The following is a 55,609-nucleotide window of genomic DNA, read 5'->3' as shown; positions in this document are numbered from 1 at the left end:
CCTGTTGTTCAACAGCGCTGGGCTGGGCCAGCAGGCGCAAGGCCTGGTCGCTGTGCACGGCCAGCACCACGGCGTCGAAATGCTCGGTGCCGGCGCTGGTCTGGATGAGCACGCCGGCGGCGTTGCGCTGGATGCGTTCTACTGGCGTTGCCAGCCGCGCGTCCAGCCCTTGCACGATGGCATGGACGTACTGGCGCGCGCCGCCCGCCACCGTGTACCACTGGGGCCGGTTCTGCACCTGGATCAGGCCATGGTTGTGGCAAAAGCGCACCATGGTGGCCACGGGAAAGCGCAGCATCTGGTCCGTCGGGCAGCTCCAAATGCAGCCCAGCATGGGCAAAAAGTACCAATCACGAAACGCAGCGCCAAAGCCGTGCTGGTCAAGAAACTCGCCCAAAGGCTGGGCCAGCGCCCGGTCTTCACCGCGCTCGGCCAGGGCGGTGCACAGGCGGTTAAAGCGCAGCAGCTCGGCCAACATGGCCAGAAAGCGCGGTCGCAGCAGGTTGCGCCGCTGGGCAAATACCGTCGCCAAGCTGGAGCCGCTCCACTCCAGCGCCCCTGCCCCCAGCGCGCCAGCACCCGGCACCTGTACCGAGAACGACATGTCCGACGCCGCCGTGGGTACGCCCAGTTCTTCCAGCAAGCCAATCAAACCGGGATAGGTGCGCTCGTTGAGCACCAGAAAACCCGTGTCCACGCCGTGCGTGACGCGCTGGCCCTGGGCATCGGGCAGCGTGACATCCACCGTGTGGGTGTGGCCGCCAAAATAGCTGCCCGCCTCGAACAGCACCACCTGCGCGTGCCGCCGCAGGCGGTGCGCGGCCGCCAAACCCGAGATGCCTGATCCGATGACTGCGACTTTCATGGGCCTGATTCCAATCTGCGGTACTGTGGAGTGCAGCCTTGGCTGCTGCACATAATGCGTATTGTACTAGACAAAATTATTTTTGTCTTAGACAATTAACGCAACCCATCCTCCTTTGTCCATGAGCACCCCAACTCCCGCACCGTCTTTTACTGCACCCCCCACCGGCGATGCAGGCCTGCCGATTGCCGCCGTGGAGCGCGAAACAGGCCTGGGCAAAGACACCTTACGCGTGTGGGAAAAGCGCTATGGATTCCCTGCGCCCACGCGGGATTCGGCGGGTGACAGGCTGTACAGCGCAGCCCAGGTGCAGCGGCTCAAGCAAATCCGCCGGCTGCTCGATGGCGGCCTGCGGCCAGGCAAGGTGGTGGGCCTGGATGACGCCCAGTTGGGGCAATTGCTGGAAAGCCAGGAACCGGCCACCACAGCCTTTTTGTCCAAGACACACAAACAAGACTCTCTCCACTCGCACCTGCTGGAGGAACTGCTCCACGCCATCGGCACGCACGATCCGCGCGCGCTGCGGCACGGCCTGAGCCACGCCCAGCTGCGCATGGGCCTGGGGGCTTTTGTCACCGATCTGGTCGCGCCTTTGACGACTGCGGTGGGCGACGCCTGGGCGCAGGGCCGCTTCGAGATTTACGAGGAGCACCTGTACACCGAGGTCATCACCGGCGTGCTGCGCCATGCCATTTCCACGCTGGCGCCGCAGCCCGTGCCGCTGGGCCCCAAGGTGCTGCTGACCACGCTGCCGCAAGAGCAGCACAGCCTGGGCCTGCTGATGGTGGAAGCCCTGTTGGCGCTGGAGGGCTGCACCTGCGTGTCGCTGGGCACGCAAACGCCGCTGACCGACATTGCGCAGGCCGCGCGGGCCCACCGCGCCGACGTGGTGGCCCTGAGCTTCAGCAACGTGCACAAACCCGCCCTGGTGCAGGCCAGCCTGCGCGAGCTGCGCGCGCAACTGCCCCCCGCCACCGCGCTGTGGGTGGGTGGCGCCTGCACCGCGCTGTACCAGCGGCCGCTGGCAGGCGTTAGCGCCGTGGCGCAGCTGCCTGCCCTGCAACCGCTGGTGGCGCAGTGGCGCCGCGGCCCATGAACCCCTGGAGGACTTTGTATGCACACCGCCGCCCGCACCCTGCGTAGCGCCCGCCCATCGCGCCAGCATCGCCATCGCCTGGCACTGCTGGCCCTGCTGCTGGCCGGCACTGTCCTGCTGCTGGCGGGCTGCGCCAGCACCCGCCCGCCGCAGGGCGTGACCGCCGTGACGCCGTTTGACATGCAGCGCTACCAGGGCCGCTGGTATGAGCTGGCGCGCCTGGATCACGCCTTTGAGCGCGGCATGACCGATGTGTCCGCCACCTATACCGCGCAGGCCGACGGCAGCGTGCGCGTGGTCAACCGCGGCTATGCCCCGGCCAGCGGCCAGTGGCGCGAAGCCGTGGGCAAAGCCCTGTTCACCGGCGCGCCCACCACGGCGTCGCTCAAGGTGTCGTTCTTCGGGCCGTTCTACGGCGGCTACCACGTCGCCGCGCTGGACCCGGACTACCGCTGGGCCCTGGTCGTGGGGCCTGATACGGGTTACGCCTGGATTCTGGCGCGCGACAAGCACATCGCCCCGGCACAGCAAAACGCCATCGTCGCCCAGGCGCGCGCGCTGGGGGTCGATACCGCCGCGCTCATCTGGGTCACGCACGAGCGCCAGGACCCGGCGCACTGACCGCCCCACGCATCGGCCCCCACCCCAGGCAAGCGCACCATGGCCTACACCGTCGTCTGGTTCAAACGCGACCTGCGCGTGCATGACCACGCGCCGCTGATCCACGCCGCGCGCCAGGGCCCGGTGCTGTGCCTGTACGTGCTGGAGCCCAGCCTGTGGGCGCAGCCCGACTGCGCGCTGCAGCACTACGGTTTTCTGCGCGAAAGCCTGCGCGACCTGGCCCTGCAATTGCGCACCTGTGGCGCCACGCTGCAGCTGGCCGTGGGCGAGGTGCCCGAGGTGCTGGCGCACCTGCATGCGCTGCAGCCCTTTGCGCGCCTGGCCTCGCACGAAGAAACCGGCAACGCCCACACCTACGCCCGCGACCTGGCCGTGGCGCGCTGGTGCCGCCAGCACTGCGTGGGCTGGCAAGTGAAGATGCTGCACCCGCTGGAGGTGCTGCAGCGCGCCGAGGGTGCGTGGCGCAGCGGCCAGGCCCCGCTGGCCGCGGTGGAGGGGTTCGTGCGCCAGATTCTGGGCTGGCGCGAATACGTGCGCGGCATCTACTGGGCGCACATGCCGGGTTACGACGCGCACAACGCGCTGGGCCACCACCAGCCGCTGCCGCACTGGTTCTGGAGCGGCGACACACGCATGCGCTGCCTGCACCTGGCCATCACCCAGTCGCTGCAGACAGCGCACGCGCACCATATCCAGCGGCTGATGGTGATTGGCAATTTCGCGCTGCTCGCCGGGCTGGAGCCGCAGGCGCTGCACCGCTGGTACCTGGGCATTTACATCGACGCCTTTGAGTGGGTGGAACTGCCCAACACCCTGGGCATGAGCCAGCGCGCCGATGGCGGCGTGATCGCCACCAAGCCCTACGTGAGCAGCGCCGCCTACCTGCAGCGCATGGGCGACTATTGCCGGGGCTGCGCCTACGACCCCAAGCAAAAGACCGGCGCGCGCGCCTGCCCCTTCAACGCCCTATACTGGGACTTTTTTGCGCGCCACGCCCCGGCGCTGCAAGGCAACCCGCGCCTGGCCCTGGTGTACCGCCAGTGGCAGAAGATGGACGAGCCCCAGCAAACCGCCCTGCGCGCGCAGGCCACGCAGCTGCGCCAGCGGCTGGAAACCCTTTGACGAAAGGCCCTACCGCCATGCAATCCCTGCCCGACGGTTACCGCGCCCTGGTGCTGGGCGCCACCGGCGCCATTGGCGGCGCAATGGCCGCGCAATTGCGCACCGACCCGCGCTGCGCCGCGGTGCGCACGCTGGCGCGCGGCAGCACACCTGCGCTGGACTTTGGTGCGCCCGGCAGCATCGCTGCCGCAGCCCAGGCCCTGCACGCCGAAGGGCCCTGGCATCTGGTGCTGGTGGCCACCGGCATGCTGCAGGGCCCCACCGGCAACCCTGAGAAACGACTTGCCGAACTCCAGGCCGACCACATGGCCGCCAGCTTCGCCATCAACACCATCGGCCCGGCGCTAGCGCTGGCGCACTTCGCCCCGCAACTGGCGCGCGACGAGCGCAGCCTTTTCGCCGTGCTATCGGCCAAGGTGGGCAGCATTGGCGACAACCGCCTGGGCGGCTGGGTCAGCTACCGCGCGTCCAAGTCCGCGCTGAACATGGTGGTGAAGACCGCCGCCATCGAGTTGGCCCGCACCCACCCGCAGTGCGTGCTGGCGGCGCTGCACCCAGGCACGGTGGATTCGGCCCTGTCGGCCCCGTTTCGCGGCGCGCAGATCGGGCGGCCCGCGCAGGATGCGGCGTGCGACTTACTGGCGGTGCTCGACCACCTGACCCCAGAGGACAGCGGCGGCTTCTGGGCCTACGACGGCCAGCGCCTGCCTTGGTGACGGGGCCATCAACACATTGACGAAAGGAGATGCCACCATGCGCATCCTACTTACCGGCGGCACGGGCCTGATTGGCCGCGCGCTGTGCCAGCACTGGAGCCGGCAGGGGCACGCCCTCTGCGTCTGGAGCCGCAGCCCCCAGCAGGTGCGCGCGCTGTGCAGCGGCGCGCGCGGCATTGCGCAGTTGCAAGAACTGGACGCCGGCCCACCAATGGACGCTGTGGTCAACCTGGCCGGCGCCCCCATAGCCGATCGCCCCTGGACCCAGGCGCGCCAGGCCCTGCTGTGGCGCAGCCGCGTGGACTTGACGCGCAGCCTGGTGGACTGGATAGGCCGGCAGCCCGTGCCGCCGCGCGTGCTGCTTTCGGGCTCGGCCGTGGGCTGGTATGGCGACGGCGGCGAGCAATGGCTGTCCGAAGACAGCGCCCCCGGCAACACCGACTTTGGCAGCCGTCTGTGCGTGGCCTGGGAACAAGAGGCCGAGCGGGCGCGCCAATGGGGTGTGCGCGTCGCGCTGCTGCGCACCGCGCCGGTGCTGGCCGCGCAGGGCGGCATGCTGGCGCGGTTGCTGCCACCGTTTCGCCTGGGCCTGGGCGGCCGGCTGGGCAGCGGCCAGCAATGGATGCCCTGGATTCACCTGGACGACCAGGTGGCGCTGATCGACTACCTGCTGCAGCACCAGGACGCCAGCGGCCCCTTCAACGCCTGCGCACCCGAAGCGGTGCGCAATGCCGACTTCACCCGCACCCTGGCGCGCACCCTGCATCGCCCCGCGCTGCTGCCCGCGCCCGCCTGGGCGCTGCGCCTGGCGCTGGGCGAGATGTCGGTGCTGCTGCTGGGCGGCCAGCGCCTGGTGCCACAGCGCGCCCAGGCAGCGGGCTTTGTCTGGCGCTACCCCGAGCTATCGGGGGCGCTGGCGCAGCTGCTGCAAAAAAAATAGCGAAAGAACGTCACACTTCAAGCGGCACCGCACGCCCAGCGCCGCAGCTTGCCCTTCGTCAGGGCGTGGCAAGCAGCTTTTCCAGCTGCTCCACAAATGCCTTGTTGTCAGGCTCGACCGTGCTGGCGTAGTGGGTCACCGAACGCCCAGAGCGGTCAATCAGGTATTTGTTGAAGTTCCAGGACGGAACCTTGCCCGTCATTTGCGCCAGTTGCTTGTAGAACGGGTTGGCATCCGAGCCACGCACGGCAGAGCGCGCAAACATCGGAAAGATCACGCCATAGGTGTTGTAGCAAAACTCGGCAATCTCTTTGTTGTCGCTTTTTTCCTGCAAAAAGTCGTTGGACGGAAAGCCCAGCACCACCAGGCCGCGGCGGTTCACGTGCCACAGCGGCCACCTGCGCAGGCGCAGGGGTGGGGGATGCGGCCAACACCATTGGTGGCACCAGAGCCAGTAAGAGAGCCAATGCACGAGCAGACATATGCAGTACCCATGGGAACTATGACCGCTTCATTGTCATGCAAACGCGCTTGCCTCGTTGGGACATGCGGGCGACCCGGGCGTTCAGGCTGCGCGCATCGCTTGGATGGCCGGCGATACATTGGTGTGGGCATAAAAAACGAACGACGCGACCGCAGTGCACCCCACCTGAGCAACTGACGTTGAATGTGTTGACGATCTTCCATATGAAGCGGGAAATGCTTTGACAGCGTTGGTTGTGGGCGGTGCTTGCGCCGACATTCCCCTGACGGCGCGGCCTGCTGCTGCGCCAGCACCCGCAACGCGATGCCAAGGCAGTGCCGGAGCTGGGTGGCGCAGGCCCTGGCGGCTTTGTGTTGATCCGCCCTTTTTCATTGAGGAGCCATCCATGAATGCAATGATGTCTGCCGATCTGCCGGTCAAGCTGGCGCACGCTCCAGCCGCCGCGCAGGGCTTCGGCTTCGTAGAACCGGCGGGCATGGTCGTCCTTGACCGACAGCAGTCGCACGTAGGCCGACCACGGCAGCGTGAACACCTGCGCCAGTTCGACGAGGCTCAAATTCCCAGACACCGTCTGGGAATTCTCTGAGGCCGGGCCGCCGCCCAATTTCCCAGACAATGTCTGGGAAATCTCGGAGCGGGGATACGCGAGGAAGAACCGCCGCATGTTCTCCAGGTTGTTGAAGCCGAACCCGCGCCCGAACTGCACGGTCAGATCAGCGGACAGCCGCTCGATCAACTGCTCGCCGTAGCCCGCGCGCCGCTTGCCCTGCTGCTCGGCCTCCACAATGCGGCGGCCAACCTCCCAATAGCTGGCCGTCATCAGCGCATTGACGCTGCGCGCCGCCGCCTGGCGAGCGGCATCGAGCAGTTCCACGATGCCGCCGTGGATGCCGGCGTAGCCGGCAGGCATGGCGATAGCTTTGGGTGTCCGGGTGCTCATGCCGTCGCCTCCTGCGGCTGTTACTGCCGCGCCCCGGTGATGATCTTGCGCCGGTTCGCCACCAGCTCGGCCGCCTTGCGCACCGGGTCATCCTCGGTGTGGACGTAGCGCATGAACATCGCCACGGTCTTGTGCGCCGTCAACGCCATGCCGACCTTGACCGGGATGCCCGAGTTGGCAATGTCCGTGGCCGAGCGGTGGCGGATGCCGTGCGTGCCGACGTGGGCCGCGCCGGCAGCCTTGAGAGCCCGGCACCAGCCGCCGTAATACTCGCCCGTGGTCAGGTGCTGGCCCGCATGGCTTGGGGACGGCAGCACACGGGGAATTCCGTCCTGCCTCGGCGCGGTCGAAAGCAGTCGGTAGGCTTCCTCACTCATGGGCTTGGACATGCCGCCTGTCTTGCTGTCGGGCCAGACCACGCGCCGGTTCTCGAAGTCCACCCAATCCCATTGAAGCGTGACGATTTCGCCACGGCGGGCGGCGAACTCGAATTGCAAGCGGATCGCCAGGGGAATGACGTAAGGCTCCAGCCCTTCGTCCTCCAGCTTGCCCAGATGGCGGAAGATTCGCGCCATGTCCTCATCGCTGATGAGGTGCGTGGCCTTCCCATTCGGGTACATCGGAACGTGGCGGCACGGGTTGGTGCCGTCCGTCCGGTAGCCCCACACCTCGGCCAGGTTGAACATCCTGCGCATCACGCTGAAGGCGTTGTTGGCCTCGGCTGGCTTGTGGGCCATCTTCTTCATCACCGTGGCCACATCGGGCCGCTTCACGTCCTGCACCTTCATCCGGCCCAGCATCGGAACGATGCAGCGGTCGATGACGGCCTGATAGCCGCGTTGGGTGCTGGGCTTGTTGCGCAGCTTGGAGTAGTCCTCCATGAACTTGCCGCACAGTTCCGCGACCGTGGGCGCGGCACGGGCGGCGGCCTTGGCCGCGCCAGGATCACCGCCCTTGCGCACCTCGGCCAGCCACTCCTGGGCCAAGGCGCGGGCCTGCTCGACGGTCAGTTCCCCATACAGGCCCAAGGCAGGCTTGCGCCGCTCTCCGGCGTTCGTGCGGTACTGAAGCATGAACACCTTGCGGCCCGCCGGGGTGATCTTGCAGAGGAAGCCGGGCACCATAGTGTCCCGGAGTTCGACGGCCTGCGCCTGGGGTTGCGCCGCATCGACTGCCGACTTGGTGAGCTTGAGTTTTGCCATGATGACTCCTCGGAACGACCCGGTTTCCAAGAGCCACATGGGAGCCATGCGAGCACAAGCCGGGTCAGGTTTCAGAAAGCACCGGCATATGTTGAACTCGCCTAAGTCATTGATAAACCTGCTGTATCTTGCTTGGGCGTAGTCCGTCGTAATGTCGGGCTGGAGTCATCGTGAAATAAAAAAAGCCACGGCAATGTCGTGGCTCCTGCATCCAGCCCTGCGGCACGGGGGCCGCAGGCCTCGTGCTTACATGCGTTCGAAGATGGCAGCGATACCCTGGCCACCGCCGATGCACATGGTGACCAGCGCGTAGCGGCCGCCAGTGCGGTGCAGCTCGTGGATGGCCTTGACGGTGATGACCGCACCGGTGGCACCGATGGGGTGACCCAGCGAGATGCCGGAACCGTTCGGGTTGACCTTGGCCGGATCGGCGTTCAGGCCGCGCGTGACGGCACAGGCCTGGGCGGCGAAGGCTTCGTTGGCCTCGATCACGTCCATGTCGTTGATGGTCAGGCCGGCCTTCTTCAGCACCATGTTGGATGCCGGCACCGGGCCGATGCCCATGATGCGCGGCTCGACACCGGCGTGGGCATAGGCCACCAGGCGTGCCAGCGGCTTGGCGCCACGGGCCTTGGCAGCTTCGCCGTCCATCAGCACCACGGCAGCAGCCGCGTCGTTGATGCCGGAAGCGTTGGCAGCCGTCACGGTGCCGTTTTCCTTGACGAAGACGGGCTTCATCTTCTGGAAGTCCTCGATCTTGGCGCCAGGACGGAAGTGCTCGTCCTTCTCGAACACCACATCGCCCTTGCGGCCCTTGATGGTGACCGGCACGATCTGGTCCTTGAACCGCTCCTCGGCCCAGGCCTTTTCGGCGCGCTGGTGGCTTTCGAGGGCCAGCGCATCCTGGTCTTCGCGCGTGATGTTGAAATCCTTGGCCACGTTCTCGGCCGTAACGCCCATGTGGATGGTCTGGAACGGGTCGTTCAGGGCACCGACCATCATGTCGACCATCTTGGTGTCACCCATGCGGGCACCCCAGCGGGTGTTGAGGCTGGCGTAGGGCGCGCGGCTCATGTTCTCGGCACCGCCGCCGATGGCCACGTCGCAGTCGCCCAGCAGGATGGACTGGCTGGCGGAGACGATGGCCTGCAGGCCGGAGCCGCAGAGGCGGTTGACGTTGAAGGCCGGGGTTTCGATCGGGCAGCCGCCGTTGACGGTGGCCACGCGGGACAGGTACATGTCCTTGGGCTCGGTGTTGACGACGTGGCCGAACACCACATGGCCGACATCCTTGCCTTCGACGGAGCCGCGGGCCAGCGATTCGCGCACGACCAGGGCGGCGAGTTCGGTGGGGGGCACATCCTTGAGGCTGCCGCCATAGGTACCGATGGCGGTACGGACAGCGCTGACGACTACGACTTCACGCGACATGGTTCTCTCCTAACACTCAGGTGGTTTTAGCTAACGGGAATGGGAATTGGCGCACAACTTCCTGATACCGGACTGACACGCAGCCAAACGTATCAACCGGTGACACGCTGATACATGATAGCGCAGCAACGGCCTCGCTCCGGGTTGGCGCATTCACCTACCCCGGCCACTTTTTTCAGTAGCGCTCGGGCACGTACATGGCCTCGGGAATCGGATGACGCACGTAATCGGGGTGGCGGGTGCGCTCGGGCAGGATCACTTCGGGGCGATCCACCTCGGTATAGGGCAGGCTCTCGAGGATATGGCTGATGCAGTTGAGGCGGGCACGCTTCTTGTCCACCGCCTGCACCACCCACCAGGGGGCTTCCTCGATATGGGTGCGCTCCAGCATCACCTCCTTGGCCTTGGTGTAGGCCTCCCAGCGCACGCGGCTCTGCAGGTCCATGGGGCTGAACTTCCACTGCTTGAGCGGATCGTGGATGCGGCTCAGGAAGCGGCTGTGCTGCTCCTCGTCGCTGATGGAGAACCAGTACTTGAGCAGGCGGATGCCCGAACGCACCAGCATGCGCTCGAATTCGGGCGCGCTGCGGAAGAACTCCTCGTATTCGTCATCGGTACAGAAACCCATCACGTGCTCGACGCCGGCACGGTTGTACCAGCTGCGGTCGAACAGCACGATTTCGCCGCCCGCGGGCAGGTGCGAGACGTAGCGCTGGAAATACCACTGCGTGCGTTCGCGGTCGTTGGGTGCGGGCAGCGCGGCCACGCGCACCACGCGCGGGTTCAGGCGCTGGGTGATGCGCTTGATGACGCCGCCCTTGCCGGCCGAATCACGCCCCTCGAACACGATCACCACCTTTTCCTTGGTGAACTGCACCCAGTCCTGCAGCTTGACCAGTTCGGCCTGCAGGCGCAGCAGTTCACGGAAATACAGGCGGCGGTCCAGTGTGCTGTGGTGGCCCTCGCCGGCCTCGTGGCCGATCAGGCTGTCGGCATCTTCCAGCTCGAGTTCCAGGAATTCGTCATAGCTGTCCATGACCTCCTGGCTCATGCGCTGATACAGGCTGGCCGGATCGCCGGAATGGTTGTCACCCCCGAACATAAGTCTTCCCTTTCTTTTCCAGTGTCGTGGGTCGCCCCATCTTTACATCGCCGTGATGATGGCAAAGCCATATGACGAAAATATGACAGATGGATGGCAACCCGCGTATCACGCCCTCCAGGGTGTGGCCGGCAGGCCGTGCCAGCGCGTGCCGGCCGGAATCGCTTCGCCCTTCATCACCAGCGTCAACGGCCCGAGCTGCGCGCCATCCGCCACCTGGGCTCCGTACAGCACGGTGCAGCGCGCGCCCAGCGTCACGCGGCTGCCGATGCGCACATGGTCCACCTTCATCACGCGGTCCTCGAACAGGTGCGTCTGCGGGCAGCACAGGGCGTTGAGTTCGCTGTGGTCGCCGATGTGCACGCAATCGAATTCGGTGATGTCGGTGGTGTCCATGTAGACGCCACGGCCGATACGCGCTCCCAGCAGGTTGAAGGCATCGGACAGCCACGGCGTGCCGCGCAGGTAGCGCAGGAACCAGGGCACGGTAATGCCCTCGTAGAGGTTGGTCGCTGCCTCGGACAGCCAGACGAACGGCGTCCACATCGGCACCGAGCGCTGTTTGTAGCGGCCCAGCAGCAGCCACTTGAACAGGGCCACGAAGACGAAGGTGGCCAGCCCGAACAGCACGCCGCCCACCGCCAGATCCAGCGCGACTTCATCCCAGCGGCCACGGGCCGCCAGCGGCATGGCATCGAGCACCAGGGCATAGCCCACGGCGATGACCAGCGCATGGGGCGCTGCAATACGGAACGCCTCGACGCTGCCGCGCCCCAGCTTGCGCAGGCGCGAGGGGGCAAATGTAAGGTGTTCGGGGAAACCGCTCACCACTTCGCGCGCCGGCAGGTGCATGGGCGGCGAACCAACCCAGGTGTCGCCGTCCTGCATCGAGGCGTTGCGCGGCACGGCGCTCATCACGCCAATCAGCACGTTTTCGGGAATGGTGGTGCCATCCGGCACGTAGGCACCGTTGCCGACAAAGCTGCGGCGCGACACCACGGTCGGCCTGACCGTCATCCAGCCACCGTCGATGTGCTCGTCTCCCAGCATCACCGCATCGGCGATGAAGCATTCGTCGCCCAGCGTGAGCATGTCGGGCACCACGCCGAGCGCGGTGGACAGCTCGGTTTCCTTGCCGACCCTGGCGCCCAGCAGCCGGTACCAGGTGGCGGAATACACCGTGGCGTACACCCCGTGCAGCACCGCCAGACTGGATTCCTGAATCTGGTTGACAAGCCACTTGGCCAGATAGCGCTTGCTGTGCAGGGGCCAGGAGCCGGCGCGCATCTTCGGCAGGAAGGCCCAGCGGATCAGGGCCGCTATCAACGCCGTGGCCAGGATGAACACCAGGCTGGCCGGCAGCGCCAGGATGAAGAACTTGACGAGGCGCAGCCCGAACGCTTCCCAGTCGCTGATCGAGCCCGAATCCAGCAGCGGGCGCACCGCGATGGCATCCACGTCCATCAGGTCGATCAGCATGAAGGTCGGGAATACCGGCATGAAGAACAGGACCGCGACGGCCAGGGCCCCCACGATGAAGAAGGCGCTTTCGAACCACAGCCGTGCGGTACTGACCGGCGGACGTGCCGGCAGGCTGGCGGGGTCGAAATCCCCCCGTTCGCGCGCGGGTGAGCCATGCCAGACCTTGCGTGCCGGCACGCGCTGGCCGCTGCCCAGCGCCGACTGCCCTTCCAGATGGCCGTATTCGCCAATGGCCGTGTCGCCCTCCAGCACGACGTAGGAGCCGATACAGGCTTCCCGGCCAATGTCGATGCGGCCCAGATGCAGCATGCCGCCTTCGACGCGGGCGTTTTCCAGGTTGACCGCGTTGCCGATGGCGGCACCGTCGCCGATGGAGATGAGCTCGGGCACACGCAAGGTCACCGAACCCAGGTTGACTTCGGCCCCCACCTTCGCACCCAGCGCGCGCAGCCACCAGGAATAGAGCGGCGAGCCGTTGATCATGTAGGTGGGAACGGCTTCGGTCAGCCGGTCAACCAGCCACCAGCGGAAATAGGTCCAGCCCCAGAGCGGATAGCTGCCTGGCTTCAGCCGGCCGGCAATCAGCCATTTGCCGGCCCAGGCAACGACAAATTCGGCCAGCGTGGTGACAAGGAAGGCCACGATCGACATGGCAACGGCATACACGAGCGAGTCGTCCGGATCGCCGGTATAGAAATGGTAGGTAAAGAACGGCGCCAGCCATTGCGCCATCTTGAGCAGCACCAGGAACGGCGTGACCAGGCCTTGCGCCAGCCCGCAGCGCCAACGGCGCCAGGCGCTGTGCAGCACAAAGGGGCGCTCGGCCGCGGGGGCGCTGCCGGATTCGTCCATGCGCTGCTGCAGCGCCTCGGCGATCAGGCCGATGCGGCGGTGCTGGTAGATGTCGCCGACCGTGGTCTGGGCAAAGCGGGCGTCCTGCCGCAGCAGCGACACCAGGCGCGCGGCGAACAGTGAATGGCCACCCAGGTCATTGAAGAAGTCCAGTTCGCGCCGCACCGGCTGGCCGGGGAACAGTTTTTCCAGTTCGCCGAACAGCGCCTCCTCGGCGGGAGTTTCGGGCCGGTCGCTGCCTTCTGCAGCCGCTGCAGCCGCCAGCGGCTGTGCCTTGAGCACCTTGCGGTCGATCTTGCCGCTGGACAGGCGCGGCATGGCCGGCAACGGCTCGAAGCGCGCGGGCACCATGTAGGGCGGCAGCACCCCGGCCAAACCGTTGCGCAATGCACTCGTGGCCGGCGTGTCGCTGCGGGAGGGGACATAGAATGCGACCAGCTGCTCGATGCCATCGTCATTGCGCAGCACCACGGCGGTAGTCCCCACGCCCGGCTGGCGTGCCAGCACGGCTTCGATTTCGCCGAGTTCGACGCGGAAGCCGCGAATCTTCACCTGGTCATCGGCACGACCCAGGCACTGCATCTGCTGCACGCCACCGGTCTGCGTTTCGACGCGGGCCAGGTCGCCCGTGCGGTACAGGCGCGCTTCCTGTTCGTTGCGGGCCCAGGGATTGGGCAGGAATTTCTCGGCCGTCAGGTCGGGGCGGCCCAGGAAGCCGGCGGCCACGCCGGGGCCGGTGATGCACAGCTCGCCGGTTTCGCCAAACGGCAGGATCTTGAGCGGGGGCACCTTGCCATCCACGATGCTGTCGGGATCGATCACCTCGATCACCAGCAGGCCGTAGTTGGGCAACGCCTCGCCGATGGTGACCGGCTGGCCCGGCTTGAGCTCGGCCAGCGAGGCTGAAACCGTCGCTTCCGTCGGGCCATAGGTGTTGAACATCTGCCGGCCATGCGCCCAGCGCTCGACCAGCGTCTGCGGACACATCTCGCCACCCAGGTTGATGATGCGCAGATTGGGCACATCCTGGGCGAACAGCGCCAGCAGCGTGGGCACGGCGTGCAGCACGGTGATGTCGTTCTCGATCAGGGCGCGCGGCAGGGCTTCGGGATCGCCGGCGATTTCCTTGGGGGCGATCCAGAGCGTGGCGCCGACCAGGTAGCTGATCCAGATCTCCTCGAAGGACATGTCGAAGGCGACCGAGAAGCCCTGGTAGACACGATCGTCCTCGCGCACACCCAGGCGGGCGTTCTCGCTGCGCAGGAAATGGCAGATGCTGCGCTGCGTGATGGCAATGCCCTTGGGCTTGCCGGTGGAGCCGCTGGTGTAGATGACGTAAGCCGTGTAATCCGGCGAGGCATTCTGGCGGCGCTGCAGCACGATGCCCTCGGGCAGCGGCTGCAGCAGTTCCTGCGCCGTGAGAATGCGCGCCTGGATGTCGGGCTGCTGCAGCACCGGCTGGCCATGGTGCGCGTCGATCAGCAAGGCACGCGCCTGCGCATCTTCCAGGCAGATGGCAATGCGCTCGACCGGCACCTCGGCGTCGAAGGGCAGCCAGGCGGCACCGGTCTTGGCAATGGCAAGCTGCAACACGAGCAGTTCGATGCCGCGCGGCAGCCACAGGCCGACCATGTCGCCCGCCCGGATGCCGGCCTCGATCAGCCGGTGCATCACCGCATCGGCCGAGGCATCCAGCTCGGCATAGCTGAGCTGGCGCTCTCCGTGCGTCAGCGCGGTTTTGTGGGGAATGCGATGTGCCGTGGCCTCGAACAGGTCTGCCAGGATGTCCTCGCCCAGCAAGTCGGGCAAGTCGGGGCCGCGCAAGACATAGTCGCTTTCTGAGTCTGCCATGGGATACTTCCTGCGTGCCGGATTCCGAAATCACCCGTACGCGAAAAACCGGGCAACAGACGCCTGCGACCGGAAGGCCGCCGTCGTCCGCATGCCCGGCAGTGTTGTGCGAGAGGAGCGCTTATTTGGTGGAGCAGGCAACGCCACGGTCGGCGCGATTGCCAGCGCCGCGGGCAGCCGCCTCGCTCATGTACTGGCCCTTCCTGGTCTTGCCGTAGTATTTGGTGCCGGGGCAGTGATAAACCCTGGAATCAGCGTTGACCCACACCTGAGTGCTGCCCAGACCACTGCCGGATGCTGCCTTTACCGGGACGCTGGTCTTGGCGGCGGGAGTGGCAGGAACGGCAGGGGTAGCCGGCTTGGCAGGAGTTGCCGCGACAGCTGGAGTTGCCGGCTTAGCAGGCGTGGCTGCTACAGCGGGTCTGGCGGGAGCGGCCGGAACTGCCGGCTTGGCGACAGAAGTCATGGGCTTGGAAGCCGGCTTGGTGGCCACAGCCGCAGAAGCAGGCTTGGCAGCAGGCAATAGCTTGCCGAAGAAGGAAGTCGACTTGATCGCACCAGACGCTGTTTTCACAGGAGCACTGGCCGTAGCGGCGGGAGTGGCAGGGGCTGCCATGGCGGCACCACCGGCCAGCAGGCAGGCAGCGAACAGCGCGGAAAAGGAAGACTGGCGCAAGGTCATCATGAATCTCCTGGAAAACGGGCTGGAAAAAACTTGCTGATCCCGATCATCACTGCCCTGATGACAGGGCGCGTGACAAAACCCGCCTCCCCCTGTTGCAACTGCAATCGATGCGACTGCAGGCCGCCCTCACGGCGCTGGGGTGCCATGCAGCATGGCCTCGAGCGCCTGCAGCAGTTCCTGCCGGTCCAGCGGCTTGCGCAGGATGGAGCCGATGCCCAGCTCCTGTGCGCGCGCGGCCAGCATGGGGCCGCCCTGCCCGGTGACCAGAAGCACCGGCAACTGAGCCAAAGCTCCTCCAGCCGTGCGCAAGGCACGGACGAGTTCGGTGCCGGAGAGGTCCGGCATGCGTTCGTCCGTGAGCAGGGCCGCAAAACGCGCCGGCTGCTCCTGCAGCAGAGCCAGGGCCCGGGAGGACTGCGTCTCCACCGTTGCCTCATACCCCAGCAGTTCCAGCGTGCTGGCAACCAGCTCTGCCAGCTCCGGCTCGTCATCCACCACCAGGATGCGCGGGATCGTCCCGCCCGCTCTGGCTTCTGCAGGAACTGACAGCGGCTCCAGCGCGGGACTACCCACCGGAAACCACAGCGTGAAGCACGCCCCCTCTCCAGGCCGGCTTTGAACATCGATGGCTCCGTGCAGTTCGACCATGGCGCCATGCACCACAGACAGGCCCAGACCCGTGCCGCCCTCGCCGCCCCGCGTCGTGTAGAAGGGCTCGAGCAGATGCTCCATCGAGACCGGATCGATGCCCCGCCCCTGATCCGCCACCGACAGCCTGAGCCAGTCTCCGGCGCCGAGCTGGCTGTGGGAAAGCACCTGCTCCTGCGCCACGCGCTCCTCGCCCAGCGCCACGCGCAGCACACCGCCCTGCGGCATCGCCTGCACGGCATTGACGCAAAGGTTCAGCACCGCCTGATAGGCCTGCAGCGGATCCCCCTTGACCGTTGCCTGCGGCGCCTGCAGTTGCACATCCAGCACAATGCCCGGCTGCTGCAGGCTGCGCACATGCTCCAGCACCTCCTCGATCACCGGCTGCAGCCGGAACACCACCGAGCGCCGGGCGCCACCGCGGCTGAAAGCCAGGATGCGCTCCGTCAGCGCCCTGCCCCGTTCCGTTGCCCCCATCAGGCGACCCAGTTGCCGTGCCTGGGCGCTGCCGGGTTCGGCCTTGTCCAGCGCCATCTCTCCATAGCCGGCAATCGCGCCGAGCACGTTGTTGAAATCATGCGCCACCTCGCCTGCCATGCGCCCCAGCACCTCCAGTCGCTCGCCCCGGGCCTGCTGCCGGCGCAGCGCCTCCTGCGCCTGCACATGACGCCGCTGGGCGCGCTGCAGAATCCACAGGGCCACCGCCATCACCACCGCCAACAACGCAAGCAGCGCACCGGCGATCTGCGCAGAATTGGTCCAGTCATGCAGCACCACATCGCGGCTGCGCAGCAGTTCCACCTTCAGGCCGTAGGGTTCGATGGGAATCTGCTCCACCAGCCGGGACTGTCGGCTCACGGGATGCGAAGCGCCCGGCGTGGAGGCCAGCAGTGTGCCGTCACGCCGGTACACCAGCATTTGCGCCTCGTCCTCGGGCAAGGCCGCCTGAAATGCCCCCAGCAGGGCATCGGCCGGCACCCCGGCAACCACCCAGCCGAACCGCGCCGTGTCCACGGAACTGGCGATGGCCACCAGCGGGTGGGCGGCATGGGAATCCTGGAACGGCGGGCTGAAGGCCAGCCCGTCGATGCCGGCAGGCTTGAGGGCCGGCCTGAAGCTCTCCGCTTCCGGAAAGCCGATAGAATCGGAACCCGCCACGCCAGCCCCATGCCGGTCGAGCAGCCAGAGGGTCTGCGCCATGGGCATCAACTCCACCCGGCGGCGCAGCCTTGCAGACACCTCTTCCTCGCTGCCGGGCATGCCATCTTCCTCGATGGCATTGCCGATGGCCGTCAGGCCTTCATTCACCCCGTCCAGGCCACGCTCCAGCTCGTCGGAAGCCACCACGGCCAGCGTATGCAGGGCCCGCTGCTGCTCGCTCAGGGTGGAGCTGCGCATGACCCACAGGGCAGCCGCCGTCAGGAGCACCAGCAGCAGCCAGGCCAGCAGCAGAGCCATCCAGGGCATACGGCCGCTGGAGAGGAAACGCGACAGCGAGTGTCTGCGTGCGGGGCCCCGATTCTCCGTTACCATCCTGACCATGTCCTTCCTGAACCAGCCCCATGTATTGGTCGTCGACGACGATCCCGATGTGCGTGACATGGTCTGCGACTACCTGCAGGAGCATGAATTGCGCGCCACGCCCTGCAGTTCCGGTCGGGAAATGATAGCCTGCTTCGACAGTCAGGCGATCGACCTGGTGTTGCTGGACCTGCGCCTGCCGGGCGAGGACGGGCTGGATCTGGCGCGCCAGTTGCGTGCGCGCGCCACCGTGCCCATCATTCTGCTAACCGGTCGCACCGAAGAGGCCGACCGTGTGATGGGGCTGGAACTGGGTGCCGACGATTACGTGACCAAGCCTTTCAGCCCGCGCGAGCTGCTGGCGCGCGTGCGCGCAGTGCTGCGGCGCTATCAGGTGCAGGCCACGCTGCCGCAGCGCGACAGCGCGCGCCGCGCCTTCCGCTTTGCCGGCTGGGAACTGAACCTGCGCACGCGGCGTCTCAAGTCGCCCGATGGTTCGTATGTGGAGCTGTCCAATGGCGAGATCAGCCTGCTCAGCGCCCTGTGCCAAGCGCCGCGGCGCGTGATGTCGCGCGACCAGCTGCTGTCCATGTCGCGCCTGCACGAGGCCGAGGTGTATGACCGCACCATCGACGTGCAGATCCGGCGGCTGCGGCTCAAGCTCGAGGCCGACCCGGCGCAGCCTCGGTTGATTCTGACTGAGCGCGGTGCCGGCTATCTGCTCGCGTGCGATGTCGAGACGCTGTATTGACATGAAACCCAGCTAGGCTGGCGCTGCAAGCCTGGCCGGGACAGATCCTTACACATTGCGCATTGAATCGCCCGCAATCAGCGGCAGATAGGGTTTGCCATGACTCACGGAGGACCCCATGGAACACAGCGAACTCGAGAAGGAACTGCAAGCCCTGCGCAACAAGGTGCGCGATCTGGAAGCCCAGCTGGCCAGTGCCGATTCTGCGGCGGACGAGCCGGCAAGCTCTGCATCGATGCAGCGTGACCAGCGCGCCGTGGTGCAGCAACTGGTCGACGGCCTGTCGGCGGTGGAAAAGGAAGCTCTGCATGACTGGGCCACGCGCATGGTCGACCTGCGCCATTCCCGTGTGCCGGCGTGGACCAGGGCCAGCCAGGCAGTGTCCGTCACCCTCTCCAGCCGGGCCGCCCTGCCCACCCTGAAGGTGCTGGCAGCCGAGGCCAAGGACCGCGCTTGGGACAAGCAGGGAACCGGCGGCCGTGCCGTGCTGATTACCGTGCTGGCTGCCGCCCTGCTGACCGGCCCTGGCGCCATCGCCTTTACGGCGGCAGGCATGACGGTCGGTTTTCCGCTATGGATTGCATTTGGCAGCGGCGTCGAACTAGCAACCACGATCCGCGATGCCTGCGCGCCTGCAGCTCCGCAAGAAGCGAGCGAGCCACCGGCTGCGCCTGCCTCGCAAGCGATGGCGGTGTCGGAAGAAGCTCCTGCTGACAAGGACGAACCCACGATCATCATCCCGCCGGCGCCCTGAGGCCCAGCCAAGAAAAAAGCACCTGCAGCGCATGCTGTAGGTGCTTGATTTCGTGGACCATCTGGCGGAGAGAGAGGCATCCAAATCATTAGCATTCATGCGGGTTACAGGCTAATCGTTGCTTTTATCCCACCAATTTTCCTACATTCAAGTTTCACCAGCAATTGCAGGATCACCCGTATTTCGCGGCTCACTTTTCAGCCGCCAAACTCTGCTCATCAGCAGACATTGCAGGGGGTCGCAGTTTGGGTACCCCCCATGCCGGGGGCACCTCGCGGGCGCGTGCGTGACGGCTCACGACATGGGTGGGACAAGTTGTCCCACCCATCTCCTCGCAGGCGCGTGCGTGACGGCTCACAGATTTGTACTGTGCTGCTCCGGTGCTTGTACCCTCGCAGGCGCGTGCGTGACGGCTCACTCAGGAATAGTGGAAACACTCTTTCCACTATTCCCTCGCAGGCGCGTGCGTGACGGCTCACATAAAGTGGGAAAACTTTTCCCACTTTCCACCCCTCGCAGGCGCGTGCGTGACGGCTCACCCCACCCGCTTGCACAGCAATTCCAGCACCCGCCTCTGACTGGCTCGCTCGATCACCGCCTTGATTTCCAGAGCCTTGCCGCGATGCGTCAGCCGATCAGCAGCAGTAATCCCAGGCTGATAACGCAGGATCACACGAACGTCAGTGATAGCGGCCACAGCGTCACCGGCAATGATTTCCTTGCCACTCAAAGGCAATACAGCGGCCCAGAACGTGCCCACCGTCACCCATTCGGAGACAGTAGCGCCATAGGCATCTTCGGTTTCCGTGAATCGCTCCAGCGTCACGCGTTGATCCAGCTTTCCGGCCTCCATGTCACACCCCCATCAGACGATAGGGAGACAGCAGGCGCTCAAACGTCTTGTTCTGGATCAGCGGGCGTTCTGCCTGTTCTTCCCGATGCTCGTACAGATCGCCCACGCGCAGCAGGATTGCGGCCTCTACAGGCGCAGGAATGGGATCAGGCAGGGGTTGTCCCAGATAGTCGGCTACAGACGCTGTGGCGGCGTCCAGATAGCTTTGCAGCAGCGTATCCTCATCACTGGATTCGATGCGCAGATGGTCTTTCACGGCAAATAGATCGGGCATGGCAGGCTTTCATGGTTGATTGCTGGCTGAATAGGTGCCGGTCGCGCATGTGAAGGGCATGCCACCGGCAGACGGGGTTTTGCTTCGCGCACGGCACTCACCGTCTAATCCGTGTCCGGGACAGGCTATACAGCCACCCCCCGGAAGGGGATCAGTGTCTGGAGACACCGAATCAAACATAGAAAACCTCACAGGTAGCCATCTCGGCCACTTCAGCGCGTGCGGCAAGTCCCATCGCCATTGCCAAGGCTTGCATGCCGTCAATGCGTCCGGTCGCTCGGGCCTTGTCCAGCTTGCGAGAACCTGCCGGGTCTTTCGTCACCACGGCATTGGCCGCGCACATCGTCAGCACCGGATGCCCACCATGCGCCACGCGGCCATTCAGCAGCTCGGCTTCCAGCGCATCCAGCGCCGGGGCCATGTCCTTGAACCCCTGCCCCCACTCGATCAGCGGCAAGTCCAGGCCGATGGCGTCCAGCTCGCGTTGCAGAACGTCCATGCGCCAGCGGTCGAAGGCAATCCCCTGCACGTCCAGGTCAGCGAGTAGCTCGGCCATGTCAGCGGCCACAAACGAATAGTCAACAGATGCTCCCGGAGTCGTGTGCAGGAAACCTTGCCGCTCCCACACGTCATAGGGCACACGATCACGCTTTGCACGATCCTGCAGACCCTGCTCCGGTGTCCAGAAGTGCGGCTGTACCTGCCAGGTGTTGCCATCGCGCCAGATCAGCACCAGCGCAGTCAGGTCAGTGCGTGCAGACAAGTCCAGGCCAGCGAACACCGGGCCTTCAGGCGTGCCTACAGGCCCACCACAGGACTTCCACACGCCAGGCGAAACGAACGGGGATTCGGTCGATACACGCTGGTTCAGCAGCAGGTTGCGGGCCGTGTTTTCCATGGACGGCATACGCTGTGCCTGCTTCATTTGCTCGGCCAGATCCTTTTCACTGCGGAACAGGCCCAGCGCCGGGTTAGCTGCTTTCCATGCCGATTCATCCAGCAGCTCGCAGCCTTCAGGGGCCGCGTAGACGTGACTGACGATGTGGGGATCCTTGCTGCTTGCAGCATCGTCCAGCCACACGGAAAACAGATCAGCGTCGCTTGCCGCTTGCGTCGATATGGCAATCAGTAGTGGAGCCTGATGTGCCCCTTGACTGGTGCCGATGGCGTCAATGAAGTCCGACTGCGGGCCACGTACCTGCCCCACTTCGTCCAGGATGGCGAGTACCGGGGACAGGCCGTGTGCCGTCTTGCCGTCAGCAGCCAGGGCGCGAAACTCCACGTTCAGCGGCAGGCCGATCAGGCGTTTGCCACTCGGGACAATGCGCACCAGATCGGAGAGCGTCGGGGAGAGTTGCACCATCTTGCTGGCAAGGCTGAACACCAGGGCAGCTTGATCCCGGCTCATGGCACCGGACACAATCTGACTGTTCTGCACCGCTTCCGGGCCTACCAGATGCGCCAGCAGAAGGCCAGCAATCAAGCCACTCTTGCCGTTCTTGCGGGCGATGCTCAAATAGGCGCGGCGGGTTCCGTGCGGGTTGTCGTACAGCTCCCGGATGAACACCTTCTGAAAGTCGGCCAGCTTGAGCGGTTCGCCCACGTGCGCCCCTTCAGGCGTCACGCAGAACCGTTCAATAAACCGGATGACTTTCTCAGATCGCGTCATCACACCACCTTCAGGCGCGGAATCAGATCATCGTCGGGCTGTTGTCGGGCTTCGCGCTCGAGAATGGCCGCGTTGATTTGATCCTCTGCCCTTCCAGTCGCACCCGGATGCACGAAGCACGCCCTTGCAAGCGCCATGGACAGCCGAGTCAGCTTTGCATGTTCGTCGCCACCCACATCAGCCGATTGCAGCGCATATTGCGTGCGGGCAAGGTTTGCAGCGTTGATCAGGTCGTTCGGCGTCCAGGAATCACGCGGGCGACTGGTGATAATCGCCGCCCAGAAGGGTTCGCAATGCTCGGGAAGGGTGACATACCCGGGCGGCTCCAGCGTCGCACAGGCGGCGTTCTGGTGCGCTTGCAGGGCAGCTTTAGCACTATCGGAGCGTGGGCGGCGGGATTTCATGGGTTTAAACTTCGGTTTGCATTAAAACAAGGGAATCCACTCGGTACATGGGACTCAGTTGCTGGCGATTTTTCATGCTTTCGTTCTACTAGCTGGCTCACCATCTGCGCCCACGGATGGCGCGGGTCTAGCGGCATCCCATCAGCATCACAGCCCCAATTGACACGCTTGCCCATGTCACCGGCAGTCTTGCGGGAATGGCACTCATGACACAGCCCTTGCAGGTTGTCGCGCTCGTTGTTGTTCCCGTCGTTGTCGATGTGGTCAACGTCAGTAGCAGGCACCCCACACATGCGGCACAGCGGTTCCTCCGACAGCACCCGCTCACGCAGCAGGCGCCACGCCTTCCTGTTCAGCGGCAGTAGGCGTGGCTTCTTCACGGCTTCACCCCAGGCGGCGGGCTAGATGGCTTGAACTTGCTTGATACCTTGATGGCAGGCAGGTTCTCCAGCTTGCGGGCTTCGTCAATCGTCAGCCATCCCGATGCAATGCCCTTGTCATAGAAGTCTGCCCGGTTGACTGCATCACCACGCAGCAGTCCTTCCACCGAATGTTCTGCAAAGTAGATGCGTCTGCCTGCATCCGTCAGCAGCTTGTGACTGATGGCCTGCTCCCACATCAACAAATGACGCCGCAATGTCAGCGTGACGAACTGGCGGGCCATCTCCACGCTGTTGGAATAGTTGCCATGACGCAGATCACCGATCACTGTCGGCGGCACCCGGAACAGGCGGGACACTTCCTCCACGCTGAACTGACGGCTTGCCAGCCATTGGCTATCCTCATTGCTCATGCTGATGGCCGAGAACGTCATGCCGTTTTCCAGCACCGGGGTTTTACCGGCATTGGACACGCCACTGTACTGACTGGCCCAGCTCGTTTTCAGGGCTTCGCGCTGCTCGGGCTTCAGCACGCCGGGAGCCGTCAGCACACCAGACAGGCGGGCAGCATTGCTGAAACTCGCGTTACCGTGATCGCGCTCGGCCATCGCCAGTTGCACCACTTCACGGGCGGCAGTAATCGGACTGACACCCATCACACCATCGTCACCAGCTCGATGACGCAGGTGCAGGACTTCACCGGCCAGCAGGCGGGTTACCTGGCCGTCCTTCGTCGTGTAGTCATAGGCCAGCTTCCCGGCCACGTCCAGGACTTGCACACGGTCGGGAGACAGCGGAATGAGTTGCCTTACTTGCCCATCCCATCCCGTCACGATCCGGGCATAGGCGTTGCCGCGCAGCAGGACACACGCCTGCATCCACTCCCGAAACTCGAGAGCGGTTTGCTGCTCGTTGGCCTGCTCGTGCAGGACACGGTACAGCGGATGGTCGGATGCCCGTTCACGGTCGTCACCATTGCGGCGGTACAGGATCAGCGGCAAGGATGCCACTGTCTCGGAGATAGCCTGCACGCAGGCATAGACAGCCGAGATGCTTTGTGCTGTTGCAGGGTTCACCGGGCCAGAGCGCAGAGCGGCAAAGTCCGGCCAATACGAATCACCGCCCACTGCCTGATTGGTGGAACGGCGCTCGAACAGTTTGGGTAGCCATTTCATCAGCAGGTTCCTAGCCAGTTGCGGGCGTTCATGTTGAAGATCATCACTTGCGGTTCACGATGGCGAAGATTGACGCTCGTGCCGGAGTAGGCCGGATGCGCCTGCACCACGCTGATTTCGTGCAGCTCCACGTCGATCAGCTCGCGGGTATTGCCGCGCCATTCCTCAGTGCGCGACTCAAATGCAAAGCTCATCCCACCCAGATCACCACGCGCAGCCAGGGCAGCCAGATCGCGGCCTGTGGTCGTGTCGGGCAGCGTCAGGGTGAAGGCCAGCCCGTGCGAGTCCTCATGCAGCGCCAGCGTGCCGCTACTGGTGCGGCCCAGCACGCGGGATGCGTCATGATCGGCCAGCGCCAGAACATCAGCGCCGGACTCGAGACTACGGGTAAAGGCACCTGCTCGGATCACCTCCACGAAGTCGGTAATCTTCGCGGGCGTGCCGAACGTGGCGACATACCCGGTCAGCGTGCGGCCTGTGGCCTGAAGGCCGGTAGCCGTGCGGCGTTCGATGTTCTCGGCGCTCATGGCTTACCCCTTAAAGGCCCAGGTCGTCAGCCACGACAAACGCCTTGGGGTTACGGACCACAGCGTCCATCGTGTGAAGGATGCGCAGTTGAACGTCGCCCTTCTCGTAGTAGCCGGCGGCGTAGGGGTTCGCCAGAATCTCGGTCGCGCCCCATTCACCGATCACCAGTTGCGAGAAGTCGCCAGCAATCACGCGGCCCGTGTTGGGGGTGCCGGTCTTGGCGTCCAGTTGGTTGGTGACGTAGGCGGGCAGGTCGCCCACGCGGCCACCTTGCAGCAGGTACGCAGCACCGGCCACAGCATCCTTGAGGGTGGTTTGCAGCTTGGTCGCGGCCGTGGCATGGGTCAGGATGGCGCTGGGGGTGACGTTCTCCAGGCCCAGCTTTTCCAACATGGCGACGATGGCGGCCCAGCTCAGGGTTGCCAGTGATGCGGTCTGGATGCCGGTCACGTTCAGGATGCCGACTGGTTGCTTGGCGGCGGCGGTGCCGTGCAACAGGGCTTTGTCCACGGCCAAGCCCACCACGGTGGCGATGTCGTCCCGCAGTAGCTGTTCAATGCTCGGGTTTGACTGCAACGCCAGTTGTCGGCTGAAGGCAGTCAACGCGCCGACGTGCTTCGGTTCCAGCTTGATGGAGCTGTACGTGGTGTTGCTCTCGACCAATGCGTCGCCCTCGCTGAGCCAATAGGCGGTCGCTGCGCCCGTGGCCTTGGGCAGGACGGTGTCACCGCGCAGGCCGGTCAGCACGCGGGCACCCAGGGACTTGACGATCACCGAGTTGCGCAGCAGGCCGATGAATTGATCGGCGCGGTAGTCGTCGGGCACTACGGCAGAAGCGCCGGTCGTGGTCATCGTGGCGCGCTTCTCGAAAATGGATGTGGGCACGAGGATGCCGCCGCTACGGGCTTCGATGCCCTGGCGCTTGGCTTCGGCTTGGAACTCAGCCAGAGCACCCGTGGCGGCGCGGTTCTCGATCTGGCAGCGGATGGCGTCCAGCACGTTGACCTGGCCTTCCATGTCCTGGCGCGGCTTGTCCACCGGCGCACCGATGGCGCGGCGCTCGGCTTCAGCCAGGAATGCGGCGCGGGCTTCGTCCTGCTCGATACGCTGGATTTCAGCCTTCAGGCCGTCAAATTTGGCTTGCTCGTCAGCAGTCATTTGACGTTTTGCCGAGTCGGCAGCGTCAACGATGGCGCGGGCTTCGGCAAGTTTCAGAGCGCGTTGCTCTTTCAGATCGTTCAGTTTCATACAAGGTCTTTCTTTGCAAAGAAGTTATTACGCTTGCATTTTATATCACTATCCGTTATATGCAACAGAGTTGCGATAACGCATCAGGCGAAGAAAAGCCCGCACGGGGCGGGCTACGGCATCACTTCGGGTATTGCTGCACGAAGTAGTCAATCCAGTCCTGCCGCTTGTCGGGCGGGATGGCGTGGCAGTCGTCGATCATTTGCTGTCGGGCGGCGTAGTCATCGCCCCAGTAGTCGCAGGCGCGGAGCGCGGCTGTCAGCAGCTCGTCCAGCACCGGGAACGGCTCGTTAGCCGGTTGCTGGCTAATGGCTAATTTGGCTATTCCGGCTAATTTGGCTAATTCGTCGGAGTTCTGTTTAGCCACATTAGCCGCTTTAGCCGCTTTAGCCGCGTAGCCAGCATTAGCCAGCACGCTATCAATGTTCAGTCGGAACATGGCCGAACCTCCCATGCAGTACCAGACTTGCGGATGTAGCCACGCTCGGCAAGCTCGTCCAGCAGCGGCATAAGCTGGTCTTTCTTGCGATGGCCGATGCTGCGCGGCGACTTCTGCAAGATCGTCGCCTGTTGCACCAGGCTGCCTTGTTCCTGCATCCACTCCAGCAGCGCACGCAGTTGCCCGTGCTGTTTGTCGGCCTGACTGGATCGTGTCAGGCGTACATGCTCGGTCAGGTAGTAGTTGGCAACCCTGATGCCGCCATCCATTGCAGTCGCGTCAATGCGGCCAGCTTCGGCACTGTCATACATCGCCAGCACACCGGCAATGCGCAGTGCATGTTCTGCCGTCTTGCTGGCGAAGGCTCGCGCTCCCTCCAGTTCCCTGCCGGGCGCCTGCTCCACTTCTACGGCGTTGTAGAAAGCCGTCCAGGCTCGCATTGCGTCATCGGTCAGATGCAAGTCGCGCGGCTTCAGGGCAAACCCATCGCCATCCGGCCAGCAGTCTGGCGTGATTCGCAGCAGATCGGTAATCCGGGCGTTGAAGGCCACCACAGCGGGATCGTTGTAGGCGTTGACGTTCTTGAACATCCGGGTACCGGCCAGCGTAGTAGGTTGCGCAATCAGGCACCGGGCCAGCATGCCTTGCCCACTGGCCAGCGGATCGCTCAATAGCTGTCGCAGCAAGATAGGCTGCACCAGCAGGTGCATACTCATGCGGCGGTTCAGCAGCACGATATTGCCGAAGCCACTGCGCAGCGCGTCGATGGTCGCACCGTCCCATGCCTTCAGGTAGAAGGCCAGTCCAGCGGCTTTTCGCTCATCGCGCATGGAGTGCCCTCCGAGAGCTTCGCCACCTTCAGAGCTGAATACCCCGATGTGGGACTGGCACATGAGTTGCTTTGTCAGCCCCTCCACAGTGGCATTGCTCGTTGTCAGGCAGGGCATGATCGGGCGCGGCGGGGTTTTGCCTTTCTCCCTGCTCGCCTCCTCCCATGCCTTCAGTTCCTCCTGAAACTTGCGGGCCTGCTCTTTGCGCAGCTCATCCACGGCGCTACAGGCAATGGCATCTACTGCGCTCTTGCGGTCGCCAGAGCTGGCAGAAGTCAAAATAAACAGGCTCAGGGGAACACGGGCACCGTAGGGCGCTACCACATTGGCATGCGGTTGCACGGCCAGGGCGGCGGCGGCGAGTACGCTGCCAGCGGCGATTGCATCAGGCGCTTGAACACCATGCGCAATTGCCCGTGCGGCTGCGCCCATGTTGTGCCCCATCGCATCGAATGGGAACGGATCGGCCTGATTGGCGTCCTGTTCGGGCAGCGGGTTGAGCGTGGGCCAGTCAGACTTGCGTGCAATTGCTGCATCCAGCACGGCCACGGATTTTTCGAGTACGGCGCTCATGCGAATACCTCCGCGATGAACGTGATACGGCTTGCTGCCTGCATCACGCGGTCAAGATCAATTTGGGTCAACTTCACGCCATGGGCGACATTGCCAGCGGCCACGGCCACCAGGTTTGCTTCAGTGGCGAGAATTTGCAGCGCGTCACGCGGCGGGATCGCAGTAGGGCGGCTCGGTGCGGGCCTGCCGTCATCTACCCATGCGCCAAGAGCCTTTGCAGCAGTCACAAAGTCGGTGCCGGCATCGGCCATCTCGTAGGACAGTACGTCACCGCCCTTTGCACCACAGCCAGCCATGCACACGAATGCGCCGGTATGGGTGTTGATCCGCATGGAATCACTGCCGCCATGAAAACGGCATTCAGTAGTACGCCATTTGCCTTTGCCGTCCAGCTTCAGGCCGTGCGACTGGTAATAGCTCTCGGCGTCGGGGAGTCGGTCACGTTCAAAGCCCATGACGCACCCCCGGTACAGGCGTAGCTCCGCCTGCCTTGTCGGCATGTGTGGTCTGCATGGCAGTACCTCACTTACTCGGCCAGGGCTTCAGCGGCCAGACGTTCCTCGAGAGCGTCCAGGTCGGCCACGCGCCAGCCGACACAGCGGGCCGAGAACTTGATAGGTTTGGGGAATTTGCCGGACTGGACACCATCGCGCCAGGTGGTGCGTCCGATGCCGAAACGCTGCAATACTTGTTGCTCGCGCAGCACGGTTTGTTGAATGTTGGCCTCGCTCATGGCAAGTTTTCCTTTCTTGAAGGTGGGATAACTTGCAGCACCACAAACGGTGTGTGGTCTAATGAAGCCATCCGCCCGGATGGCTTGCTGCAATTCCCTTGTGGTAGGTCGAGAAGGCTCACGTTGGCGCGTGGGCCTTTTCACTTTCTGCACCATGCGAACAAATGTTTGTCCGTCTGGTGCATTGGGTCTAATCCTAATGTCTTTTCTTCTGGTATCTCTTGCTGAAAGCTTTCAGCAAACTGACAAACCCCGGAATGTTACGAATTGGCGCGGCTTTCCGCGTGATTTGGGTTTTTGTTCGGTCGCACAGGATGTTGAAGAGCGTGGCTAGGATGTCGTTGTCGATCACTTGCATCACACCCTCGGCAGCACAAAATCCGCCCACTCCTGCATCATCTGGCGGCGCTTTTCCAGCATGTCGCCACGGCGGTATGCAGCTTCTACTTTGTTCTTGATCGCGTGCGCCAGCGCCATTTCGGCCAGATCGCCGGGGTAATGGGTACGCTCACCGCACCAATCCCTGAAGGTCGAACGGAACCCATGTGGCACATACGGCAGTTGCTGGCGGCGCATGCAAGCCGTCAGGCTCATGTCCGATAGCTGGCCTCCACGCGGCGCAGCAAACACGTAATCCACACCCACGAACACCGGCAAGCCTTTCAGCAGCTCCACGGCTTGATCGCTCAATGGCACACGATGCTCTCTGTCTGCCTTCATCCGTTCGGCAGGAATCACCCACAGGCGCGCGTCCATGTCGATTTCGTCCCATGTCGCACCACGTACCTCGCCACTACGGGCAGCGGTCAGGATGGCGAACAACAGAGCGCGGGCGGCGATGCCATTGCCAGATAGCAGATGCTTTGCGAATGCAGGAACATCGTCAATCGGCATGGCCGGGTGGTGGGACACCTTTGCAATCTTCGATGGCGTCGGCAGTAGCTGGTCAAGATGGCCGCGCCAGCGTGCCGGGTTCTCACCCTCGCGGTATCCGGCCACCTTTGCCGATGACAGCACCTGTTCAATGCGGCCACGAACACGGGTAGCGGTTTCTGTCTTGCTTGTCCAGATCGGGCGCAGTACCTCAAGTACATGCCGTGTCTCAATATCGGCCACGCTCATTTCACCGATAAGGGGATAAGCGTATGTGTCGAGCGTGCTGGCCCATTGCGCTGCATGTTTGACGTTGCGCCATTCAGCCGCATGTGCGTCGATGTAGTCGGTAGCACACTTCCTGAAGGTGGGGACAGTCTCTGTCTTGCGGCGCAGCCGGGCCGCTTTGCGCTCCTGCACCGGGTCGATGCCCTCGATGGCTTGCTGGCGGGCCTGTCGAGCTTTCTCGCGGGCTTGGGCCAGCGTCACATCGTCGAATCCACCTAGCCCCATTTCGCGGCGCTTGCCGTGAACGGTCACCCGCACAATCCACGAACGCGCACCGGCATCACTCACGTATAGGTACAGGCCGGGGACACCACCTACAGCGTGCATGCCCGGTTTCTTGATCCTGCCGACAACGAGAGCTGATAGCTCCTTAGCGCGTAATCCCACCTTGCCCCTCCATCTATCCCACCGTGAAATGGCGGATTGAAGTCAATTCTAGCGGCCCTTGGCGGACAAAAAAAGCCGCTTTACTTAGCGGCTTCAGAGGGGATTTGTACTTTAGCGGGCAATCTATGGTGGGATTGAAAACCTACGTCTGGCGGAGAGAGAGGGATTCGAACCCTCGATACAGGAGAACCTGTATGCCGGATTTCGAATCCGGTGCATTCGACCACTCTGCCATCTCTCCGTGGTCTGTTCATTCCGCAGCGAGAGCGCTGCAGGAAACAGGCAATTTTACATGCAAGTGACAGCCTCCGCCAAGAGGCCGTCCGCATTTTTTCGCCTGACTCAGTCCGCGCGCAGCACGCTGACACCACCCATGTAGGGGCGCAGCGCCTCGGGCACCTCGATGCTGCCGTCCGCCTGCTGGTAGTTTTCCAGCACAGCCACCAGGCAGCGGCCCACGGCCAGACCGGAACCGTTGAGCGTGTGCACCAGTTCGTTCCTGCCCTTCGCGTTCTTGAAGCGGGCCTGCATGCGGCGCGCCTGGAACGCCTCGCAGTTGCTGACCGAACTGATCTCGCGGTAGGTGTTCTGCGCCGGCACCCACACTTCCAGATCGTGCGTGCGCGTGGCGCCAAAGCCCATGTCGCCGGTGCAGAGCACGATCACGCGGTACGGCAGGCCCAGCTTCTGCAGGATGGCTTCGGCGTGGTGGGTCATTTCCTCCAGCGCCTCGTAGCTCTTCTCTGGATGCACGATCTGCACCATCTCGACCTTGTCGAACTGGTGCTGGCGGATCATGCCGCGCGTGTCGCGGCCATGACTGCCCGCCTCGGAGCGGAAGCAGGGGCTGTGGGCCGTCAGCTTGATCGGCAGGTCGGATTCGGCCAACAGGGTGTCGCGCACGGTGTTGGTGAGCGGCACTTCGCTGGTCGGGATCAGATACAGCGGGGTGTTGTCGGGATGCTCTTCCGACTCCTGGCCACCCTTCTTCGCGGCAAACAGGTCGGCTTCGAACTTGGGCAACTGGCCGGTGCCGCGCAGGCTGTCGGCGTTGACGATGTAGGGCGTGTAGCACTCGGTGTAGCCATGCTCGGTGGTCTGCACATCCAGCATGAACTGGGCCAGCGCACGGTGCAGGCGCGCCACCGGGCCGCGCAGGAAGCTGAATCGCGCTCCCGAAAGCTTGGCGCCCGTGTCGAAATCCAGACCCAGCGGTGCACCCAGATCCACGTGGTCGCGCACCTCGAAATCGAACTGGCGCGGGGTGCCCCAGCGGCGCAGTTCCACGTTGTCGGCTTCGTCCTTGCCCACCGGCACGCTCTCGTGCGGGAGGTTGGGCACGCCGGGCAGGATCTCGTCGATCGCGGTCTGGATCTCGGTCAGGCGGGCGGCGCTGGTTTCCAGCTCCTGCTTGATGGAACCGACCTGAGCCATCACGGCCTCGGCACCGGCATGGTCGCCCTTGCCCTTGAGCTGGCCGATTTGCTTGGACAGCGTGTTGCGCTGCGACTGCAGCTCCTCGGTGCGGGTCTGGATGGTCTTGCGCTCGGCTTCGAGGGCGGTGAAGGCAGCCACGTCCAGCCAGGGCTGCGGCGACTTGCGCGTCTGCAGGCGGGCCACTACGTTGTCGAGGTCTTTGCGGAGCAGGAGGATGTCTAGCATGGGGATACTTCTGAAACGGGGAATTACTGGTCGAGCTTGAGGCCCTTGGGCAGCGGGAACTTGAGCGTTTCCTGCACGCCATCCATGGTGCGCACGGAAACGGCTCCGTAGGCCTTCACGCGGGCCACCACCTCTTCGACCAGGATTTCGGGGGCGGACGCGCCGGCGGTGATGCCGACCGTGGCAGCATCCTTGAACCACTCGGGCTGCAACTCATCGGCATTGTCGACCATATGGGCCGGAACGCCCAGCCGCCGCGCCAGTTCGGCCAGGCGGTTGCTGTTGCTGCTGGTCGGGCTGCCGACCACGATGACCACGTCGGCCTGCCTGCTCAGCACCTTGACGGCGTCCTGGCGGTTCTGCGTGGCGTAGCAGATGTCCTGCTGCTTGGGCTCGCGGATGTTCGGGAAACGCGCCCTGACGGCGGCCGTGATGGCTGCCGCATCGTCCACGCTGAGTGTGGTCTGCGTGACCACGGCGAGACGTTCGGTCTGCGAAGGCTGCACGCGGGCCACATCTTCCACGTCTTCCACCAGATGGATGCCGCTGTCGAGCTGGCCCATGGTGCCCTCCACTTCGGGATGCCCCTTGTGGCCGATCATGATGAATTCGTAGCCTTCCTTCGCCAGCTTGGCGACTTCGACATGCACCTTGGTCACCAGCGGGCAAGTGGCATCGAACACCTGGAAGCCGCGCTGGGCGGCCTCTTCCTGCACCGCCTTGCTCACGCCATGCGCGCTGAATACCAGCGTGGCGCCGGGTGGCACCTCGGCCAGGTCTTCGATGAAGATGGCGCCGCGATTTTTCAGGTCGTTCACGACATGCGTGTTGTGCACGATTTCGTGCCGGACGTAGATCGGACGGCCGAATTTCTCCAGTGCGCGTTCGACGATGTCGATGGCACGATCCACACCGGCACAGAAGCCGCGCGGCGCAGCCAGCACGATGCCGGCATCGGGAGCGGTTATGGGGGCCGAAGGATTGCGTTCAGTCATAGCACACCGATGATCTGCACCTCGAAGGTGACGGGCTGCCCCGCCAGCGGGTGGTTGAAGTCGAACAGGATGGCGTCCTCGCCCAGCTCGGCAACGGTGCCGGCAAACTGGCCTTGCGCGTCGGGCGTGGGAAACTGCACCACTTCGCCGACCGCGTATTCCTCGTTCGGATCGCCCATTTCCTTGAGCACGCTGCGCTTGAGCCACTGCAGCATCTGCGGATTGCGCTCGCCAAAGGCGGCGCCGGCCGGCAGTTCGAAGGTGGTGTGCGTGCCCTCGGGCATGCCGATCAGCTTCTCCTCGATCGCCGGCGAGAGTTCGCCAGTGCCCAGCGACAGCGTGGCGGGCTGCTCGAGGAAGGTGTCAATCACATCGCCCTGCGGACCGGACAGACGGTAATGCAGGGTGAGAAAGGAATCGGCTTGCACCACGGGCGTGCCGGGGGCTGCGGAGGGGGTAGCTTCAGTCATGATCCGGTCCGGAGGTTGGATGCGCTATTGTAAGAGGCTGGCTGCATGGCAGGCGGAGCGAGGGCATTGTCGCCTGCCCGGGATCAAATCCGGCATCACTCATTTATAATACTTTTTATTTATCAATGGGTTTTCATGGCGCTCCACGACCTTCCGCATGCCTCCCGTCCGCGCGAACGCCTGCTGCAGCATGGTGCCGCAGCGCTGGGAGATGTCGAACTGCTGGCACTGCTGCTGCGCACCGGCACGGCCGGGCGCAACGTGCTGGTCATGGCGCAGGATGTGCTTGATGCCTGCCAGGGTCTGGCCGGGCTGCTGCATGCCGATGCGCGCACGCTAGGGCAGATCAAGGGCCTGGGCGGCACCGCCAAACGTGCCGAACTGCTGGCCGTGATGGAACTGGCGCGCCGGGCCATGGCGCAACAGCTGCAGCAGCGTACCCTGCTCAACCACCCGGCGCTGGTCAGCCACTACCTGCAGGCGCACCTCGGCAATCTGCCGCATGAGTGCTTTGCCGTGCTGTTTCTCGACAGCCAGCACCAGCTGATCCAGCTCGAGACGCTGTTTCGCGGTACGCTTAACCAGACCAGCGTCTACCCGCGCGAAGTGGCCTTGCGCGCGCTGCACCACCATGCCGCCAGCGTGGTGCTGGCGCACAATCACCCGAGCGGGCAGGTGCAGCCATCCAGTGCCGACATTGCCCTGACGCGCCAGTTGCAACAGGCGCTCGCCCTGCTCGACATTCGCGTGCTGGACCATATCATCGTGGCGCGGGGGCAGAGCCTGTCGATGGCCGAACAGGGCCTGATGCCTGCCGCCTGAGTTTTCCTGTCTGTCTGCCGATACGCCATGCGCCCTGCCCTCACCCGCCACCTGCCCGAGATTGTTCCCTTTGCCCACGGGCTGCTGCAACGCGCCTTGCAGCCGGGCGATATCGCCATCGACGCCACGGCCGGCAACGGGCACGACACGCTGTTGCTGGCGCAACGGGTGGGCGATGGCGGGCATGTGTATGCCTTCGATGTGCAGGAGCAGGCCATCTCGGCCACGCGCGAACGGCTGGAGGCACACGGCGTCGCTTACCGCGTCAGCGTGATTCATGCCGGACATGAAACCGTGCAGCAGCATGTGCAGCAGCCGGTGCAGGCCGCCGTGTTCAATCTGGGCTATCTGCCGCGCAGTGACAAGCAGGTAACGACGCAGGCCGACAGCACCATCGCGGCGCTGGAGGGCATCTGGCAGCTGCTGCAGCCGCATGGGCTGATCGTGCTGGTGGTGTACCACGGGCACGCCGGCGGCAAGCAGGAGCGTTCCGCGCTGGAAGATTACGTGTGCAGCCTCGATCCGGCTACCGTGCGCGTGGTGCGCTATGCGCTGGCGAATGTGCCGAACGATCCGCCTTACGTGCTGGCGCTGGAGAAGCTCAAGCAAGTTTCCGCCTGTTGAGTCGACGCGGCGTCCTGTCCCGCTTTGCAGGCACGGAACGAGCCTGAAACCTGCGGGATCAGGCTCCACCTTGCCTGTCAGTCTCCCAGCACCACCCCTTCGCGCCGCGGATCGGCCCCGCCGAAATAGCCCTGCGGCGTTTTCTGGATCGCCTGCAGGCCGCTGGTCATGTCCATCTCGCGCACCTCGGCGCCGCGCTTGCGCAGGGCCTCGATGGTGGCCGGGGCGAAGCGTTTCTGCTCCAGCAGCGTGGGACCGTTGATCGATCCGAAATTGGGCAGGTCGATGGCGCGCTGGGGATTCAGGCCCCAGTTGAGCGTGCCGTACAGCGTCTTGGCCACGTAATGGATGATCAGCGCGCCGCCCGGGCTGCCCGCGCTCATCAGCAGTTCGCCGCGACTGCCATCCGGCCGCTTCGCATATACCAGGATGGGCGCCATGCTGGAACGTGGCCGCTTGCCGGGCTGCACGCGGTTGGCGACCGGGCGTCCAGCGGCATCCGTGGGCGTGAAACTGAAATCCGTCAGCTCATTGTTCAGCAGGAAGCCGCCCGCCAGCCCCTTGCCGCGGTTGACCATCAGGCGTGCCCCGAACTGGTCCTCGATGGTGGTGGTCATGGAGACGGCGCGGCCCTGCGCATCGATCACGCTGATGTGGCTGGTGCCGTATTCGGGCTGGGCCGGCATGGGCGCCCAGGCGGCACGCACGCCACCGGCTTCGCCCGGCTGCGCAGTCTGCATGGAACGCCCTTGCGGCCCCTGCTGGATCAGGCTGGCGCGCTGCTGCAGGTAGGCCGGCTGCAGCAGGGCCTGCCAGCTGCCGCCCGGGGCCGGCACGAAATCGGGATCGGCCACATACTGCGCGCGGTCGGCAAACGCCAGGCGCGCTGCCTCCGTGTAGAGGTGCAGCCAGTCGGCACTCGGCTGGCCCTGTTGCAGAGGCAGCTTCGCGGCTTGGGTGTGATTGAGAATGCCCAGGATCTGCCCGATCGCCAGCGTGCCCGAACTGGGCGGGGGCATGCCGCAGATGGCGTAGCGGCGTGCTACGGCCTCGTAATCGAAACAGAGCGCCGGATGCTGGCGCGGCTGGTAGCGTGCCAGATCGCTCAGCGCCAGCTTGCCCGGATTGCCGGCATGACCCTGCACGGTACGCACCATGGCCTGCGCCACTTCGCCCTGCATCAGGTAGCGTGCGCCCTGACCGGCAATGCCGCGCAGCACGGCCGCATATTCGGGATTGCGCAGCACATGGCCGACTGGCCAGGGCTGGCCGTCCGGGCCATGGAAATAGCTGGCGGCGGTCCTGTCGTTGGCGCGCAGGTATTTTTCGGCGCTCAGCAGCCGGTGCAGGCGCGCACTGACGGGAAAGCCCGCCTCTGCCAGTCGGATCGCCGGCTCGAACAGGCGCTTCCACGGCAGGCTGCCCTGCTTTCGATGCACCTGCTCCAGCATGGCGACCACGCCAGGCACGCCGACCGAGCGCCCGCCCACTACCGCTTCATGGAACGGCAGGGCCTTGCCATCGGCGCCCAGGAACAGCGTCTCGCTTGCACCTGCCGGCGCAGTTTCGCGCCCGTCCCAAGCCTGCAGCGTCCTGCCATCGTCATACAGCAGGAAGGCGCCGCCGCCGATGCCGCTGGATTGCGGCTCGACCAGCCCAAGCACCATTTGCACGGCAATCGCCGCATCCAGCGCATTGCCGCCGGCACGCAGAATCTCCAGCCCTGCCTGCGTTGCCAGCGGATTGGCGGCCGCCACGGCCTGACGCTGCCATTGCCAGCCGGGCTTGCTGGTCCAGCCGCTGGAGGCTTCAGGGTTGGGTGGAACCGTGGAGGCTGCCGGTGCCGCGGACGGCGCCTGCAATGGGGCGCAGGCAGCCAGCACAGCCGCTGCTGCTGCAACCCCTGCCAGTCGAAACATGGCCTGTGTCATGCGAAACCCTTTCGAATCCACGGGCCCTGTGCAACTGTGCCCCAGTGCCGAAGGCTTATTCGACGCCGGCGTCTTCCTCGTCCTTGGCCGGCCAGTCGCGGATGTAGGCCTTGAGCATCTTGTTCTCGAAGTTCTGGCTTTCCACCACGGTCTTGGCCACGTCGTAGAAGCTGATCACGCCCTGCAGCACCTTGCCTTCCATCACCGGGATGTAGCGGGCATGGTGATCCAGCATCATGCGGCGCACTTCGTCCAGCGCGGTTTCGGGCGTGCAGGTGATGGGGTGGTCATCCATGGCGGCGCGCACCGTGGAGTTGCCCAGGCTGCCGCCGTTCTTGGCCAGCTGGATGTTGATTTCGCGGAAGGACAGCATGCCTGCCAGTTCGCCATGCTCCATCACCACCAGTGCCCCGATGTCCTTCTCCACCACCACGTTCAGCGCGTTGAGCAGGGAATCGTCAGGGTGCACCGTGTACAGCGTATTGCCCTTGACGCGAAGAATGTCACTTACTTTCATGTTGGCACCTTGTCTCTGGAATGGCCGGTGAAAAACAAAACAACAGGATCAATATAGCCCACATTTGGAGACATTTTCCTCCGTGTTAGCCCGCTGCACCCAGCATATACACTTGCACAATCGGCACAAAACATTGAAGGAGACCCCATGCCTGGCTACGCCAACCCCGGCTTCGATACGCTGGCCCTGCACGCCGGCGCCACGCCCGATCCGGCCACCGGCGCGCGCGCCGTTCCGATCCACCTGACGACCTCGTTCGTGTTCCAGGACAGCGACCATGCGGCCGCGCTGTTCAACATGGAGCGTGCGGGGCACGTCTACTCCCGCATCAGCAACCCGACCAACGCCGTGCTCGAGCAGCGCATGGCCGCACTCGAAGGCGGCGTGGGCGCCATCGCCGTGGCCACCGGCCAGGCCGCGCTGCACCTGATCATCAGCACGCTGATGGGCACGGGCAGCCATATCGTTGCCAGCGCCGCGCTCTATGGCGGCAGCCACAACCTGCTGGCCTACACGCTGCCGCGCTTCGGCATCGAGACCACCTTCGTGCCGCCGGGCGATCTGGAAGCCTGGCGCAATGCGGTGCAGCCCAATACCAAGCTGTTCTTTGGCGAGACCGTGGGCAATCCGGGTCTGGATGTGCTGGACATTCCGGCCGTGGCCGATATCGCGCATGCGGCCGGCGTGCCGCTGGCGGTCGATTCCACGCTGACCACGCCCTATCTGCTGAAGCCGCTGGAGCTGGGCGCAGACATCGTCTACCATTCGGCCACCAAGTTCCTGAGCGGGCATGGCACGGTCATGGGCGGCGTGGTGATCGACGGCGGACGCTTCGACTGGGAGGCCTCCGGCAAGTTTCCGGAGCTGACCGAGCCCTATGACGGTTTTCATGGCATGGTGTTCAGCGAGGAAAGCAGCACCGGGGCCTTCCTGCTGCGCGCGCGCCGCGAAGGCCTGCGCGACTTTGGCGCGGCGCTCAGCCCGCACAGTGCCTGGCTGATCCTGCAAGGGCTGGAAACACTGCCGCTGCGCATGGAGCGCCATATGGCCAACACGGAAAAAGTGGTGCAGTTTCTGGCCAGCCATCCGTTCGTCACGCGCGTGGGCCATCCGCTGCTGGAGAGCCACCCCAGCCACGCATTGGCCGGCAAGCTGCTGCGCCATGGCACGCGCGGTGCGGGCAGCGTATTCAGCTTCGACATCGCCGGCAACCGCGCGCAGGGCAAGGTGTTCATCGAGGCGCTCAAGCTGTTCAGCCACCTGGCCAACGTGGGCGACTGTCGCAGCCTGGTGATCCACCCGGCCAGCACCACGCACTTCCGCATGGACAACGAGGCGCTGGCGCAGGCCGGCATCACGCAGGGCACCATCCGCCTGTCCATCGGCCTGGAGGATCCGGACGACCTGATCGACGATCTGAAACGCGCCCTGAAAGCGGCAGAAAAAGCAGGAGGCCAGGCATGAAACGCACCGTCAACAACGAAGTGCTGTACGCGTACACGGGCGGCAAGGATTACAACCCCGATCTGCCGACCATGGTGTTCATCCACGGTGTGCTGAACGACCATAGCGTCTGGGCACTGCAGAGCCGCTACTTTGCAAACCATGGTTTCAACGTGCTGGCGATCGACCTGCCCGGCCATGGCCGCAGCAGCGGCGCGCCGCCGGCCAGCGTGGCCGAAGCGGCGGCCAGCGTGCTCGGGCTGCTGGACGACCTGCAGGTGACCGAGGCGGTGCTGGTGGGCCACAGCTGGGGTTCGCTGATTGCGCTGCATGCGGCCAGCCTGGATCCGCAACGCGTCGTGCAGGTGGTGCTGGTGGGCACAGCGTTTCCGATGCCGGTATCGCCGGCGCTGCTGGAGATGTCGGTCTCGGCGCCGGACAAGGCCATCGACATGGTCAACACCTTCTCGCATTCCACGCTGTGCGCGGCCGTGCCGGGCCAGGGTGCCAATGTGGGCAGCTGGACCTACGGCGGCGCCCGCGCGCTGATGCAGCACGTGCTGGCCAGCAACCGCTCGCACAATGTATTCAACATCGGCTTCAATGCCTGCAACAGCTATGCCACCGGGCTGGAAGACATGGCGCGCGTCAGTTGCCCCGTCACCTTCGTGCTGGGCAGCGCCGATCAGATGACGCCGCCCAAGGCCGCCAGAAGCCTGATCAGCGCTGCTGGCAAGTCACAGGTGTTCACGCTGCCGGCCGGCCACAGCCTGATGACCGAGGCTCCGGATGGCGTGCTGCGCGCCATCCAGGCAGCGGTGAAAGGCATGTCGCAGGTGCGCGTGTCTGCCTGACTCTTCGGCGTGCTTCGGCACGCCGCGTTTCACATTCCATGGCCGTCCTCCCATGACGCTGCGACAACACCTGTTCGACCTGGCCCGGCATTTCGGGCTGAATCCCGCGCAAGGACAAGCCCTTCACAACGCCGCGGGCATGGACGCGCAGCCCGCCGCGGCCAACCGGTTGGCGGTGCCGGCGTTGACGCTGCTCGCCGCTGTCATGGCCGGCTTCGGCGTGATCCTGTGGATTGCAGCCAACTGGGGACTGTGGGAGCGGCCGGTGCATTTTGCCCTGCTGGGTGCACTGTTGCTGGCCAGCAGCGTTGGCAGCTGGGCGCTGGCGCGTTTCCGGGCCGCCAGCCTTGCCCTGGGCGTCCTGGCAGGAGCATCGGTAGGCGGGCTGCTGGCGTATTTCGGGCAAACCTATCAAACCGGCGCCGATCCCTGGCAGCTGTTCGCCCTGTGGGCCGGCCTGACGCTGCCCTTGTGCCTGGGCCTGCGTCACCGCGCCCTGTGGATGCCCTGGAGCCTGATTGCCAACACGGCCATCAGCCTGTGGGCCTGGGCCCAGATGGACCGGTGGGCCAGCAACTACGAGGCGCCGCAATTGCTGTCCATGCTCGCGGCGTTTGCGGCAAGCCTGCTGGTCAGCGTCGCGCTGTATCCTGCTTGGCGCCGCATCACGGGCAGCAGTGCACTGTCGCATCGTGTGGCCATGCTGTGGACGGTCCTGCTGATCGGCTCGCTGTCGGTGGCGCAGTTCCTGACACTCATGGGCCATGCCGTCGCACTGTTGCCGGGATTGCTGCTGTTCGGTGCCATGGTTGCCTGGTATGGCACGCGCCGCCATTTCGACGTACTGATCCTGAGTGCCGCCAGCCTCGGGGTCCTGGTACTGCTTTTCGTATTCCTCACGGAACGCCTGCTGCGCCTGGCCGGCTATGCCGACCCTTTTCTCATCATGCTGCTCGGCATCTTCGCGATGCTGGGATTGGCGGGTGCCGTGGCCTGGATCATGCGACGCTACCGTGCAGTGACAGGTACACGTCCGGTTGACGACGAACGCGAGAAGCATGCCCCGCAAGAGAACGACATCGCGTTGACTGCGGCGCTGGATACGGGCGTGGCGCATGGCTGGTGGAGCTCGCGGGCACATGCCCTTGCAGCCCTGGTTCCGGATTCCGGCGAGCGTCCCTGGTCGGTGGTCCTGCTCACGGCACTCGGCGCTTGGCTTGCCGTGGTGCCTTTTGTGATCGCGCTCGGTCTGTTTGCATGGAATACCAGCTCCGCCGCGCTGACGCTGGGAGCGTTGTTCACGACGGGAACGGTGCTGCTGCTGCGTCAGCCGAAGCTCCCGCTGTTCCTGGAACAAATGGCGTATGCAGTGCTGATTACGGGGCTGGCCTTCCTGGTCATCGGAGCGGGCTCGCTCTGGGGTGAGCGGGAAGCCCTGTGGCTGTTGTTCGCCGTGCTGATGGGACTGGTGGTTTTTCTGCGCGAGCCGTGGCTGCAGTTGCTGCTTGGCGCCGCCTTGTGCTGGATGATGCCCGCCGTCATCGCGAGTCTGCTTTACGCGCAAACCGATTTATGGATGCTGGACCAGACCTGGACGCTGGCCTGGCTGCCCGCCCTGATCGCCCTGCTCTGGCCGCTTGCCATGCTGCGCTCCCCCGCACGCTGGCTGGGCTTGCCGCTGGTGCGTTTCGCTGCCCGGCGTGAGGCCTTCTGGGCCGGGTGGATGCTGACGGTGCTGGTGCAACAGGCTGCCAGCGCCGGCATGACCTTCATGATGACCGGCATGCTGGGCGGCGGGGGCATGACCCCCACTGCATGGGGCAACAATGTGTGGACCGAAGCGGCCGGCCTGCAGTTCTGGCAATGGTGGCTGCCTCTCAGTTCCGGCCTGTTCGCGGCGGCAGCCTATGCCATTGGGGCCCAGCGCTGGCCGCTGCTGCACCAGCCTGCGCTGGGCCTTCTGGCCGTGCTGCTGGTGGTGGCATCGTGGTTTCTGCCGTCGCTGGGCATTCCGCTGTGTTTCCTGGCCACGGCTGCCGTCACGCAGCGCTGGCGGCTGGCGCTGGCGGCGGCAGCGGCCGTCGCGTGGGTCATCGGGGCCATCTACTACCAGACCGACTATCTGCTGGTGCACAAGGCAATTTCGCTGATCGGGCTGGCCTTGGTCACAGGCGCGCTCGCAGTCTGGCTGCGACACACCCAGGCCCGCCAGGCACCGCTGCTGTCAGCCTCCATGCTGTCCATCCCCGAAAGCCCTGCACCGGCAGCGGCTCCTGATCGGCTGCGTCGCCATCTGGTGCTGCTGGTTCCTGCCGCAATGGCCGCCATTCTGCTGCCCGGAGTGCTGAACAATGAGGCATTGATCCGCGATGGGGAGCGCTTGCTGGTGAAACTGGCACCCGTCGATCCACGCTCCCTGCTGCAGGGTGACTATATGGCACTGGCGTTTGACCTGGGCCCGGCCACCCCCACCGGCGGCATGGACGAAAGCCTGGAGCAGGCCCGCCATGTGGTGTTCCAGCGTGCCGCGAACGGCCTGGCCACCGCACGACGGCTGGAACTGGACGATCGTCGCCCGCCTCTGGCGTCCGACGAGCGACGCATGCCGCTCAGCCGCAAGAGTGGCCGCACCGTTCTGGTCACGGATGCGTGGTATTTCAAGGAAGGCACCGGCGAGCGCTGGGCCCAAGCCGCCTACGGAGAATTCCGCCTGCGTGCCGATGGGCGAGCCTTGCTGGTCGGCCTGGCAGACGAAAACATGCAGCCAATCCCGCAGGATTGATGCCAGCTTGCCATGCGCGTCAGTCCAAGCGTGACGGAGTATGCGGCATCCAAGCCGTCAGACAGCCAGCGTTGAATGTTGCGCCGCCTAAACTGCCGTCTTGGACGCCACATTCTCGCGCTTGAGCGCGTCCAGCAGCGTCATGTCCGCCAGCGTGTGGTGCCACAGCGGCTGCAACTGCGGCGTCTGCGGCAGCAGCCAGCGGGCGATCAGCGGTTCCAGGCGGGTTTTTTCCGCGGGCACCAGCAGCACCCAGGGCGAATCGGCCTCGTCCAGACGCCCGACCCAGCGCAACTCCGCCAGTTCTTCCAGCACCGGCTCCAGCTGGGGGGCCTCCACGCGCAATTGCTGCGACAGCAGTTCCAGCGGCACGCCGCGAGCCGGCATCTGCTGGGCATGGTGCAGCTTGCGCAACAACTCGATCGCCAGTTGCATCTGCCAGCCCATGCCCTGCCCGCGGCGGCGCAGTCCGTGCAGCAAGGCGGGCAGATAGGCGGCGATGACGGCCCCCAGCAGGATGATGATCCATGCCAGATAAACCCACAGCAGCAGGATCGGCAAGGTGGCAAAAGTGCCATACACCACCGAGTAGGAAGGCACACGTGCCAGATAGGCCGCCAGCAGGCGCTGCGCCAGCGCAATGCCCGCCGCCGCAAACACGCCACCGGCCAGCGCATGCGTCCAGCGCACGCGCGTATTGGGAACGAAGTGGTAAAGCGCCGCCATGCCCCCCGCCATCAAGGCAAACTCGACGGTGTTGATCAGGAACTGGACGCCGCCCGGCGTGCCGACCGGCGTGCCCGTGATCCAGCCCTTGGACAGCGACAGCACATAGGAGGTAGTGGCCACGCTGGCCCCCAGCACCACCGGTCCGATGGTGACGGCAGCCCAGTAAATGAGCAGGCGCTGCCCGATCGGACGCTGCTTGCGCACGCGCCAGATGGCATTGAGATGCTCGTTGATGCTGGACATCAGCATCAGCGCCGTCAGCACGAAGAATACGGTGCCCGCCGTACCGAGCTGCTTGGCGTGGGTGGCGAACACGGTCACGCTTTCCACCACCGGATTGGCGATGGCCGAGGGGATCAGGTTCTGCACCATCCACTGTTCCAGCGCGCGCTGCAGCTTGCCGAACATCGGAAAGGCCGTGAAGATGGACAGCACCACCGCGAAAAAGGGCACGATGGCCGTGAGCGTGGTGAAGGTCAGGCTGCTGGCGGTGAGCGAGAGATGGTCCTCGCGGAAACGCTGGCGCAGCATGGCCAGGGTTTCGCGCCACGGAAAGTCCAGCAACAGCATGGGCAGCCGCGCATGAAAGTCGAGCAAGCGTCTAAGCAGTTTCTGCATGGCCGCCATCATGCCATCTTTGTGCGGCAATGGCAGCGCATTCGTGGTAGCCTTGGCAGCCGTCTCCTGCCGCTGGCGGCTTTCTGCCAGATCCTTTTCCATGAACGAATTCAACGACCTCAGCCTGCAGCCGATCCCGCCCACTCCTGCCATCCGCCGTACGCGTGTTGCGGCCGTGGGGCTGCTGCTGGCGCTGGTGCTGCTGCTGGTGGCGTGGGAACTGTGGCTGGCGCCGGTGCGTCCGGGCGGCTCCTGGCTGGCGCTGAAGGCATTGCCGCTGTGCCTGCCGCTGGCCGGCCTGCTCAAGAACCGCATGTACACCTACCGCTGGCTCAGCCTGATGGTGTGGCTGTATTTCTGCGAAGGTGCCGTGCGCGCCTGGAGCGACCGTGCGCCGAGCAGCTACTACGCCCTGCTGGAAGCCGTGCTGTGCGTGGCGCTGTTCGTGGCCTGCGTGATGCACATCAAGCTGCGCTTTCAGGCGGCGCGGCAATTCTTTGCAAAGACTCTGGCACAGGCGGACGCAAACGTCGACCACCAGATGGCAGCGGCGACCGCACCCTCCGCTGCAACGCCTGACGCACCCGCAGGCTCGGCGCAGGCCTGAGACAGGCGCCCGTCGTTGCACTAGACCAGATCGCCGGCAAGGCAGTTCAGCCGCTGCTGCGCCGCCTGCACCGCATCATCCACGCTCCAGAAAACCGGCACCAGTTGCCCCGCACTGCCGTCAAGCAGCCCGGCCCGCTGCAGCGACTCGCGCGACCGGTCCTTGACGCGCGCCAGCATCAGCGTGCAACCGTGGTGCCCCAGATCCTGGGCCAGTTCGGCCAGCGCCTCCACGCTGCTGGAATCCAGCGTGTCGCACAACTCCATGCTCAGCACCAGAACCTGCGTCCCGCTGGCCAAGGCGTGCTCGCGCATGCCGGCGAAGATACGCTCGGCATTGGCGAAGAACACGGGCTCTTCGGGCCGCAGCACGGTGATGCCCGGCATGCGCAAGGTTTCGGGGTGCGCCTTGCGGTCGAGATAGTCCCGCGTTCCCGGCAGCTGTCCCAGCTCGCTCCACAGCGGGCGCGCAAAGCGTCGCAGCACCAGCAGCACGGAGAGCGCCACCGCCAGCAGCAGCCCGAACAGCACGCCGAACACCAGCACCGCCGCGGCCGCCACCCAGGCCAGCCAGGTGTCGCTGCGCAAGCGCAGGCTATGCAACACCGTGCGCGGCCACAGGCTGTGCGCCAGAATGCCGATCACCACGGCCGCCAGCACCGGCACGGGCAGCAGCGCCAGCCAGTCGCGGCCCTGCCAGAGCAGCAGCGCCAGCGCAAGCGCAGCAGCCAGTCCCGTCAGCTTGCTGCGACCGCCTGCAGCCTCGTTCGCCGACGAAGCTGAAAACCCTGCCCCCACGGGCAACCCCTGCAGCGCTCCGCTGGCCAGGTTCGCCAGACCCAGCCCCAGCAGCTCCCGCCGCGGCGCCACCCGGTCGCCATGCTGCAGCGCCAGCGTGCGCACCGAACCCCAGGACTCGGCAAACAGGATCACCAGCAGCGCCGGCGCGATTTCTGCAGCGCGCAGCCAGTAGGCATCAGCCAGCCTGGGCCAGGGCCAGGGCCAGTGCCAGCCGGCCCAGTTCCATTCGATGGCGCCGACCAGTGCAACACCGTCCTGCGCCGGTGCCAGCAACTGCGACGCCACGATGCCGGCCACCAGAATCAGCAGCGAAGGCGGCACCAGCAGCCAGCGGTGCAGGCGCTTGAAGAGCCCCCAGCACAGCAGCGCCACCAAGCCCCACACCAGGCTGGGCCCATGCACCAGCGCGCGGTAGTGCCACAGCTGCTCCAGCAACGAGAAAAAGCCCGGTGCGGATACAGGCATGCCTGCCAGATGCGGCACCTGCCGCAGGATGATGGTGAGTGCCAGCGCCCAGGCAAAGCCGCGCAGCACCGGCCGCGAAACGAACGCGCCAAGGAATTCAGCCCGCAGCGCCCAGGCCAGCAGAAACAGCACGCCGGTCAGCATCACCAGCGCCAGCCCCATCGGCACCCCACCCAGCGCCACGGCAGAGGCAAATACCGCAGCAGCCGACGAGGTAGGCGACACGATGGCAAAGCGGCTGCTGCCGAACCAGGGATAGAGGCACAGCCCCACCAGCGCCCCGAGCAGGGCATGGGCCGGAGGCACGTTGGCGATTGCCGCATAGGCCACCGCCTCGGGTAACAGTACGCCGGCCACGGTCAGCCCGGCGAACAGGTCGTCGAGCAGGGGGCGCAGCAACAGGCGGCGCGCTGCGCCTCCCTCACCCTGCAAGGGCATTGCCGATCGCTGCCCGCTTCCGTTCATTCCAGATCCTTGACGTCGCCACCATGGCCTGCATGCATTATCTGCCCGCCTGGCGCGTTCGAGAGCCGTATCATTGCGCCATGCAAGACGCACTTCCGGATTCCTTTGCCCGCATCGTCGGTGCCTCCCACGTCCTGACCGGCAGCGATGCCGCCCCCTACTGCCGCGACTGGCGCAAGCGCCACGAGGGGCTGGCGCTGTGCGTGGTCAAGCCCGGCAGCACGCAGGAAGTGGCCGAGGTGGTCAAGCTGTGTGCAGCGGAGCAGATCGCCATCGTGCCGCAGGGCGGCAATACCGGCCTGGTCGTCGGCTCCGTGCCACGCGATCATGGGCGCAATATCGTGCTCAGCCTGCAGCGCATGCAGACCATCCGTGCCATCGACGTGGCCAACCAGACCATCAACGCCGAAGCAGGCTGCATTCTGCAGAACGTGCAGCAGGCCGCGGCCGACGCGGGCTGGCTGTTTCCGCTGAGCATGGCCAGCGAGGGCAGCTGCACGCTGGGCGGCAACCTGGGCGCCAACGCCGGTGGCACGCAGGTGCTGCGCTACGGCAACAGCCGCGAGCTGTGTCTGGGGTTGGAAGTGGTCACGCCGCAGGGCGAGATCTGGAGCAGCCTGCAGGGCCTGCGCAAAGACAATACCGGCTACGACCTGCGCGACCTGTTCATCGGCAGCGAGGGCACGCTGGGCGTCATCACCGCCGCGACCATGAAGCTCTACCCGCAGCCGCGCGTGCAGCTCACCGCCTGGGCTGCCGTGCCTTCGGTGCAGGCTGCGGTCGACCTGCTCGGGCTGGCACGCCAGCACCTGCATGCGGGACTGACCGGCTTCGAGATAATGGGCCAGTTTGCGCTGTCACTGGTGGACAAGCACTATCCGCAGCTGCGCGTGCCGCTGTTCCGTGACACGCCGTGGTGCGTGCTGCTGGAGAATGCCGATTTCGAGGGCGAAGCGCATGCCCGCGAGCGCTTCGAAACGCTGCTGGAGGCGGCCATGGAACAGGGCTGCGTAACCGACGCCATCGTCGCCGAGAACCTGACGCAAGCGCACACCCTGTGGCACATCCGCGAGAGCATTTCGCTGGCGCAGGCCGAGGAAGGGCTGAACATCAAGCAGGACATCTCCGTGCCGATTTCGGCCATCCCGCAGTTCGTGCAGGAAACCGATGCCGCGCTGGCCGCCCATGTGCCCGCGGTGCGCATCGTGAACTTCGGCCATCTGGGCGACGGCAATCTGCACTACAACGTGCAGGCGCCCGAAGGCGTCGATCCTTCGCGCTTTCTGGCCGAACAGGAGCCGGATATCAACCGTATCGTATTCGATGCCGTGCACCGCTTTGGCGGCAGCATCAGCGCCGAACATGGCATCGGCCAGCTCAAGCGCGATACGCTGCCCAGATACAAGTCCGCCGTGGCACTCCAGCTGATGCGGGCCATCAAACAAGCGCTGGACCCACAGGGGATCATGAATCCGGGACGGGTGCTCTAAGCAAAAGCACCGCCGCAGCGATTCCGCGGCCCAAGTCCCACTGTCAGATTTGCCTGGCAGGCACGCTCACCCGCCACGCACCGCGGCACGACTCCTCTGTCTTGCCAGCAGATGCAAGGATCGTTCCAGGAGAAGATTCTTCGATATCCTTACTGGTCCTCGCTTCAGCGTCGCTCCGTACAATCACCCCATGCAGAATCCCACCCCCTCCAACCAGTACGAAACCTTTCTGCGCCACGTGCGCGACACCGGCGTGGCCAAGGCCGACCGCACGGGCACCGGCACCACCAGCGTGTTCGGCTACCAGATGCGCTTCGATCTGCAGCAGGGCTTTCCGCTGGTGACGACCAAGAAGGTGCACCTCAAGAGCATCATCTACGAACTGCTCTGGTTCCTGCGCGGCGACGGCAATGCGCGCTGGCTGCAGCAGCACGGCGTGACCATCTGGGACGAATGGGCCGACCCGGAAACCGGTGACCTCGGGCCGGTGTACGGCGTGCAGTGGCGCAGCTGGCCGAAGCCTGATGGCAGTCATATCGACCAGATCGCGCAGGTGATGGAGACGCTCAGAAGCAATCCCGACTCGCGCCGCATGATCGTGAGCGCCTGGAACGTGGCCGAGCTGGACAAGATGGCGCTGATGCCCTGTCATGCCTTCTTCCAGTTCTATGTGGCCAACGGCAAGCTGAGCTGCCAGCTCTACCAGCGCAGCGCGGACATCTTCCTCGGCGTTCCGTTCAACATCGCCAGCTACGCGCTGCTCACGCACATGGTGGCGCAGCAGTGCGGGCTGGAGGTGGGCGAGTTCATCTGGACGGGTGGGGACTGCCATATCTACAGCAACCACAGCGAACAGGTGGACCTGCAGCTCTCGCGCGAGCCCTTCCCCTACCCGCAACTGGTAATCAAGCGCAAGCCGGCGGATATCTTCAGCTACGCATTCGAGGACTTTGAAGTGGTGGACTACCAGCACCATGCGCCGATCAAGGCGCCGGTGGCGGTGTGATTGGAAGCGTAGCCAGCTGATTGCAGCCGGCTCAGGCGAAACGCCCTGCCGGAGGGCGTTGGCCTCGGGAGAATCATGGCTCATTTAACTTTATAAAGCCTACAGTAGTTGAAAAAATTCCCGATCAAGCGCCAATCATGGTGTAAAGCGTATTTTCAATGCAAACCCTGACCCGCAAGCAACTCCTTGCGCTGCTGGTGCTCACCCTGATGTGGGGCATCAACTGGCCGATGATGAAGCTCTCCTTGCGCGAGCTGCAGCCGCTGCATTTCCGAGCCCTCACCATGAGCCTGGGCATGCTCGGATTGATGCTGTACTTCCGTACGCGCGGGGTGCGGTTGATGCCGCAGGGCTGGAGCGAATGGCGTGCCATTCTGATCCTTGCGCTGCCCAACATGCTGGGCTGGCATGGCCTGTCGATCTACGGGCTGCAGCAGCTGTCATCCGGCCGCGCCGCCATTCTCGGCTTCACCATGCCGGTGTGGACGGTGCTGCTGGGCGTGCTGTTCTACCGCGAGCAACTCAACCGGCGGCTGATCGTTGCGGTGGTCGCGGTACTGGCTGCCATCGGGCTGCTGCTGGCCAACGAGCTGAGCAATCTGGCGGGCCGGCCCGTGGGCATCCTGTGGATGCAGGGCGCGGCCATCTGCTGGGCACTCGGCACCATCTGGACACGCCGCCTGCCCACCACCTTGCCGACCGAGGCGCTGATCGTGTGGATGATGGCCTTCGGCGCGGCCAGCATGGGCGTGCTCGCAGCCCTGCTGGAGCCGCCGCAGAGCTACGCTTTCAGCACCCCGGTCTGGCTCAGCCTGGCTTATGGCGTGCTGATCAACTACGGCGCGGCGCAGGTGCTGTGGTTCAGCCTGGCGCGCGCGCTGCCGCCCAGCACCAGCGCGATGAGCGTGATGGCGATTCCGCTGATCGGCATCATGAGCGCCACTGTCATCGTGGGCGAATGGCCGCACTGGCAGGACTTTGCCGCCGTGGGCTGCGTGATGCTGGCGATTGCGGCAGTGTTGCTGCCGCGACGGGGCGCCTGATCAGCGATTGCGGAACTGGTCGTGGCACTTGCGGCAGGTGCTGCCTGCATCCACCACCAGTTTCTTCAGCACGTCCAGATCACCGGCGCGTGCCGCGGCGGGCAGCTTGTCCACCTTTTCGCGCAGCTGCTGGGCGCTGGCCTGGAAGCGCGGCGTGGCCGTCCAGACAAACTCGTTGGCGCGCGTGTTGACCAGCGGCGCACCGCTGCCCGGCACGAAGGCATGGAACGGCAGGCGCGACATCACCATCACCACATTGGCGTCTTCCACGGCCTGGGCCTGATCGTAAGGGATACGCTTGAGCGCCATGGCACTCAGGCGGCTGAAATGGTGTTCCATCACCTCGAAAGCGCCCTTGCGGTAGGCAACGGCGTCCTCGGCCTTGGGAAAGGTCATCCACTGGGCCGAAGCACCCAGACTGGCAAAACCCAGGACCGCCACCAGTGCGGCGCGGCCCCATCGAGCAAACGTCTTCATTGTTCAGATCCTGCATGGCCGGCAGGTTGGCCGGCGCCACCTGTTGCGCCCCTCAGCCCCTGCCTTGCAAACCGGCCTACTATACACATAATGTGTCACGCTCCAATAGTCAGGTTACGCACGTAACCTGCCTACAATGCCGGCATGAAACCCGCCCTGCACCTCATCTACGCACGCGCCCGCAATGGCGTGATCGGCCATCAGGGCCAGATGCCCTGGCATCTGCCGGAAGATCTGGCGCACTTCAAGCGAACCACGCTGGGCGCGCCCGTCATCATGGGCCGCAAGACCTGGGACAGCCTGCCGCAGAAGTTTCGCCCCCTGCCCGGTCGCACCAATGTGGTGATCACGCGCCAGCGCGACTGGACGGCCCCCGGCGCCATCGTGGCGCACAGCCTGGGTGATGCCATCGTGCAATGCGGCGCGGTGGACACGATCTGGGTGATGGGCGGCGCCAATGTGTATGCGCAGGCCCTGCCGCTTGCCGACCAGGTGGTGGTGACCGAAATCGATGCGGATTTCGAGGGCGATGCCTATGCGCCGATTCTGGGCGAACAGTTCCAGCCGGTGGAGCGGGAGGCGCATGTGAGCAGCCAGGGGCTGCCGTTTGCGTTTGTGACCTACGTGCGGGTGGGCTGACGTTTCTTCTTCACCATGGTTGTGCACTCGGATCACTACAGGGATGGGAGAAGCTGACCTGCACTCCACCCCAATCGTCGACCCCACACACCTCCACCACACGGTGAAACCGTATTGCTCCTAGAATCCCCTGCTTCAGCGTCAATGCGCCGTGTTCGCCACCCCAAGGGCACAGGATCCCCTCACCATGCAAATCGCCACCTGGAACGTCAACTCCCTCTCCGTCCGCCTGCCGCAGGTGCTGGACTGGCTCGCCGCCAACCCCGATGTGGAGGTGCTGGCGTTGCAGGAAACCAAGCTCACCGACGACAAGTTTCCGCTGCAGGCGCTGAACGAGGCGGGCTTTCAGGTGCATTTCTTCGGCCAGAAAACCTACAACGGCGTAGCCCTGCTCTCACGCACGCAATCCGGCACCGACGTGGTGCGCAATATTCCCGGCATGGATTGCGAGATGGCGCGCGTGCTGAGTGCGACCTACATGGCACCCAATGGCCAGCCCTTGCGTGTGGTGAACGGCTATTTCCCCAATGGCCAGGCGCCCGGCACCGACAAGTTTGCCTACAAGATGCGCTGGCTCACGGCACTGCGCGAGTGGCTGCGCGCCGAGCTGGTCAAGACGCCGCAACTGGTGCTGCTGGGGGACTTCAACATCACCTTCGACGATCTGGATGTGTACGACCCGGTGGCGCTGCACGAGACCATCCACTGCACCACCGAGGAGCGCAGCCACCTGCAGGAGCTGATCGGCCTGGGCCTGACCGACAGCCACCGCCTGTTCCCGCAACCCGAGAAAAGCTACAGCTGGTGGGACTACCGCGGCTTTGCCTTCCGCCGCAACAACGGCCTGCGCATCGACCACATCCTGGTCAGCGATGCGGTCAAGCCCATGGTGACGGCCTGCACCATCGACCGCCTGCCACGCAAGAACGAGCGCCCCAGCGACCATACGCCGGTGGTGCTCACGCTGGAGCGTGCCACTGCATAAACGCGGCAGTCCTTAGCAAATAGCCGGAGCACCTAAGAACCCGAAGCGATATCCTACCTACAATTTATTCGTTTCATTTATTTAAAATCCAAATATCATGACTTTCAGTTTTATTGAAACCGAAAGGACATGGTCATGGATTTCTCCGCTTCCCGCACCGCACGCCGCCGCTGGCTCGCCTCCCTGACAACAATCGCCCTTGGCGTTGCAGCATTTCCTGCACAGGCACAGCCCGCCACCGTGCAGTTGCTCAATGTCAGCTATGACCCCACGCGCGAGTTGTATCAGGACATTAACCGAGCCTTCGCCGACAGTTACCGAAAAACCACCGGAGCCGGCGTCCAGGTCCGCCAATCCCATGGCGGCTCGGGCAAACAGGCGTTGTCGGTCATCCATGGCCTGAAGGCCGACGTCGTCACACTGGCGCTGGCAGGCGACATCGACCAGATTGCCCAGGCCGGCCTGTTGCCAGCCAACTGGCAAAAGCGGCTGCCGCAGAACAGCACGCCCTACCGCAGCACCATCGTGTTCCTGGTGCGCAAGGGCAATCCGAAAGGCATCCGCGACTGGGGTGACCTGGTCAAGCCCGGCATTTCGGTCATTACGCCCAATCCCAAGACCTCCGGCGGCGCCCGCTGGAACTATCTGGCCGCGTGGGGCTATGCCCTCAGGAAAACCGGCTCGCAGGAACAGGCGCGTGCCTTCGTCAGCCAGCTGTACAAACAGGTGCCGGTGCTCGATACCGGTGCGCGGGGTTCGCTCATCACGTTTACCCAGCGCGGCATCGGCGACGTGCTGCTGTCCTGGGAAAACGAGGCTTATCTGGCCCAGAAGGAACTTGGCAAGGGGCAGTACGACATCGTGACGCCCTCCGTCAGCATCCTGGCCGAACCGCCGGTTGCCGTGGTCGATCGCAACGTGGACGCCCACGGCACACGCCAGGTGGCCCAAGCCTATCTGCAGTTTCTGTACACCCCGGCAGCGCAGCATCTGATCGGCAAGCACTACTACCGCCCAGCCGATAGCAGCGTCGCCCGCAGCTATGCACACCAGTTCTCCAAGGTGCAACTGTTCACCATCAATGAGCTGTTCGGTGGCTGGGGCCAGGCACAAAAGACACACTTTGCCGACGGTGGCGTGTACGACCAGATTTTCGGCAAGGCACGGAAATGATCTTTATTCCATTTTGCAAATAAACAAACAACAACATATTCGTTTCCAAGTATGTAGCAAGTCCCTACCATGCTGACATTCCCTCGGCATGCACCGAGGCCGACTTTGCTACCCGCCTGCTGCTTTCAAGGACTCCCTTATCATGCACACCACTTTTCAACGCCGTCCGGTGATCACCTTCCTGGCAAGTTCCCTCGTCCTGCTGACCGCAGGCACGCTGGCCGGCTGCGGCAAGGGCACCCCCGCCACCGGCGCCAGCGCTGCTGCGGCAGCCGCTTCCGGCAGTGCCGACACCAGCAACCCGAACAAGCTGCTGAACGTCAGCTACGACGTGTCGCGCGAGTTCTACAAGGACATCAACGCCGCTTACCTGCCCATTGCCAACAAGAACGGCGGCAAGCTGGAGATTCAGCAATCGCACGGCGGCAGCAGCAAGCAGGTGCGTAGCGTGGCCGAGGGCCTGCAGGCCGATGTGGTCACCATGAACCAAGCCAGCGATATCGACTTCCTGGCCGGCAAAGGCCTGGTGGACAAGGACTGGGCGAAAAAATTCCCCGACAACGCCGTACCCAATACCTCGCTGTCCGTGATTCTGGTACGCAAGGGCAACCCCAAGCAGATCGCCGACTGGGCCGACCTGGGCAAGCCGGGCGTGCAGCCCATCATCCCCAACCCCAAGGTGACCGGCAATGGCCGCTATACCTGGGTGGCGATCTGGGGCGCAGCGCTCAAGTCCGGCCAGAACGAAGCGCAGGCCGCCGAGTTGACCGGCAAGGTGTTCGCGCAGGTGCCGGTGCTGGACGGCGGTGGCCGCGCCGCCACCACCACCTTTGCGCAACGCAATATCGGCGATGCGCTGGTCACTTTCGAAAGCGAAGTGCCGCTGATCCAGCGCGAGTTCGGTGACAACTTCCAGGTGGTCTACCCCAAATGGACGGTGCTGGCCGAGAACCCGGTTGCCATCGTCAACACCGTGGTCGACAAGAAAGGTTCGCGTGAAGCGGCCACCGCCTACCTGAACTGGCTGTGGTCGCCCGAAGCGCAGGAGATTGCTGCGAAGCACCACCTGCGTCCGCGCAACGCCGAAGTGCTGGCCAGACATGCCAAGGACTTCCCGCAACAGCAAACCTTCACCGTGGACGAGTTGTTCGGCGGCTGGAGCAAGGCGCTGCAGGTGCACTTCAGCGATGGCGGCACTTATGACAAGGCGATGGCGCAGCGCAAGAAGTAAACCCGACAGCGGCACCGCGTGCCGCACGGCGTGACCTTCGGGACAGCCAATCCACACGGTGACCCCACCTGACACGCCCTTCTTCTTTGCAACACCGCGCCCTCCACCTTCCATGAATTCCAGCCTGACGCTTTCCTCCCCTGCCGTGGCCAATACAACCCCAACCGGACGACGGACATCGCGCCCCTGGCGCAACCCGCTGCTGCGCAGCCACAGCGTGCTGCCCGGCTTCAACCTGTCGCTGGGCATTGCCGTGTTGTACCTGGGCCTGATCGTGCTGATTCCGCTGGCGGCGGTGTTCTTCAGCAGTGCGCAGCTGGGCTGGGAAGCGTTCTGGAGTGTTGCCACCGACGCGCAGGTGGTGGCCTCTTACAAGCTGACCTTCGGCGCGTCGTTCCTGGCGGCGCTGGCCAATGCCGCCGCCGGCCTGCTGGTGGCCTGGGTGCTGGTGCGCTATGAGTTTCCCGGCCGCCGCCTGCTCGATGCCATGGTCGACCTGCCGTTCGCCCTGCCCACCGCCGTGGCCGGCATTGCGCTGACCACGCTGTACGCCCCCAACGGCTGGATCGGCAGCCTGCTGCCCTTCAAGGTGAGCTACACCCCGCTGGGCGTGTGGGTGGCACTCACTTTCATCGGTCTGCCCTTCGTGGTGCGCACGGTGCAGCCGGTGCTGCAGGACCTGCCGCGCGAACAGGAAGAAGCCGCCGCCCTGCTCGGCGCCAGCCGCTGGCAGACCTTCCGCCACGTGCTGCTGCCCACGCTGCTGCCTGCCCTGCTCACCGGCTTTGCCCTAGCCTTTGCCCGTGCACTGGGCGAGTACGGCTCGGTCATTTTCATCGCCGGCAACATCCCGTTCCAGACCGAGATCACCTCCCTGCTGATTATCGGCAAGGTCGAGCAGCAGGACACCGCTGGCGCCGCCGCAATTGCCGTGGTCATGCTGGTGACCGCCTTCGTGCTGCTGCTGATCCTGAACCTGCTGCAAGCCTGGCAGCGCCGCCGCCTGCCCGCCTGAGCCCTGGGAAATACCATGTCCTCCTACGCTGCCTCTCCCACTACCGAGTCGCCCTGGCTGCGCCGCACGCTGATCGGCACCGCGCTGCTGTTCATGGCACTGTTCCTGCTGGTGCCGCTGCTCAGCATTTTTGTCGAGGCCTTCCGCCAGGGCCTGCAGGTGTACTGGGCTGCCATTACCGAGCCCGATGCGCTCTCGGCCATCAAGCTCACGCTGCTCGCCGCCGCCATCGCGCTGCCACTCAATGCCCTTTTCGGCATCGCCGTGGCCTGGGCCGTGACCAAGTTCGATTTCCGCGGCAAAAGCCTGCTGCTCACGCTGATCGACCTGCCGTTTTCCGTCTCGCCGGTGATTGCCGGCCTGGCACTGGTGCTGGTGTTCGGCGTCAATGCGGCGCTGGGTGGCTGGCTGGAGGCGCATGGCCTGCAGGTGATCTTCGCTGTGCCGGGCATCGTGCTGGCCACCGTCTTCGTCACCTTTCCCTTCGTGGCGCGCGAGCTGATTCCGCTGATGCAGGCCCAGGGCAGCGCGCAGGAAGAAGCGGCGCGCATCCTCGGCGCCAGCGGCTGGCAGATTTTCCGCCGCGTGACGCTGCCCAACATCAAGTGGGCACTGCTCTACGGCCTGATCCTGAGCAACGCCCGCGCCATGGGCGAATTCGGCGCCGTGTCCATCGTGTCCGGCCATATCCGCGGCCAGACCAACACCATGCCGCTGCACATCGAGGTGGTCTACAACGAATACCAGTTCGCCGCCGCCTTTGCCGTGTCCTCGCTACTGGCCCTGCTGGCCCTGGTCACGCTGGTACTGAAATACCTGGTCGAACGCCGCAGCCACGCCTGATCCTGACGAAAGCTCTCCATGCAGATCCGCATCCAGAACCTGAACAAGTCCTTCGGCCGCACCGTGGTGTGCGACAAGGTCAACCTGCAGATTGCCAGCGGCGAACTGCTTGCCCTGCTCGGCCCCTCCGGCTCCGGCAAGACCTCGCTGCTGCGCGTGCTGGCCGGGCTGGAACTGCCCGACAGCGGCAGCGTGCATTTCGATGA

At 64.7% G+C, this 55,609-nt stretch carries 52 protein-coding genes, 1 tRNA gene, 1 pseudogene and 1 CRISPR repeat array (2 of these 55 running past the window's edge); of the genes and pseudogenes, 23 read left to right on the top strand and 31 right to left on the bottom strand.

What is annotated here, in order from left to right; all coding sequences use genetic code 11:
• On the bottom strand, positions 1-865 hold the 5' portion of the coding sequence (locus ACX36O_RS03700) for an NAD(P)/FAD-dependent oxidoreductase (RefSeq protein WP_371698367.1). Its footprint begins 440 nt before the window's first position; only the first 865 of its 1,305 coding nucleotides appear in the window; it begins with the start codon at positions 863-865; its stop codon lies beyond the left edge, outside the window.
• Positions 866-986: 121 nt separating this feature from the next.
• Between ACX36O_RS03700 and ACX36O_RS03695 the strand changes: the two genes are divergently transcribed.
• From ACX36O_RS03695 to ACX36O_RS03675, 5 genes are read left to right on the top strand one after another with little or no spacing between them, the layout of a single operon-like run.
• Positions 987-1,961 carry a MerR family transcriptional regulator gene (locus ACX36O_RS03695; protein WP_488360080.1) on the top strand — a complete coding sequence of 325 codons (975 nt, stop codon included), beginning with the start codon at positions 987-989 and terminating at the stop codon, positions 1,959-1,961.
• Between the two features lie 18 nt (positions 1,962-1,979).
• Positions 1,980-2,582: a lipocalin family protein gene (locus tag ACX36O_RS03690; protein ID WP_213359548.1), complete on the top strand. Its 603-nt coding sequence runs from the start codon at positions 1,980-1,982 to the stop codon at positions 2,580-2,582.
• A gap of 39 nt (positions 2,583-2,621) precedes the next feature.
• The gene (locus tag ACX36O_RS03685; RefSeq protein WP_213359546.1) at positions 2,622-3,704 is read left to right on the top strand and encodes a deoxyribodipyrimidine photo-lyase; all 1,083 of its coding nucleotides are present in this window, start codon (positions 2,622-2,624) and stop codon (positions 3,702-3,704) included.
• A 17-nt stretch (positions 3,705-3,721) separates the two neighbouring features.
• On the top strand, positions 3,722-4,420 hold the full coding sequence (locus tag ACX36O_RS03680; protein ID WP_371699005.1) for an SDR family NAD(P)-dependent oxidoreductase: 699 nt from the start codon (positions 3,722-3,724) through the stop codon (positions 4,418-4,420).
• Between the two features lie 37 nt (positions 4,421-4,457).
• Positions 4,458-5,360: a TIGR01777 family oxidoreductase gene (locus tag ACX36O_RS03675; RefSeq protein ID WP_371699007.1), complete on the top strand. Its 903-nt coding sequence runs from the start codon at positions 4,458-4,460 to the stop codon at positions 5,358-5,360.
• 58 nt (positions 5,361-5,418) lie between these two features.
• On the opposite strand, the gene ACX36O_RS03670 is transcribed toward ACX36O_RS03675, so the two are convergent.
• The 8 genes from ACX36O_RS03670 to ACX36O_RS03635 all read right to left on the bottom strand — a co-directional run bounded on the left by ACX36O_RS03670 (position 5,419) and on the right by ACX36O_RS03635 (position 17,504).
• Positions 5,419-5,742, bottom strand: coding sequence for a glutathione peroxidase (locus ACX36O_RS03670; protein ID WP_371699008.1), 324 nt, complete (start codon positions 5,740-5,742; stop codon positions 5,419-5,421).
• A 118-nt stretch (positions 5,743-5,860) separates the two neighbouring features.
• Positions 5,861-6,784 (bottom strand): DUF1016 N-terminal domain-containing protein, encoded by a 924-nt coding sequence (locus ACX36O_RS03665; protein ID WP_488360079.1) that lies wholly within the window; start codon positions 6,782-6,784, stop codon positions 5,861-5,863.
• A gap of 20 nt (positions 6,785-6,804) precedes the next feature.
• The gene (locus ACX36O_RS03660) at positions 6,805-7,986 is read right to left on the bottom strand and encodes a tyrosine-type recombinase/integrase (protein WP_488360078.1); all 1,182 of its coding nucleotides are present in this window, start codon (positions 7,984-7,986) and stop codon (positions 6,805-6,807) included.
• Between the two features lie 246 nt (positions 7,987-8,232).
• Entirely contained in the window at positions 8,233-9,417 is a 1,185-nt protein-coding gene (bktB, locus tag ACX36O_RS03655; RefSeq protein ID WP_213359537.1) for a beta-ketothiolase BktB, read from the bottom strand.
• A 175-nt stretch (positions 9,418-9,592) separates the two neighbouring features.
• Complete coding sequence (gene ppk2, locus ACX36O_RS03650) at positions 9,593-10,519, bottom strand: polyphosphate kinase 2 (protein WP_213359535.1); 927 nt, start codon at positions 10,517-10,519, stop codon at positions 9,593-9,595.
• A gap of 108 nt (positions 10,520-10,627) precedes the next feature.
• Complete coding sequence (locus ACX36O_RS03645; protein WP_213359531.1) at positions 10,628-14,704, bottom strand: Pls/PosA family non-ribosomal peptide synthetase; 4,077 nt, start codon at positions 14,702-14,704, stop codon at positions 10,628-10,630.
• A gap of 121 nt (positions 14,705-14,825) precedes the next feature.
• Entirely contained in the window at positions 14,826-15,389 is a 564-nt protein-coding gene (locus tag ACX36O_RS03640; RefSeq protein WP_488360077.1) for a signal peptide protein, read from the bottom strand.
• A 126-nt stretch (positions 15,390-15,515) separates the two neighbouring features.
• Positions 15,516-17,504 (bottom strand): ATP-binding protein, encoded by a 1,989-nt coding sequence (locus tag ACX36O_RS03635; protein WP_213359516.1) that lies wholly within the window; start codon positions 17,502-17,504, stop codon positions 15,516-15,518.
• A 73-nt stretch (positions 17,505-17,577) separates the two neighbouring features.
• On the opposite strand from ACX36O_RS03635, the gene ACX36O_RS03630 reads away from it, so the two are divergent.
• The gene (locus ACX36O_RS03630; RefSeq protein ID WP_213359514.1) at positions 17,578-18,309 is read left to right on the top strand and encodes a response regulator; all 732 of its coding nucleotides are present in this window, start codon (positions 17,578-17,580) and stop codon (positions 18,307-18,309) included.
• 118 nt (positions 18,310-18,427) lie between these two features.
• Positions 18,428-19,063: a hypothetical protein gene (locus tag ACX36O_RS03625; protein ID WP_213359512.1), complete on the top strand. Its 636-nt coding sequence runs from the start codon at positions 18,428-18,430 to the stop codon at positions 19,061-19,063.
• A gap of 269 nt (positions 19,064-19,332) precedes the next feature.
• Positions 19,333-19,602: a CRISPR direct-repeat array (repeat unit 29 nt; unit sequence CCCTCGCAGGCGCGTGCGTGACGGCTCAC).
• Between the two features lie 17 nt (positions 19,603-19,619).
• On the opposite strand, the pseudogene ACX36O_RS03620 reads toward ACX36O_RS03625, so the two are convergent.
• From ACX36O_RS03620 to ACX36O_RS03540, 17 genes and pseudogenes are all read right to left on the bottom strand, one after another.
• Positions 19,620-19,916 (bottom strand): annotated as a pseudogene (locus tag ACX36O_RS03620) (phage head closure protein); the annotation flags it as partial.
• 1 nt (position 19,917) lies between these two features.
• Entirely contained in the window at positions 19,918-20,190 is a 273-nt protein-coding gene (locus ACX36O_RS03615) for a head-tail connector protein (RefSeq protein ID WP_488360076.1), read from the bottom strand.
• A gap of 172 nt (positions 20,191-20,362) precedes the next feature.
• Positions 20,363-21,859 (bottom strand): terminase large subunit, encoded by a 1,497-nt coding sequence (locus ACX36O_RS03610; protein WP_488360075.1) that lies wholly within the window; start codon positions 21,857-21,859, stop codon positions 20,363-20,365.
• Entirely contained in the window at positions 21,859-22,263 is a 405-nt protein-coding gene (locus tag ACX36O_RS03605; protein ID WP_488360074.1) for a terminase, read from the bottom strand. The genes ACX36O_RS03610 and ACX36O_RS03605 overlap by 1 nt, the downstream gene beginning before the upstream one ends.
• The gene (locus tag ACX36O_RS03600) at positions 22,260-22,556 is read right to left on the bottom strand and encodes an HNH endonuclease (protein WP_488360228.1); all 297 of its coding nucleotides are present in this window, start codon (positions 22,554-22,556) and stop codon (positions 22,260-22,262) included. Before ACX36O_RS03600 ends, ACX36O_RS03605 begins: the two co-directional genes overlap by 4 nt.
• Before the next feature lie 83 nt (positions 22,557-22,639).
• The gene (locus ACX36O_RS03595) at positions 22,640-23,818 is read right to left on the bottom strand and encodes a phage portal protein (RefSeq protein WP_488360073.1); all 1,179 of its coding nucleotides are present in this window, start codon (positions 23,816-23,818) and stop codon (positions 22,640-22,642) included.
• On the bottom strand, positions 23,818-24,345 hold the full coding sequence (locus ACX36O_RS03590) for an HK97 family phage prohead protease (protein WP_488360072.1): 528 nt from the start codon (positions 24,343-24,345) through the stop codon (positions 23,818-23,820). Before ACX36O_RS03590 ends, ACX36O_RS03595 begins: the two co-directional genes overlap by 1 nt.
• A gap of 10 nt (positions 24,346-24,355) precedes the next feature.
• The gene (locus ACX36O_RS03585) at positions 24,356-25,594 is read right to left on the bottom strand and encodes a phage major capsid protein (RefSeq protein ID WP_488360071.1); all 1,239 of its coding nucleotides are present in this window, start codon (positions 25,592-25,594) and stop codon (positions 24,356-24,358) included.
• Positions 25,595-25,715: 121 nt separating this feature from the next.
• A complete protein-coding gene (locus ACX36O_RS03580) occupies positions 25,716-26,033 on the bottom strand; it encodes a hypothetical protein (protein ID WP_488360070.1) in 318 nt (105 codons plus the stop codon).
• Positions 26,021-27,436, bottom strand: coding sequence for a YfjI family protein (locus ACX36O_RS03575; protein WP_488360069.1), 1,416 nt, complete (start codon positions 27,434-27,436; stop codon positions 26,021-26,023). The genes ACX36O_RS03580 and ACX36O_RS03575 overlap by 13 nt, the downstream gene beginning before the upstream one ends.
• A complete protein-coding gene (locus tag ACX36O_RS03570) occupies positions 27,433-27,891 on the bottom strand; it encodes a CHC2 zinc finger domain-containing protein (protein WP_488360068.1) in 459 nt (152 codons plus the stop codon). The genes ACX36O_RS03575 and ACX36O_RS03570 overlap by 4 nt, the downstream gene beginning before the upstream one ends.
• A 71-nt stretch (positions 27,892-27,962) precedes the next feature.
• Positions 27,963-28,169 carry a helix-turn-helix transcriptional regulator gene (locus ACX36O_RS03565; RefSeq protein WP_488360067.1) on the bottom strand — a complete coding sequence of 69 codons (207 nt, stop codon included), beginning with the start codon at positions 28,167-28,169 and terminating at the stop codon, positions 27,963-27,965.
• Between the two features lie 357 nt (positions 28,170-28,526).
• Complete coding sequence (locus ACX36O_RS03560) at positions 28,527-29,657, bottom strand: tyrosine-type recombinase/integrase (protein WP_488360066.1); 1,131 nt, start codon at positions 29,655-29,657, stop codon at positions 28,527-28,529.
• Positions 29,658-29,866: 209 nt separating this feature from the next.
• Positions 29,867-29,958: transfer RNA gene (locus ACX36O_RS03555), tRNA-Ser, on the bottom strand.
• Positions 29,959-30,059: 101 nt separating this feature from the next.
• On the bottom strand, positions 30,060-31,379 hold the full coding sequence (gene serS / locus ACX36O_RS03550; protein ID WP_213359509.1) for a serine--tRNA ligase: 1,320 nt from the start codon (positions 31,377-31,379) through the stop codon (positions 30,060-30,062).
• A 23-nt stretch (positions 31,380-31,402) separates the two neighbouring features.
• On the bottom strand, positions 31,403-32,374 hold the full coding sequence (gene ispH / locus ACX36O_RS03545; RefSeq protein WP_213359505.1) for a 4-hydroxy-3-methylbut-2-enyl diphosphate reductase: 972 nt from the start codon (positions 32,372-32,374) through the stop codon (positions 31,403-31,405).
• A complete protein-coding gene (locus ACX36O_RS03540) occupies positions 32,371-32,844 on the bottom strand; it encodes an FKBP-type peptidyl-prolyl cis-trans isomerase (protein WP_213359503.1) in 474 nt (157 codons plus the stop codon). Before ACX36O_RS03540 ends, ispH begins: the two co-directional genes overlap by 4 nt.
• Positions 32,845-32,979: 135 nt before the next feature.
• Between ACX36O_RS03540 and radC the strand changes: the two genes are divergently transcribed.
• Both radC and mnmM read left to right on the top strand, forming a co-directional pair.
• A complete protein-coding gene (gene radC / locus ACX36O_RS03535) occupies positions 32,980-33,666 on the top strand; it encodes a RadC family protein (RefSeq protein WP_213359501.1) in 687 nt (228 codons plus the stop codon).
• Between the two features lie 27 nt (positions 33,667-33,693).
• A complete protein-coding gene (gene mnmM / locus ACX36O_RS03530; RefSeq protein WP_213359499.1) occupies positions 33,694-34,290 on the top strand; it encodes a tRNA 5-(aminomethyl)-2-thiouridylate-methyltransferase MnmM in 597 nt (198 codons plus the stop codon).
• A gap of 77 nt (positions 34,291-34,367) precedes the next feature.
• On the opposite strand, the gene ACX36O_RS03525 is transcribed toward mnmM, so the two are convergent.
• Complete coding sequence (locus tag ACX36O_RS03525; protein ID WP_213359496.1) at positions 34,368-36,221, bottom strand: gamma-glutamyltransferase family protein; 1,854 nt, start codon at positions 36,219-36,221, stop codon at positions 34,368-34,370.
• 55 nt (positions 36,222-36,276) lie between these two features.
• Complete coding sequence (locus tag ACX36O_RS03520) at positions 36,277-36,738, bottom strand: CBS domain-containing protein (protein ID WP_091817570.1); 462 nt, start codon at positions 36,736-36,738, stop codon at positions 36,277-36,279.
• A gap of 147 nt (positions 36,739-36,885) precedes the next feature.
• On the opposite strand from ACX36O_RS03520, the gene ACX36O_RS03515 reads away from it, so the two are divergent.
• The 3 genes from ACX36O_RS03515 to ACX36O_RS03505 are packed head-to-tail and all read left to right on the top strand — an operon-like array spanning position 36,886 to position 41,817.
• The gene (locus ACX36O_RS03515; RefSeq protein WP_213359493.1) at positions 36,886-38,202 is read left to right on the top strand and encodes an O-acetylhomoserine aminocarboxypropyltransferase; all 1,317 of its coding nucleotides are present in this window, start codon (positions 36,886-36,888) and stop codon (positions 38,200-38,202) included.
• Positions 38,199-39,035, top strand: coding sequence for an alpha/beta fold hydrolase (locus ACX36O_RS03510; protein ID WP_371687218.1), 837 nt, complete (start codon positions 38,199-38,201; stop codon positions 39,033-39,035). Before ACX36O_RS03515 ends, ACX36O_RS03510 begins: the two co-directional genes overlap by 4 nt.
• A gap of 52 nt (positions 39,036-39,087) precedes the next feature.
• A complete protein-coding gene (locus tag ACX36O_RS03505) occupies positions 39,088-41,817 on the top strand; it encodes a GDYXXLXY domain-containing protein (RefSeq protein ID WP_371687219.1) in 2,730 nt (909 codons plus the stop codon).
• Positions 41,818-41,904: 87 nt separating this feature from the next.
• Here ACX36O_RS03505 and ACX36O_RS03500 read toward each other — a convergent pair whose 3' ends face one another.
• Entirely contained in the window at positions 41,905-43,266 is a 1,362-nt protein-coding gene (locus tag ACX36O_RS03500) for a YihY family inner membrane protein (RefSeq protein ID WP_250130963.1), read from the bottom strand.
• Here ACX36O_RS03500 and ACX36O_RS03495 point away from each other — a divergent pair.
• The gene (locus tag ACX36O_RS03495; RefSeq protein ID WP_213359487.1) at positions 43,265-43,771 is read left to right on the top strand and encodes a DUF2069 domain-containing protein; all 507 of its coding nucleotides are present in this window, start codon (positions 43,265-43,267) and stop codon (positions 43,769-43,771) included. The genes ACX36O_RS03500 and ACX36O_RS03495 overlap by 2 nt on opposite strands.
• A gap of 20 nt (positions 43,772-43,791) precedes the next feature.
• Here ACX36O_RS03495 and ACX36O_RS03490 read toward each other — a convergent pair whose 3' ends face one another.
• On the bottom strand, positions 43,792-45,474 hold the full coding sequence (locus ACX36O_RS03490) for a SulP family inorganic anion transporter (protein ID WP_213359484.1): 1,683 nt from the start codon (positions 45,472-45,474) through the stop codon (positions 43,792-43,794).
• Between the two features lie 107 nt (positions 45,475-45,581).
• Here ACX36O_RS03490 and ACX36O_RS03485 point away from each other — a divergent pair, with 107 nt between their 5' ends.
• From ACX36O_RS03485 to ACX36O_RS03475, 3 genes are all read left to right on the top strand, one after another.
• A complete protein-coding gene (locus tag ACX36O_RS03485) occupies positions 45,582-46,991 on the top strand; it encodes an FAD-binding oxidoreductase (protein WP_213359473.1) in 1,410 nt (469 codons plus the stop codon).
• A 190-nt stretch (positions 46,992-47,181) separates the two neighbouring features.
• Positions 47,182-47,997 carry a thymidylate synthase gene (locus ACX36O_RS03480; protein ID WP_213359471.1) on the top strand — a complete coding sequence of 272 codons (816 nt, stop codon included), beginning with the start codon at positions 47,182-47,184 and terminating at the stop codon, positions 47,995-47,997.
• A gap of 158 nt (positions 47,998-48,155) precedes the next feature.
• Positions 48,156-49,040, top strand: coding sequence for a DMT family transporter (locus ACX36O_RS03475; protein WP_213359462.1), 885 nt, complete (start codon positions 48,156-48,158; stop codon positions 49,038-49,040).
• Here the strand turns inward: ACX36O_RS03475 and ACX36O_RS03470 are convergent, their stop codons facing one another.
• Positions 49,041-49,517, bottom strand: coding sequence for a c-type cytochrome (locus ACX36O_RS03470; RefSeq protein WP_488360065.1), 477 nt, complete (start codon positions 49,515-49,517; stop codon positions 49,041-49,043).
• Between the two features lie 144 nt (positions 49,518-49,661).
• Here ACX36O_RS03470 and ACX36O_RS03465 point away from each other — a divergent pair, with 144 nt between their 5' ends.
• The 7 genes from ACX36O_RS03465 to ACX36O_RS03435 form a co-directional block, all read left to right on the top strand.
• Complete coding sequence (locus tag ACX36O_RS03465; protein WP_213359452.1) at positions 49,662-50,156, top strand: dihydrofolate reductase; 495 nt, start codon at positions 49,662-49,664, stop codon at positions 50,154-50,156.
• 187 nt (positions 50,157-50,343) lie between these two features.
• Positions 50,344-51,141, top strand: coding sequence for an exodeoxyribonuclease III (gene xth, locus ACX36O_RS03460; RefSeq protein WP_371687225.1), 798 nt, complete (start codon positions 50,344-50,346; stop codon positions 51,139-51,141).
• Between the two features lie 135 nt (positions 51,142-51,276).
• Positions 51,277-52,314 (top strand): sulfate ABC transporter substrate-binding protein, encoded by a 1,038-nt coding sequence (locus ACX36O_RS03455; protein ID WP_371687226.1) that lies wholly within the window; start codon positions 51,277-51,279, stop codon positions 52,312-52,314.
• A gap of 142 nt (positions 52,315-52,456) precedes the next feature.
• On the top strand, positions 52,457-53,545 hold the full coding sequence (locus tag ACX36O_RS03450) for a sulfate ABC transporter substrate-binding protein (protein WP_488360064.1): 1,089 nt from the start codon (positions 52,457-52,459) through the stop codon (positions 53,543-53,545).
• Between the two features lie 112 nt (positions 53,546-53,657).
• Positions 53,658-54,560, top strand: a complete 903-nt coding sequence (gene cysT, locus ACX36O_RS03445) for a sulfate ABC transporter permease subunit CysT (RefSeq protein ID WP_213359443.1) — start codon at positions 53,658-53,660, stop codon at positions 54,558-54,560.
• A gap of 15 nt (positions 54,561-54,575) precedes the next feature.
• The gene (gene cysW / locus ACX36O_RS03440) at positions 54,576-55,403 is read left to right on the top strand and encodes a sulfate ABC transporter permease subunit CysW (protein WP_488360063.1); all 828 of its coding nucleotides are present in this window, start codon (positions 54,576-54,578) and stop codon (positions 55,401-55,403) included.
• A gap of 18 nt (positions 55,404-55,421) precedes the next feature.
• Positions 55,422-55,609, top strand: the beginning of a protein-coding gene (locus tag ACX36O_RS03435; protein ID WP_213359437.1) for a sulfate/molybdate ABC transporter ATP-binding protein. The gene runs 844 nt beyond the window's last position; 188 of the gene's 1,032 nt are visible here — the first part of the coding sequence; its start codon is at positions 55,422-55,424; its stop codon lies beyond the right edge, outside the window.

Source organism: Brachymonas sp. KE5, assembly GCF_057773645.1.
This window is presented reverse-complemented; position numbering and strand designations above follow the sequence as displayed.

Bases quoted from the DNA above. Each gene is read 5' to 3' on its own strand.
- ACX36O_RS03505 (WP_371687219.1), top strand. From the start codon at position 39,088: ATGACGCTGCGACAACACCTGTTCGACCTGGCCCGGCATTTCGGGCTG.
- ACX36O_RS03565 (WP_488360067.1), bottom strand. From the start codon at position 28,169: ATGAGCGAGGCCAACATTCAACAAACCGTGCTGCGCGAGCAACAAGTA.
- ACX36O_RS03480 (WP_213359471.1), top strand. From the start codon at position 47,182: ATGCAGAATCCCACCCCCTCCAACCAGTACGAAACCTTTCTGCGCCAC.
- ACX36O_RS03665 (WP_488360079.1), bottom strand. From the start codon at position 6,784: ATGAGCACCCGGACACCCAAAGCTATCGCCATGCCTGCCGGCTACGCC.
- ACX36O_RS03685 (WP_213359546.1), top strand. From the start codon at position 2,622: ATGGCCTACACCGTCGTCTGGTTCAAACGCGACCTGCGCGTGCATGAC.
- ACX36O_RS03605 (WP_488360074.1), bottom strand. From the start codon at position 22,263: ATGAAATCCCGCCGCCCACGCTCCGATAGTGCTAAAGCTGCCCTGCAA.
- ACX36O_RS03595 (WP_488360073.1), bottom strand. From the start codon at position 23,818: ATGAAATGGCTACCCAAACTGTTCGAGCGCCGTTCCACCAATCAGGCA.
- ACX36O_RS03485 (WP_213359473.1), top strand. From the start codon at position 45,582: ATGCAAGACGCACTTCCGGATTCCTTTGCCCGCATCGTCGGTGCCTCC.
- ispH (WP_213359505.1), bottom strand. From the start codon at position 32,374: ATGACTGAACGCAATCCTTCGGCCCCCATAACCGCTCCCGATGCCGGC.
- ACX36O_RS03470 (WP_488360065.1), bottom strand. From the start codon at position 49,517: ATGAAGACGTTTGCTCGATGGGGCCGCGCCGCACTGGTGGCGGTCCTG.
- cysT (WP_213359443.1), top strand. From the start codon at position 53,658: ATGAATTCCAGCCTGACGCTTTCCTCCCCTGCCGTGGCCAATACAACC.
- ACX36O_RS03615 (WP_488360076.1), bottom strand. From the start codon at position 20,190: ATGCCCGATCTATTTGCCGTGAAAGACCATCTGCGCATCGAATCCAGT.
- ACX36O_RS03690 (WP_213359548.1), top strand. From the start codon at position 1,980: ATGCACACCGCCGCCCGCACCCTGCGTAGCGCCCGCCCATCGCGCCAG.
- ACX36O_RS03490 (WP_213359484.1), bottom strand. From the start codon at position 45,474: ATGCCCTTGCAGGGTGAGGGAGGCGCAGCGCGCCGCCTGTTGCTGCGC.
- cysW (WP_488360063.1), top strand. From the start codon at position 54,576: ATGTCCTCCTACGCTGCCTCTCCCACTACCGAGTCGCCCTGGCTGCGC.
- mnmM (WP_213359499.1), top strand. From the start codon at position 33,694: ATGCGCCCTGCCCTCACCCGCCACCTGCCCGAGATTGTTCCCTTTGCC.
- ACX36O_RS03645 (WP_213359531.1), bottom strand. From the start codon at position 14,704: ATGGCAGACTCAGAAAGCGACTATGTCTTGCGCGGCCCCGACTTGCCC.
- ACX36O_RS03525 (WP_213359496.1), bottom strand. From the start codon at position 36,221: ATGACACAGGCCATGTTTCGACTGGCAGGGGTTGCAGCAGCAGCGGCT.
- ACX36O_RS03600 (WP_488360228.1), bottom strand. From the start codon at position 22,556: ATGTGTGGGGTGCCTGCTACTGACGTTGACCACATCGACAACGACGGG.
- ACX36O_RS03635 (WP_213359516.1), bottom strand. From the start codon at position 17,504: ATGCCCTGGATGGCTCTGCTGCTGGCCTGGCTGCTGCTGGTGCTCCTG.
- ACX36O_RS03455 (WP_371687226.1), top strand. From the start codon at position 51,277: ATGGATTTCTCCGCTTCCCGCACCGCACGCCGCCGCTGGCTCGCCTCC.
- ACX36O_RS03465 (WP_213359452.1), top strand. From the start codon at position 49,662: ATGAAACCCGCCCTGCACCTCATCTACGCACGCGCCCGCAATGGCGTG.
- ACX36O_RS03495 (WP_213359487.1), top strand. From the start codon at position 43,265: ATGAACGAATTCAACGACCTCAGCCTGCAGCCGATCCCGCCCACTCCT.
- ACX36O_RS03540 (WP_213359503.1), bottom strand. From the start codon at position 32,844: ATGACTGAAGCTACCCCCTCCGCAGCCCCCGGCACGCCCGTGGTGCAA.
- ACX36O_RS03450 (WP_488360064.1), top strand. From the start codon at position 52,457: ATGCACACCACTTTTCAACGCCGTCCGGTGATCACCTTCCTGGCAAGT.
- ACX36O_RS03625 (WP_213359512.1), top strand. From the start codon at position 18,428: ATGGAACACAGCGAACTCGAGAAGGAACTGCAAGCCCTGCGCAACAAG.
- ACX36O_RS03590 (WP_488360072.1), bottom strand. From the start codon at position 24,345: ATGAGCGCCGAGAACATCGAACGCCGCACGGCTACCGGCCTTCAGGCC.
- ACX36O_RS03570 (WP_488360068.1), bottom strand. From the start codon at position 27,891: ATGGGCTTTGAACGTGACCGACTCCCCGACGCCGAGAGCTATTACCAG.
- radC (WP_213359501.1), top strand. From the start codon at position 32,980: ATGGCGCTCCACGACCTTCCGCATGCCTCCCGTCCGCGCGAACGCCTG.
- ACX36O_RS03610 (WP_488360075.1), bottom strand. From the start codon at position 21,859: ATGACGCGATCTGAGAAAGTCATCCGGTTTATTGAACGGTTCTGCGTG.
- ACX36O_RS03510 (WP_371687218.1), top strand. From the start codon at position 38,199: ATGAAACGCACCGTCAACAACGAAGTGCTGTACGCGTACACGGGCGGC.
- ACX36O_RS03695 (WP_488360080.1), top strand. From the start codon at position 987: ATGAGCACCCCAACTCCCGCACCGTCTTTTACTGCACCCCCCACCGGC.
- ACX36O_RS03575 (WP_488360069.1), bottom strand. From the start codon at position 27,436: ATGAGCGCCGTACTCGAAAAATCCGTGGCCGTGCTGGATGCAGCAATT.
- ACX36O_RS03520 (WP_091817570.1), bottom strand. From the start codon at position 36,738: ATGAAAGTAAGTGACATTCTTCGCGTCAAGGGCAATACGCTGTACACG.
- ACX36O_RS03580 (WP_488360070.1), bottom strand. From the start codon at position 26,033: ATGTTCCGACTGAACATTGATAGCGTGCTGGCTAATGCTGGCTACGCG.
- xth (WP_371687225.1), top strand. From the start codon at position 50,344: ATGCAAATCGCCACCTGGAACGTCAACTCCCTCTCCGTCCGCCTGCCG.
- ACX36O_RS03500 (WP_250130963.1), bottom strand. From the start codon at position 43,266: ATGGAAAAGGATCTGGCAGAAAGCCGCCAGCGGCAGGAGACGGCTGCC.
- ACX36O_RS03515 (WP_213359493.1), top strand. From the start codon at position 36,886: ATGCCTGGCTACGCCAACCCCGGCTTCGATACGCTGGCCCTGCACGCC.
- ACX36O_RS03630 (WP_213359514.1), top strand. From the start codon at position 17,578: ATGTCCTTCCTGAACCAGCCCCATGTATTGGTCGTCGACGACGATCCC.
- ACX36O_RS03560 (WP_488360066.1), bottom strand. From the start codon at position 29,657: ATGCACGCTGTAGGTGGTGTCCCCGGCCTGTACCTATACGTGAGTGAT.
- ACX36O_RS03660 (WP_488360078.1), bottom strand. From the start codon at position 7,986: ATGGCAAAACTCAAGCTCACCAAGTCGGCAGTCGATGCGGCGCAACCC.
- ACX36O_RS03680 (WP_371699005.1), top strand. From the start codon at position 3,722: ATGCAATCCCTGCCCGACGGTTACCGCGCCCTGGTGCTGGGCGCCACC.
- bktB (WP_213359537.1), bottom strand. From the start codon at position 9,417: ATGTCGCGTGAAGTCGTAGTCGTCAGCGCTGTCCGTACCGCCATCGGT.
- ACX36O_RS03475 (WP_213359462.1), top strand. From the start codon at position 48,156: ATGCAAACCCTGACCCGCAAGCAACTCCTTGCGCTGCTGGTGCTCACC.
- ACX36O_RS03675 (WP_371699007.1), top strand. From the start codon at position 4,458: ATGCGCATCCTACTTACCGGCGGCACGGGCCTGATTGGCCGCGCGCTG.
- ACX36O_RS03640 (WP_488360077.1), bottom strand. From the start codon at position 15,389: ATGATGACCTTGCGCCAGTCTTCCTTTTCCGCGCTGTTCGCTGCCTGC.
- ppk2 (WP_213359535.1), bottom strand. From the start codon at position 10,519: ATGTTCGGGGGTGACAACCATTCCGGCGATCCGGCCAGCCTGTATCAG.
- ACX36O_RS03585 (WP_488360071.1), bottom strand. From the start codon at position 25,594: ATGAAACTGAACGATCTGAAAGAGCAACGCGCTCTGAAACTTGCCGAA.
- serS (WP_213359509.1), bottom strand. From the start codon at position 31,379: ATGCTAGACATCCTCCTGCTCCGCAAAGACCTCGACAACGTAGTGGCC.